The following is a 51,158-nucleotide window of genomic DNA, read 5'->3' on the forward strand; positions in this document are numbered from 1 at the left end:
CGACAGGAAGATCAGCATCAGTGACAGCCACAGCAGGGTGTTGGTCACCAGTTTCAGCCTCTGCTTCAACCAGGGGTAGAGCTGCATGTTCATGCCGCTTAGCTGATGCAACCAACGCTGGAACTGGTGGAAGGGGCACAGCTGGCTGCAATACACGTTCCGTCCCAGGAACAGAATCGCGCCCAGCGACCCCATCAACATGATGTACCACAGCAGATGCTGTTGCGGTGAGGGGATGTAGCCCAGCAGCAGCGAGCCGATCAGGGCGATAGAGAGCGCCGAGTTGAGCCAGTAGCCGATCAGCACCACCGAGGCGACCGACAGGGCCTGGTTGTACCGTTTCTGATGCTTACGCGGCACCCGCTTGTTCATAAAGGCCGCCGCAAACAGCAGGATCGCCATCAGCTCCTTGAGGCCGGCATTGAACCCGGGTTCCAGCCAGTTGGCTGGCAACTCGAAGTGCTCGACGCTGTTGTGCGCCGCCTCACGCACCGCCGTGGTCAGTCCCCGGGAGGTGAGGGTTGCGCCAGACAACGCATCGATGTCGTCACCAAGACGGATATTGCGGTTGACCGGTTTACCGTCAAACTGACGATAGAACTTGCCCTCGTTAAATCGAAGGATGTAACCAGGGGTCTCATTGTGGGTCAGCAGGTGGGTGTCGACAATGCGTCCACTGGCACCAATGCGGGTCGCCACCAGCATCGGGCCACCATAGCCCTGGGTTTCCGCCAGGCTCAGAACGTATTCTCGGTCACCGAGAACCAATTGAAACTGGTCACCACTGGCGCCCTCGAGCACGGTGATCTCGCCCTTGGGAAACGCCTGCTGCAACAAGCGACCGTAATCGGGTTGTTGCCATATCATGCCCACCACAAAGGCCACCGCCAGCGACAACCAGGCCACCAGCCTCAGCCAGGGAAAGCGACCCGCTTTGCCCCGGTTGCGGGAGGGGCGGTTGGAGATTCGTTGAGACATAGATTTCCTCAGTAAGATACCGTGTTCCCGGCACTGGCCGGAAACACTCCGAAGGACAGCGTTACGCCTTCTTAAAGGGGCGGATGAAATTCCGCCAAGTCAAAACTGCCAACACCATGGTCGACAGGCCAAAGCAGATCAGTCCCATGGCGCCGGACTGAGGCTCGCCCTCGGCGAAGGAGCCCCAGGACCAGCCCACACACAACCAGGCCAAAGCAAAGGTGCCAAACAGCGCCACATTAGCCATGGCTCCCAAACGGTATCGCCGGCCCAGTGAAAGGTAACCCCAGATTGCACCGGTGGTTGCCATCCCCATCAGGTACCACATTAATCCCATCATCTGTCTGTCCCCTTAGGTGAAGTCGCCACTAAAACCGCTTTTCCAGAACTTGATCACCGCTTCCTCATCGTTGACGTTGCCGTAACCAAACAGGATGTCGGCCCTGGTCATCAGGTCATGCACGGTACCGCCGGTGAAGGTGTTGGAAGCATCGATCAGGCGGTGATGCCAGAAGTCCGGCTTGTTCCAGGGACAAGCAGCGATACAGGCACCACAGTCTCCGCCATTGTCGGCCCAGAACTTGAGGCACTTCTTCGGATCGCTGTAGAACTTGCGCACCCCTTTATTCACATCCCAGGAATATTCCGGGTCATCTGACCCCGGATAAGTTGGGCCCAGGGAAGGTTTGTCATCCATGCTGATAGCGTTGGAGGGACAAGCGTCACCGCAGCGCTTACAGTGCTCACAGAACTCGGTGATGCCGAAGCTGCGAGGCTTGTCATAAGCCACCTCATCCAGCTCCAGATCGGTGTACACCTTGCAGATGCGAACCCGTGGGCCGAGGTTGGGAGCCACCAATGCACCGTTGCGGGCGCCTTCACCAAGGCCGGCGGAAATAGCGTAAGCCACGGAATTTCCCAGATCATTGGTGGAGCCAACTGCTTGAAAACCCAGTCCTCTAATGAACTTGGCCATGGAGCCAGCCAACAGAGCAGTATTGCTATACCCCATGGCGGCAGTGGCAGATTGAGGAATCATGGGCGCGCAGGCCATTGCCTCGTAGTCCATATCCACCAGCATGACAATTACGCTCTTGGGCTTGAAAGGAAAGTCCTCCTCCCATGAGAGTGTTTGTTCGGTCAAAGGGTTATACAAAGGGTTGTAGTCCCAACGGGGATCATGGCGGCAGATGCCCACCCGAACCGCGCCAAAGGTCCTCGCAGCCGTCTTAATCGCGCCGATCTTCTCTACCGAATCTTTGAAAGGATACTGATGCTCATGCACATCAGACTGGTTCCAGGTCAGGACACCCTGGTCCGGAACCCCGGCCTGCACAAGGGGAGCCATGGTCATGGAGCCATGCCAGCCAGCCTCCTCCAGGGCGTAGTCCAACTGGGTGTAACCTGGCTTATCGTTGTCATACCGCTCTGGTGAGGTAAAGAATCGGTGAAAGGCCTCGCCCAAATGCAACGGCTCCTCTCCGGTTTGAATGGGCCCCATGGACTCCTTACCGAAATTGAGGTTTCGCTCCGGGTATTGCTCCTGCAACGCCTTACTAAAACTATAGACTTGGATAACATTTCGCTGGTCCATGGGTTTGAAACCTGCGCCGATCTCATTGGGGTACCCATCGTGAACGATGCCATCCATACGATTCTTGACCCAGGCACCTGCGCCAGCCACCACCCCCACTCCAGCCACCGTTCCGGCACTGAGCTTTAGCAACTGGCGCCGCTTGGCATCGATGTTTTGCTCATCAACGCTCTGCTTTTTCTCTTCTTTCATAGTTTCACCTTCAGCCAGGAGCTGGCTTAAACTAACAATGATAATGATTGAAGGATTTTATAGAGGTTGACAAATATAATGTACCCCAATATTTAGAATCTATGGATGCAAAAAATGCATCCGTCACCTCAAGATCCAACATCGAGAGCAAAGAACAATAAAGATAGCCTTTCAATAACCATTGACTGGCCAATATACTCCCAACAAACAACATTATTAGGCAACGCCAAAGCCAAGCCCGTAAAAAAATAAAACCCACTCAGTCCAACAACCTTGCTTGCGATTTATTCAACAAGACGTACAATCACTTCAATGAAAGGTGTTTAAAATTTTAGTGGTTGTAGTGCGTCCCTCTTGCAAATGAGAGATTTTCTCTGAATAGGTCATTTCGCTTAGGCATACTGCAATACGCAAGGCCGTATCAATGTTAACTGAACTAACTGGTAACGGAGTTACTGCCGGCAAAACTCTTGTCAGAGGCCCTTCCTCAGCCAATGGAGCTACCGTCAAACGCCCTAAACCAAAGGCTTGAGCACTGGTCAAGCTCAATCATGGCAAAGACCACCGAAGTTAACTGCCGCTATGATTTACAGGTTCAATTACCGCCAACCCCATCTCTCTGGCATAATTCAACCATTGCTAAGAGCACCACCATCCACGTCCAATTTCATTGGTAATTTTAGAGCATCGACTCTCACCAAGTCCTGTCTCCCATTAATATTTAACATTAAAGCAACCTCCTTTCAGTAATAAGTTTCTCAGGAAGGCTACGGTATTGACAAGTTTGGGGAAAAGCCCCGTTCAGCCGGAACTGTACCTAATATACAAATCTGGATGAGACGAAAAAGGAAACGAAAATGGTACATCATAAACCAACGGCAAGATCTTTAAGTTTTGCAACAACACAAATACAGCCAATTTCCAGTAACACATCCTACTGTGAGGCTCTGTCACTCTTGAAAATAGCGTTGAAATAAAGCACTGCATTATCCCAACCAAGATTAATATCTGTTTTGAATCGAGCCAATCGTTTTTCAAATGAATGATACACTGCCAATGCTACAGCATCAGGAAGCTGTGTAATATAGCTCTTATAATAGTTTTTTCTCTGAAAAAGAGCACCCCCGCCAAGCGGGGATGCCGGAACACTGGCTGGCTAAGCCTGCTTGTAGGGGGAAATCAGGTTACGCCAACTGAGTACAGCCATCACCAGGGTTGGCAAGCCGAAGCACATCAGACCCATGGCTCCAGACTGGGGTTCGCCTTCGGCAAAGGAGCCCCAGGACCAGCCAATACACAGCCACGCCAGGGCAAAGGTGCAAAGCAGCACCGCATTGGCGGCGGCACCTAAGCGGTAGCTACGCCGCAGATAGAGGTAGCCCCACAATGCAGCCGTTGTCCCCATCCCCATCAGGTACCACATTAATCCCATCATCTTTTCGTCCCCTTAAGTGAAATCGCCACTAAAACCACTTTTCCAAAACTTGATTACCGCCTCTTCGTCGTTGACGTTGCCGTAACCGAATAGGATGTCCGCCTTGGTCATCAATCCATGCACTGTGCCGCCGGTGAAGGTGTTGGAAGCATCGATCAACCGGTGATGCCAGAAGTCTGGTTTATTCCAGGGACAGGCGGCGATGCAGGCACCGCAGTCGCTGTTTTCGGACCAGAATTTCAAGCACTTCTTGGGATCACTGTAGAATTTGCGCACCCCTTTGTTGACCTCCCATGCATACTCAGGGTCATCCGCTCCGGGATAGGTGGGTCCCATGGAGGGTTTGTCATCCATGCTGATGGCATTGGAAGGACACGCTTCTGCGCAACGTTTACAGTTTTCACAAAACTCCTGGATACCGAAGGTACGAGGCTTGTCATAGGCAACCTCATCCAATTCAAGATCGGTATACACCTTGCAAATACGCACCCTGGGACCAAGATTTGGAGCCACTAACGCTCCGTTGCGTGAGCCTTCGCCAAGACCGGCGGAGATGGCATAAGCCACCGAGTTACCTAAGTCATTCGTTGCACCTACAGCCTTGTATCCCAGCTTCTTTATAAACATGGCCATGGAGCCGGCCATTAAAGCGGTTCTGCTATAACCCACGCCTGCTGTAGATGACTGAGGGATCATTGGCGCGCAAGATACGGCGAGATAGTCCATATCCACCAGCATGACAATTACACTCTTGGGCTTGAACGGAAAGTCCTCCTCCCAAGACAAGGTTTCCTCAGTCAGCGCATTGTATAAAGGGTTATAATCCCAACGGGGATCATGGCGGCAGATCCCAACTCTAACGGCACCAAAAGTTTTTGCCGCCGTCTTGATAGCACTTACCTTCTCAACCGAATCTTTAAAAGGATACCGATGCTTATGCAAATCAGACTGATCCCAGGTAAGGACTCCCTGTGAAGGCACTCCCGCCTGGGAAAGCGGCGCCATAGTGTTCTGACCTTGCCACGCCGCTAGATACAGCGCGTAATCAAGCTGGGTGTAACCAATTTTGTTATTGTCATAGCGCTTGGAGGATGTCAGGTAACTTTGAAAAGCTTCACCCATATGCATCGGTTCCTCTCCAGGCTGGATCGGGCCCATCGACTCCTTGCCAAAGTTAAGGTTCCGCTCTGGATGCTTCTCCTGCAGAGCCTTACTGATGCAGTAGGTCTGATTTACATTACGCTGGTCCATAGGTTTGAAGTCGGCACTGACCTCACAGGGAAACGCCTCATGAACGATGCCGTCCATGCGGTTTTTTACCCAGGCGCCGGCACCAGCCACCACTCCCGCTCCGGCTACCGCGCCGGCGCTAAACTTTAGCAATTGACGACGTTGGGCATCGACACTCTGCTCATTAACATCCTGTTTTTCTTGTTCGCTCATAATTTCATCCTTAGTCAGGTATTGACCTAAACCAATATAATTCATGAGGGATCTTATAGAGGTTCATCAATATAATGCACCCTCATATTTAGAATAGGTGAATGCAAAAATTGCATCAGCAGAACAAAAAAGGCATAAGTACAGTCACACTTTAATGGAAAGAAACAACAAGATCACAATATCGCACCATAAAGTTGATATTGCTTATCATGAAGAAGCCCGTTTTAAAACGCCAGTCAACAGTGTTTTTGCGTTTTCATCAATAAGCTCTTTCACTCCTACTTTTGGTGTATTGCATTTTTATCCATCAGCCTTTACTTTGCACATGCTTCTCATAAATTTACTGAAAGCACCATCGGACCATCGAATTTCATTAGGCTTAGCCTTAAAAATTCGTAATTCGATAAAAACTATCCAATTAATGTTGATGAAAATCTATATTGATTGCATCCAAATAATCTGGATGCGATTTGACTGTGGAAAATTATATGAAAATAAACACCTTCCAACGAGTCACCGGCTTGGCTGCATCGGGGCTGCTGTGGACCGCCAGTTCTCTGGCTGCAACCTCCGGTTCCCATTACCCGCTTGGCGCAGAAGGCGTCAAGGCGGCCTCTGCTCCGCCTCCTGGCGTCCATTACCGTATGTACAATACCTGGTACGAATCCTCCACCATCACCAATAACGATGGTGATCGACTTCCCGTCGGCTTTGATCTGGATGTCTACGCCCAGGTGCACCGCATCGTACAGATAACGGATAAGACCGTGCTGGGGGCCAACTGGGGTTATAACTTCCTGATTCCATTAATAGACCAGTCAATTTCTATAACCTCAGCCGGGATCAATGAAAGCGAAAGCCTGGCTTTGGGTGATGTAGTCATTGAGCCCATAACCCTGGTTTGGTTCCGTGAACAGTTTGACGCCGTATTTGGCCTGGGCGTGGTTGCCCCCACCGGCGATTACAGCTCACACAAAGCCGCCAATCCAGGCCTAGGATACTGGTCAGGGCTGGTTACCGCAGGCGGAACCTATTATTTTGACCAGGAACACTCGTGGTCAATAAGCACTCTTAGCCGAACATTGTTCCACGGCAAACAAGATGATACAAACATCCGTCCAGGTGCCGAATTCATTTTGGAAGGTGGTATCGGCAAGGAGTTTATGTATAAAGGCAGCTGGATGCTTAGACCAGGAATCAATTATTGTGCTTACTGGCAGGTTAGTGACGACAGCAAGGATGGTCAAGGTGTCAACGCTAAAGAAAGAAAGCGTGCCTTTGGGCTGGGTGCTGAGTTAAACGTCTTTTACCTTCCATGGAAACTACAGGCTAACATCAGATATATGGAAGAGTTTGAAACCAAAAACACATCCGAAGGTTCCAGTATTATTCTCACCCTAACAAAGTCATTCTAATAAGACACAATAGTAGCGCTCGAATTAATTGAGCGCTGCCATCAGTCATTTAATGAGTAAACCTATCTCAAAACAAAAACAACTACTCTATATCTCCCAGTATATCCAAGAAAAAATCCAGAACAATCCTGACACGTTGTGGCATATAATGCCGACTTGAGTAAAGTCCCCATACAGTAAATTTCGAAGAATACTTTCCGTCAAACAGTTTTACTAGGGTCCCCTGCTTAAGCTCAGCCTGAACCATACATGCCATCACCCAAGCTACACCAATTCCATCTACGGCCGCCAATGCACACACTTCATTGATGTCCGAGTCAAGAGGGCCTGACACTTCTACCTCGTGCACTTCTCTCCCCTCACTCCAGAGCCAACGCTTAGAGGCCTGAACGCCTTTAGCGCTGAGCAGGCAAGGATAAGATGACAACTGCCTGGGATGCACCAGCTCCGGATGTTGTTGCATAAATGCAGGACTGGCCACAAAAGTCCGTTCGATTGACGCTAACCTTCTTGCCACCATAGAGCAATCCGGGGGCGTATCATGGCCAATAAACAACACCAGATCCGCCTGCACCTCCAAAGGACTTTGACAACTCTGATAAGAGACATATTTGAGCTGCAGATTAGGAAACCTGTCATGAAACCGTCCCATCGACGAACGGCAAACCAGTTTAAGGAAGTCCATGGGAGCCGCCACAGTAATCGTGCCTTCAGGGTTATCCTGTAGACGGCCGACACTCAACTCCAGCTCATCCGCTTCCGCCAGGATTCGTTTGCTGCGTTCAAGCACCATTTCACCGGCCATCGTAAGCTGTAGGCCTTTATTGGTTCGCTCCAGCAACAACGTTCCGAGGTGCTGCTCCAGCTGAGAGATACGGCGGGAAACCTTAGAAGCCGGTATACCTAGCACCCGCGCGGCTTCTCTCTGACTGCCATACTCAACGACAACATTAAACAAATAAAGGTCTTCGGTTTTCATCTTCACCCGGTGCTGAACTTATCCTGATGGCCATGATCGTCACTTTGTCACCTCAGTGGCGTGATCAACTGCATATTTCACATTTCAGAAATGTTCTCCCGTTAACTAAAACGGTGACCCAAGCCTATTTCCCTCAGTCTACTATGGGTATTCACAGTATAAAGGATCCGCGTGGATACCCCCATTTCAGCAAGGACAAACCAAAAACTGCTCTTTGACCAAGTACAAAAAAGGCGGCCCGAAGGCCGCCTTAGTATGGTCGCATTTTTGATTTAGCGGTTGCCGTTCACGTCACCACGATTGCCGGAACGACGGTTACCGCCACTGCGCTGACCGGTATTGCCGGAAGCATTGCCCGATGGCTTGGCATTACCGCTGCGGCGCCGTTGGCCGGCGGGCTTGCTATCGCCAGAGTGGGTGCCCTGGTTGCCACGGTTGCCTCCTGGCTTGCGGCGACGAGGTTTATCCCCCTCCCCGGCGGTACGTTCCCCCTCCCTTTGCGGATGGGGTTTCTTCGGTTTTTTGCTCTTGGGCGGACGAATCGCCTTTGAGTCCGGCAGCTCGTGCTGAGGCTCATGGCCCGGCATCACCTGGCGGTCCAGATGGCGCTGAATCAACTGCTCAATGGCCACCAGTTGCTCAATCTCATCGGCGCACACCAGAGAAACGGCGTGGCCGGAGGCTCCGGCCCGGCCGGTACGACCGATACGGTGAACGTAATCCTCCGCCACCTGGGGCAGATCGAAATTCACCACCTGGGGCAGTTGGTCGATATCCAGGCCACGCGCGGCAATATCGGTCGCCACCAATGCCCGTACATCGCCGGATTTAAAGTTGGCCAGCGCCTTGGTACGGGCTCCCTGGCTTTTATTACCATGAATCGCCGCGGCGGTAATCTTACGCTCTTCCAGGTAACGGGTCAGACGGTTGGCCCCGTGCTTGGTACGGGTAAACACCAGTACTTGCTGCCACTTGTTGTCGGTAATCAGCTCGGCCAGCAGTGCCGATTTACGCTTCTTGTCCACCGGATGCACCATCTGCTCAACAGTCTTGGCCGCCGCATTGCGTGGTGTTACCGAGATCTCCACCGGGTTGTGCACCAGCCCTTTGGCAAGATCGCGAATCTCATCTGAGAAGGTGGCTGAAAACAGCAAGTTCTGTCGTTTGGCCGGCAACAGCGCCAAAATCTTTTTGATGTCGCGAATAAAGCCCATATCCAGCATGCGGTCGGCTTCATCCAGCACCAGCACTTCCAGTTGATCAAACCGGACTGCATTTTGCTGATACAGATCCAGCAACCGACCCGGGGTCGCCACCAACACGTCCACCCCTTTTCGCAGCGCGGTCATCTGCGGGTTAATGCTGACCCCGCCAAACACCACAGCGGAACGCAACGGCGTATTCTTGCCGTATTTCTCGACGCTCTCCTGCACCTGAGCCGCCAGCTCACGGGTCGGAGTGAGAACCAATGCCCGGCACTTGTTGCTGCGGGCACGCTGGCCACCGGCCAGGCGATGCAGAATCGGCAGGGTGAACCCGGCGGTCTTTCCGGTTCCGGTCTGTGCCGCCGCCATAACGTCCTGACCGTTCAGAACGGCCGGAATCGCCTGGGCCTGAATCGGTGACGGAGTGTCGTAGCCCTGTTCGGCTACGGCATCAAGAATCGGTTGGGACAAACCGAGTTCGGTAAACTGCATAAATCGCGCTCTCTCGCTGTGACGGACCACTGCGGCCGTCAAATGAACCGCGAAGTGTACCTGATAGCGGCCGCTACTGCCGACTTTTCTTGCCGATTGGCGCAATCTTTATCCAAACCGGGCAACAATACCGCAATGCCCTGGCCCAACCCGGTAAAAGGAGGAGCCAGGTGGCTCCCCTATCGACACACTCATCCTACCTGTCATTCCCCTGAGGTCAGAAGCGACCGATGGCGTAAGGGCTCACATCAATATCCGGCGCCAGGCCCGCCATCACCTGTCCCAGCAGCCTGGCGCTGGTGGCAGCCTGAGTCAGCCCCAGGTGCTGATGGCCGAAGCTAAAGAAGCAGCGTCGATGCCGACACCCTCCGATCACCGGCAGCGAATCCGGCAACGACGGACGACACCCCATCCACCGCTCCCCCTCTCCCTGGCGGGCATCGAGCTGGGGTAATAACGCTTTTCCCTGGCTCAGCAGGATATCCGCCCGGCGAGGATTCATCGGTGCATCCCGCCCGGCAAACTCCACCGTGCCTGCCAACCGGGTGCCGCCCGCCATCGGCGTTATGATGAACTTGCGCTCTGCCGAGGACACCGGACGGCCCAGGCCGCTGTTCTGGCTCAGCATCAGGTGGTAGCCTCGTTCTGCCTCCAGCGGCACCCGGTAACCCAGTTGGGCTGCCAATGTCGCCGACCAGGCGCCGGCGGCCACCACCAGCCGATCGGCCTGCAGTTGACGGCCATCGGCTAGCATGACTTGCGCATGGGGCGTAACGGCGGTCACTTCGCCTTGCTCAAACCTGACACCGCGCGCACTCAGCGATTGCTGCAACCCCTGACACAGGCCATAAGGATCCAGGGTGTGGCCGGTCTCGGGAAACCATAACGCACCGGACAGCCGCTCAGACAACCCCGGCTCCAGCTTGCGCAACTGCTCCGAATCGAGCCAGTCACAGCTGACGCCGGCGATCGCAAAGGTATGAGCCTGACGCTGCTGCGCCAAGACCGGCGTTTGCTCGTACACCAGCACAGAGCCCTGCCGCAGTAGCCGATGGGACTGTCCGCATTCCACCAGCAGCCATCGCCAGTCCTCCATGGCCCGGCAGTTGAGTGCGGTAATGGCCCTCTGGTTGTGACGCCGTCTCGCGGGGGTCATGTTGGCCATAAACCGCATCAGCCAGGGCAACACCGTTACAAGGTAACCGCCGCGAATGCGAAACGGCCCCAGCGGATCCATCAGCATTGCCGGCACCCGGGGCAACAGCGCCGGATCCGCCAGAGGAAACACCTGCTCGGTAGCAAAATGGCCGGCATTGCCAAAAGACGCCCCCCGGCCCGGCTCATCCCGATCGACTACGGTGACCCGATCTCCCGCCTGGCTCTGAATCCAGGCCTGGGTCAGGCCGATGATGCCGGCGCCGACGATTAATGTATGTGGTTGTGTCATTCCTACCTCAGCATAAAGCCCCGGGAAAACGCATCGTCCGGCTCCAGCACAAACTTATGGTCACCGGTGAGGCAGCCAATGGCTCCGGCCGGGTCGAAGAGATCATAAACGCGTCCTTGTGATGCCATCTTCGGCCAGAGCACGTTTGAATTGCCCGGCACCTTGCCTGCGCGATAACATTAAGGTAACATAATCCCATTATTGCATACAATATACATGGACAGTCTGAGCAATTCAGGCGGTGTCAATTAAGCAAAGGAAGGAAACTCAATGAAGGTACACTGGAACGGCGTATATCCAGCAATTTCGACTCAGTTCAACGACGATGGCAGCATCAATTTTGAGTCCAACGCCCGCATCCTTAACCGGCTGATCGACGAAGGCATCGACGGCATCATTGCCCTTGGTACCGTCGGCGAAAACTGCTCTCTGAGCGCCGAGGAGAAACGGCAGTTTTTGCGCCACACCCTCAGCGTCGCCGATGGCCGCATTCCGGTGATCAGCGGCTGCGCCGAAACCACCACCCAGTTTGCCATCGATTTTGTCCGCGATGCCCAACAGATCGGCGTCGACGGCATCATGCTACTGCCAGGCATGGTCTACCGCGCCAACAAAGAGGAGACCTTGTACCACTACCAGCAGGTCGCCCGTGCCACCTCGATGCCGATCATGATCTACAACAACCCGGTGACCTACGGCGTCGATGTCGACATCGAGATGACCCGAATCCTGGCCCGGGAGCCCAACATCGTCGCCATCAAGGAGTCGACCACCGACACCCGCCGCCTGACGGAGCTGCACAACGGCTTTGGTGACCGCTTTATCGTCTTCTGTGGGGTCGACGACATCGCCCTGGAAAGCCTGATGCTTGGCGCCACCGGCTGGATCTCCGGCCTGACCAATGTGTTCCCACAGGAGTCGGTCACCATCTGGAAGCTGGCCCGGGCCGGCCGCTATGAGGAAGCCAAAGAGATTTGGCGCTGGTTCCTGCCACTGCTGCGTCTGGACACCGTGCCCCACCTGGTACAGTGCATCAAATACGCCGAGCAGTTGGCCGGGCGTGGCAGCGAAAACGTACGCGCCCCGCGTCTGCCTCTGTCCGGCGCCGAGCGTGACCGCGTCACTCAGGTGTACAACGACGCCATCGCCAGCCGCATCGATCTGAGCAAATACAATCTGGACTGATTGAGGAGCCGGAATGATCAAAGGCACATTCTTCTGTATCGACGCCCATACCTGTGGCAACCCCGTACGTCTGGTGACCAGCGGCCACCCGCCGCTTCGGGGTGACACCATGAGCGAGAAACGTCAGGACTTTCTGGCCCATCACGACTGGATTCGCCAGGCACTGATGTTTGAACCCAGAGGCCATGACATGATGTCCGGGGCCCTGCTGTACCCCCCCTGCTCGGCCAACGCCGATGCCGCCATCCTGTTTATTGAAACCTCGGGCTGCCTGCCCATGTGCGGGCACGGCACCATCGGCACGGTCACCGCCGCGCTGGAGGCGGGGCTGCTGCAACCCCGCACCGAGGGGCAGTTGATTCTCGATGTTCCCGCCGGGCAGATATCGGTTCACTACCGGCGACGGGGCCACAGAGTCGAGCGGGTGAGCATCACCAACGTCGCCAGTTACCTGGCCCACCGGGATGCGGTTCTGTTGGTGCCCGGATTGGGTCAGCTGACTGTGGATGTTGCCTATGGCGGCAACTTCTACGTCATCGTTGAGCCCCAGCAACACTACCCGGGACTCGAACACTGGGACGCCGATACGCTGCTGCGTTGGAGCCCGCAAGTGCGCCAGGCGGCACGCCAACAGCTCGATTGCCAGCACCCACAGGACACCAGTGTCCGGGGGATCTCCCATGTCCTTTGGACCGGAGCCCCGACCCAGCCCGACTCCGATGGCGCCAATGCGGTTTTTTATGGCGATCGGGCCCTGGATCGCTCTCCCTGCGGTACCGGCACCAGTGCCCGAATGGCCCAGCGTCATGCCAAAGGGCTGCTGGCCACCGGCGAGCGCTATGTGCATGAGTCCATCATCGGCAGTCAGTTCACCGGCACCGTCACCGCCACTACCGAAGTGGGTCCCTATCCGGCCATCGTGCCGGAGATTGAAGGCTGGGCCCGCGTAACCGGCCACAACGCCATCACCGTCGATGACGACGACCCCTACGCCTTTGGCTTTCAAGTAAAATAAGGAATTATCATGTTAACCCTATGCGGTCAGCACTTGATCAATGGACAATGGACAGGTCAGCCCGACAGCGACTTTCACAGTTTCGACCCCGCCACCAATGCCCCCCTGCCGTGGCAGTTTGCCGACGGCACGGAAGCCGATGTCAACCAAGCCTCCGACGCCGCCCGGGCGGCATTTCTTGAATATCGCAGCTGGACACCGCAACAACGTGCCGGGCTGCTGGAAGCCATGGCCGATGCCGTCGATGCCCTGGGCGACACACTCACCGACGTGGCCCACAAGGAAACCGCCCTACCCCGGGCCCGGCTTGAGGGCGAGCGCGGCCGCACCTGTGGCCAGTTGAGGCTGTTTGCCTCGCTGCTGCGCGGCCCAAGGCAAAGCCGGATCATCGATCTGGGCCAACCTCGGCGCACCCCACTGCCCAAGCCGGACATTCGTCTCGACCAGTTGCCACTGGGGCCAGTAGCGGTCTTTGGCGCCTCCAACTTCCCGCTGGCATTCTCGGCGGCCGGTGGCGATACCGCCTCGGCGCTCGCGGCTGGCTGTCCGGTGGTCATCAAGGGGCACCCCGCCCACCCGGCGACCACCGAACTGGTGACAGCAGCGCTGTTCAGCGCCATAGAGCGGGTGAGCGCGCCGCGGGGCGTGGTCAACCTGATTCAGGGCCGATCGCCGTCGCTGTCACGAGCGCTGGTTCAAGCGCCGGCAATACAGGCGGTGGGCTTTACCGGTTCGTTTGCCGTCGGCCAGCAACTGTCACAACTGGCGGCTGGCCGGCCGCAACCCATCCCCTTCTTCGGTGAGCTGGGATCGGTCAATCCCCAGTTTCTGCTGGAAGAGACCCTGGCGCAAAACAGCAAGACACTGGCACAACAGCAGCTCCAGTCAATGATGATGGGCCAGGGCCAGTTTTGTACCAGTCCCGGGCTGGTGGTCGCCCCTAAGGGAGCGGGTCTGGATTCTTACCTGCAAGCGCTGGCATCCGGGATCCGCGCGCAGGCCGCCGGCACCATGCTAACGCCGGCAATTGCCGCCAACTACCATCACGCCATCGAGCGATTGTCGGCCACCGCCGGTGTCCACGAGTTGGCCCTGGGCCTGGAGGTGCAGCGACCCAACCAGACCCAGGCCCGTGCCTTTGTCACCAGTGCGGCGGTAGCACTATGCCAACCACAGCTGTTGGAGGAGGTCTTCGGTCCGGTGGTGCTGGTGATCGAAACCGAGGATGACGCTCAGCGCCTGCGGTTGATTGACGCCCTGCCGGGACAGCTCACCGCCACGGTCCATGGCAGTGAGGCGGAGATGCAAAAAAACCAGTCCCTGATCACCGCCCTCGCCCACCGGGTCGGCCGGCTGATCGCCAACCAGATGCCCACCGGTGTCGAGGTCTGTCACGCCATGCAGCATGGCGGACCCTGGCCCGCCGCTACCCACAGTCAATCCACCTCGGTAGGGGCAGAAGCGATCAAGCGATTCACCCGGCCACTGGCCTGGCAGAACATGCCGCAGTCGTTGCTGCCACCGTCATTGCGGGATAACAGCGATGCTCCCCAGCTTCGCTATTAACCGCTAGATACGCCACTTTGTATACAAAAAGGGCCCAAATCTGGGCCTTTCGCTTTTCTTCACCCTACAAACTCGTTAACCTATAACCTGACTAATCAATAAGTAAGCAATCATGAGTCAGGCCAGTCCTATTGTTCATAAAACCCGCACTCAACTCGTTGTTGAGGTGTTGCGCGAGAAGATCCTATCCGGAGATATCAAGGCGGGAGAACCCCTGCGCCAAAGCGCATTAGCTCAGGAGCTGAACGTCAGCCGGATTCCGGTTCGCGAAGCCCTGTTGCAGCTGGAAGCGGAAGGTCTGGTAAAGTTCGAAGCCCACAAAGGCGCCACCGCCACCGAGTTGTCGGTGGAACAGGCCAGCGAGCTGTTTGAACTGCGAGCCCTGATTGAACCGGACCTGCTGCGTAAGTCGATCCCCAACCTGACCGAAAAGCAGCTGAATCACGCCGAAGAGGTGCTGGTCCAGCTGGAGTCTGCGTTCCGATCGGAAAACGCGATCAACACCTGGAGTGAACTCAATACCCAGTTCCATGCCTGTCTGTACCTTGGCGCCAACCGTCCCCAGGCCATGGACGTGATTAAAGGCCTTAACACCAATTCCGATCGCTACATCCGCCTGCAGCTGCTGCTGACCGGGGGGATTCCCAGAGCGGAAACCGAACATCGGGAGTTGCTAGAACTGTGCCGCTCCGGCCAGGTCGACGCCGCTGCCACCCTCCTCGTCAACCACATACTGCACGCCAAAGACGGCGTCAAAAAGCTGGTTGAACAACACGTTAACAACGAAAAATAGCCGCAGAGAGTCCGGTGAGACAACCGATGCCAAGCCGGGCTGCTACTGTTATAGCTATCGACCCTGTGAGCAACCACGCCCCACGTCTCGACTGCCATACTGCTGCGGGAATCCGATTTAAGCACTCCCGCCAGGGGTGCTTTGCGTTTTTGGAGAGCCTCCATGCTTAATGCCCAAATTACCGGCTGGGGCAAATGCCTGCCCCCCGCCACACTCAGCAACCACGATCTGGCCACCTTTATGGACACATCCGACGAATGGATTCGCAGTCGGACCGGCATCGGCCAGCGCCACATCAGCCACGTCAGCACCTCGGCCATGGCCACCGTAGCCGCACAGCACGCCCTGGCTGCCGCCGGCCTGCAGGGCAGTGATCTGGACATGATCATCCTTGGCAGCGCTTCGCCGGATACTCTGGTGCCCAACATCGCCGCCACGGTGCAGGCCAATATCGACGCCCAGTGCGCCGCCTTTGACATCAACGCCGCCTGCTCCGGGTTCCTGTATGGTCTCGGACTGGCCACCGCCCAGATTAAGAGCGGCCAGGCCAAGCGGGTGCTGGTGATCGGTGCCGAACGGCTCACCTTCCTGTTGGACTGGCTGCAACGGGATACCGCAGTGCTGTTCGGTGACGGCGCCGGCGCCATCATCCTGGAAGCGGTGGACAGCGAGGAGCCGCAAGGGGTACTGAGCTACGCCATGAACAACGACCCCCAGGCCCGGGATATCCTCAAGGTGGCCGGCTTCGGTACCGACATGGACCGTCTCAGCCCGACCGCCACCGAGTTTCAGTTCCAGTTCGAAGGCCGCGAGATCTTTAAGCGGGCCATTGCCGGCATGTCGGCACTGGGCAAGCAGGTACTGGAGGAGAGTGGCACCGATCTTGATGACGTGGATCTGGTGGTGCCTCACCAGGCCAACGTACGCATCATCGATACCCTGATTAACAAGCTGGGACTGGCCAAAGAGAAGGCCTTCATCAACATCGAGAACTACGGCAACACGTCGGCCGCGACGGTACCTATTGCCCTGTGTGATGCCCTGGATCAGGGTCGGATTCAGCCCGGTGACACCCTGCTGTCCTGTGCCTTTGGTGCCGGCCTGACCTCCGCCGCAGCCGTTATTAAGTGGGGATCGCGGATCACACCGGTACGCCAGAGCGACGCCACCTTACCGGCCTGTGACAAAACCGGCCTGGAACTGATTGCCGACGCCGTCGCCGCCAGCCAGAAACGCCATCAGCAACAAGACTGATGCGCCGACAGGCTCACGGCCTAATGGCCGTGAGCCTTAATCCAAGGCAACCTTGGCCGCATCCCAGTACAGATCCTGACCAAAATGCTGTGCCAATGCCTGATTCAGCGCCCCAAAAGTGTCAAAACGGCGTTGCTTGCCCGACAGGCAGAACCACACGAATCGGTAACAGTTGTCCTTGAGCAGGTCGTAACGCCGATACTGGTACAGTGAGTGGCCCGAACGCTCAATGGCGCCGAGATCCACCAACGGCCGGTGATGGCGGTCGACGCACACAAACAGTCGCTGGCCGGTGCGACCCTGTAGAAAGCGCCGCGCCGACACCACCCGCACCAGGCCGCTGCCGTGCAGCTCAACAATCTGATCGTCCCCCACCCAGATCCCGACATGCTCGATGGCGCCGTACACATGACAGGCCACCAGCGATCCCGGCTGGGGCGCGACCCGCGCCTTGCCACTGGCCCATTCGCTGGGGCGAAGCACCATCTGCGGGCTGTCGCTGCGATCGTGATAACGCCGCTGCTGTTTCTTATCGCGACTGCGTTTGTAATCCGCCGCCACCAGCCCACCGGCCAGAGCGGCCAGTATCCAGGGTAATGCCATGGCGCCTCCCACATCGATTTGTCGTTAATCCTAGCAATACCTGCCACGGCTTCCGCAGCCACAAAGTGTATCCAGTTATAACAATAGCCTCCTAAATCAATAATAAGCGACACTAAAGTCCATTTAAAGCCAGGTTCAGAATCTCTTTTTTAGCATATAGATAGCTTATAAATCTGACACTTAACCTGTTTCTTGTCCCAAAACATGGCAAAAGATTGCGGGCGGCGTACTCTGGCGCTAAAGCTGCGCCCCGTTTGGGTCGATATGAGCAGCAGGGCCGCTGCATAGCGGCCACAGACCAACCACAGAACACCGGCGCACGTTCGCCAATACAGGGTAGTACCGACATGAAACCGCGCATCACACTTACCGCTCTCTTCGTCTCCAGCCTGATTCTTGGCGGTTGCCAAAGCACACCGAAAATCGTTGCCGAACAGCAAGCCGACGCCCAGGCCACCGAGTTCTTCATTCAGGCCCAGTCTGCCGTCGACGGCCTGTCGCAGAGACTGATTCAGGCTAAAACCGATAATATCGCCCTGTATGCCCCAGAGTTGCTGGACGACGCCCTGGATCAGCAAAAAGACGCTCAGACGGAGTTTGACGACATTCGCTATACCCCCGCCGATGCCGATCAGGACACCGTCGACGACATTCTGGTTGCGGTACTGAAAGCCAACCAGGCGTTGGACAGCGGTTACCTGATCAAGCAGACTGCCGAGAAGGTACTGGCCGACGCCATGGCGATGCGCGAACGCCTGCAACAACTGGATGCCGCCAGCTACTTTGGCAAGCAGATGCGCCGGGCCGAACAGCAGTACCTGGATTTGTTGGAAGAGGTCGCCGATGGTGACATCGAAGACGCTCAGGAGGGCCAGGCCGAATTGATCAAGCTGCTCAACGCCATCGAGGTCAAAACCGTAGAGCGCCTGACCCTGACCGGCATGAAAAAACAGCTGGCCAGCATGCAGAAAAACCGGGTTGCCCGCTCTGCGCCACTGAGTTTTCAGCGCGCCGTCGCCAGCATGGAACGGGCCAAATCGGTGATCGCCTCGGATCCGAGAAACGATAAAGCCATCGACGCTGCCGCCACTCAGGTGCAGTTTGACCTGGACCACGCCCAGCACATAGCTCAGGCGGTGAAAAACCTCGACGCATTGGATGACGACGACTTCGAAAGCTACATCCTGGCGCAGGAAAACCGGCTCAACCAGGTGGTCCAAGCCCTGGGCAGCGATGACGTCCGCGACCGCCCCTTCAGCCAACAGACCCAGGCCATTGTCGAGGTTGCCACCAAGCTGACCCACAGTGCGGCGCAACAGCAAGTTGAAATTGAGCGGCTGATGCTGGCACTGGCCAGCCAGAAAACCGATTCACCGGCACAGGAAGCCGTGGTTGAAACGGCGAACAATGACCCCGTAGCCGAAGCCCAAGTAGACGCCGAAACCGAAATCGAAACCGACGCGGTCACCGTCGAGCCCGAGCCCATCGCCGAACCACAACCGGTCGCCAGTTCACCCGCCGCCCGCTAAGGGACAATCAACTCCGCCAGCCCTGGGTTTTGGCCCAGGGCACTGGCCTGGGCCAGCAACAGTTCACCACAGGCCAGCGCATCCACCAGGGCGTTATGCCCCGGATACTCCGGCAAACCATAGCGCCGTCGGCAGGCCGCCAGTGTCAGGTCATCCCGCTGCAACGTCTGGCCCTGACGTTGAAGCCGCCGCTGTTCCAGAGCCAGGGTGTCGACGGCAAGCAGCGGTTCCCTTTGCCCCAGCTCCCGAGCCAGATCCCGCCGTAAAAACGCCAGGTCCAGCCCGGCGTTATGGCACACCAGTACCCTGCCCTGCAGCAGTGGCCACAAGGATGCCAATCCCTGGTGCAAACCGCTGGCCCGCTCCAGTTGATGATCGACGATGCCATGAATGGTGGCCGATTGGCCCACGCTCTGACGGGTCCGCACCAGTTGATAGAACGCCTGCTGGCACCGCAACCGCCCCTGTTCGATGGGGATGGCGCCAATGCTGACGATCTCATCCTTAGCCGGATCCAGCCCCGTCAGCTCCAGATCCAGTGCCAGCAGTGGCAGTTGCCGGTAGCCCCTGCCCAGGCTCGAGGCCAGAGAGGATCGATGACCGCCGCGCCAGTTTCGCCAGCGCCATCGCAACAGCCGGGGGTGAAACAGGGTCATAGCTGTTTGCCAAATTTGAGTTTGACCCCGTCCTGGGCCTGGCCCAACACCACGAAGGCATCTTTCAGCTGGTGACGCACCAACTGCGACAGGGACTTAGGCTCCAGATAATTGCTGATCCGGTCGCCGGCCAACCACTGGCGGTGCTGATTGTCCAGCCGTTGGGCACGAATGAACTCCAGCGCATCCGCCAGGTTGAGCGCATCCTTTCGGGTCAGCAAACCCGCCTCCATGGCGGCCCTCAACCGCTTGGGCGTTTCCACTTCGTCGCTGCCACAGGCCAATGCGTACAGGCGGCCGATGTCGTTGATGATGGCCAGTCCGCGGTGTTTCAGATCCACCCCGGCCTTCTGCTCGCCATCTTTATCCAGCACCCACTGACGGAAGAACCCCAGCGGCGGGCGCCGGGATACACAGTTTTGCGCCAGATACGCCAGAAAAAACTCACTGTGCTGCGCCTGCTCCAACACCTGTCGTTGCAGCCGCCGGGCCAGTTCGATGTCGCCGGCCACACCGCGAATGTCGAAAAAGATGGAACTGTGCATCACCGCCTTGGGTTCCGGCTCACTCATCCAGTGCCTGAACTGCTGCTGCCAGCCCTGAAGCGACCGGCACCACTTGGGGTTCATCGCCATGATCTCCCCTTTGCAAAGCACAAAGCCACAGCGATCCAGGCCGATACACACCGACTCCGCCAGAGCCAGGAAGTAGCGCCGTTGCGATTCATTTGGCTCCCCGGCCAGCAACAAGCCGTTGTCCTGGTCTGAGCCAATCACCTGATCCATACGAGCCTGGGAGCCAAACGCCAACCAACACCAGTCCATTGGCGCTTCACCCAGTGTCTGCTGCGCCAGGGCGATCAGCCGCTCGGTTAATCGGTCGGAGATGGCGGTCAACAGGCGACCGACCTGCTCTGCCGACACCTCGGCGGCCACCAACGACTTCACCAGGTTCGGCACCCCATCCATCACCTGAACCAGTTGTTCCTGATCCTGACAGCGGTTGAGCTGCTTGATGATCAGCGCCGGATCCGAGTCCAGTTGCCGCATCAGATCATTACTGGTGACCAGCCCCTTCAGCTGCCCCTGTTCGGTAATGGGCAGGTGATGAATGTTAAACCGGGTCATCAGCAACTGGGCATCGAACCAGGTCTCCTGTGAGGTCAGGCAACGGGGCGACGCGGTCATCACCTGCTTAACCGCCACCTCTGGGTCAACCGCTTTGGCCAACACCCGGTTTCGCAGATCCCGGTCAGTGAGGATTCCCACCAACTGCCCTTCGGCGGTCACCGGCAGGCAGGAGATTCGGTGCTGACTCATCAGCCGGGCGGCCTCTGCCACGCTGGTATCGCCACCACAACTGACCACCTTGGCACTCATCACCTTGGACAGACGCATGGCGTTGGTGTGACGGTGATTGTCGTAGCGCACGCCAAGTCGAATTCGCTGGCCATGTTGACGGTTAAAGAAGCGCTCAAACTCGCGGTGGCGGTGACGAAGATCGTCGAAGGTGGCCAGCGGGATCAGGTAGAGTAGCCCGTCTTCAATGATGTGAATCTCGGCATCGGTCTGCTCCCCGGTCAACAGCGCCCGAAAACCAAAACATTGATGGCTGTCCAGCCTGGCCAACAACTCGCCGTCGTTATCTCTCAGCTCAAATACGCCGCTGGCGATCACATACAAACAGGGGTTGTCGGAATCAAACTCGATGCGCTTGTCGCGCCGGCTGGCGTAGGCGATCTCGATGCGGCCGGCACACTGCTCCAGCGCGGCTCGGGGAAGCCCGTCGAAGGGCACTGTCTGTGATAAAAACTGGATGACTGGAGCCAGATCCATAACCACCGTCCTAATCCTTTAGTCTTAGATGGCTCGTGCCTGCCAGATGACTCTGATACCCTCAGATCAACCCTGGCAAGGAGCCCTAAGAATGTTAACTATAATTGAGCCTATCCTAATCGTTTCCGGAATACTATTCGTCACTTACGCCCTGGCTATCTACAGCCGCAGGCAGCAGCATCTCAATGGATTCTGGCAGGTGTGGGTCGGAAAACTCAAAGACTTCAACCGACGTGAATTCGGTCTGTACCGCATCGGTATCGTGCTGCTGTTTGTGGGGGTGATCCTCAGAATCGCCAACCTGACCTTCGGTTAACTCCCCACCCAACAGCAATAAAGGGGCGGAAATCCGCCCCTTTTTGATGCCTGGACCGCAGCCCGTTTCCGGGCTGCCGAGCCGGGTTTAGTGCGCCTGGGCGTCACCGGACCCTTTCGGGAAACGGATCTGCTCAACCAGCTCCTGCACCTCCGCCGGCACCGCGGCGGTCATGCGGCTCACTACGAAGGCCACCACGAAGTTCACCACCATACCCAGGGTACCTATCCCCTCAGGAGAGATGCCGAACCACCAGTTGGCAGGCACGTTACCGGCGGGGTTCACAAACTTAAAGTAGATGATGTAGGCGGCGGTAAAGGTGATGCCCGATACCATACCGGCGATGGCCCCCTCTTTATTCATCCGCTTGGAGAAGATCCCCATGATAATGGCCGGGAAGAAGGACGACGCTGCCAGGCCAAAGGCGAACGCCACCACCTGGGCCACAAAACCGGGCGGATTGATGCCGAGGTAGCCGGCGACCACCACCGCCACGGCGGCCGCTATTCGGGCATAGGCCAGCTCCTGCCTGTCGGTAATGTTGGGCATCAGCGACCGTTTCATCAGGTCATGGGAGACCGAGGTCGATATCACCAACAGCAATCCGGCTGAGGTGGACAATGCCGCGGCTACGCCACCTGCGGCCACCAGGGCAATCACCCAGTTTGGCAACTCGGCGATCTCCGGATTGGCCAATACCATGATGTCGCGGTCAATCTTCATCTCATTGCGTTCATCGCCGGAGTAGAACATGCGACCGTCACCGTTCTTATCTTCCCAGCTGATGAGACCGGTTTCACTCCAGTTTTCAATCCACTTCGGTGCCTGCTCGGCCACAATGCCGCGGCCATCTTCACCGTTGATGGTGTTGATCATGTTCACCCGGGCGAACGAGGCAACCGCTGGCGCGGTGGTGTACAGGAAGGCGATGAAAATCAGGGCCCAACCGGCAGACAAACGCGCATCACTGACTTTAGGAACGGTAAAGAAGCGCACAATCACGTGCGGCAGGCCGGCGGTTCCCACCATCAGGGCGGCGGTAATGAAGAACACGTCGATGGTACTCTTGGTGCCGTCGGTGTATTGACTGAATCCGAGCTCCGTCGATAGCCCGTCGAGTTTATCCAATAGATACATCCCCGAGCCGTCATTGAGCGTCGAACCGAAGCCCAGCTGAGGAATGGGGTTGTTGGTCATCATGATGGAGATAAACACCGCCGGCACCAGGTAGGCGGTGATCAACACGCAGAACTGCGCCACCTGGGTGTAGGTGATGCCTTTCATGCCGCCCAGTACCGCGTAGAAGAACACGATGGCCATACCGATGATCACGCCGGTGGTGATGTCCACTTCCAGGAAGCGGGAGAACACCACGCCCACGCCACGCATCTGCCCGGCCACATAGGTAAAGCAGACAAAAATGGCACAGACTACCGCCACAATACGGGCAACCTGGGAGTAGTAACGATCGCCGATGAAATCCGGCACTGTAAACTTACCGAACTTTCTCAGATAGGGCGCCAGGCACAGCGCCAGCAGCACATAGCCACCGGTCCAGCCCATCAGGTACACACCGCCGTCGTAGCCCATGAAAGAGATCAGGCCGGCCATGGAGATGAACGAGGCCGCCGACATCCAGTCTGCGGCGGTCGCCATGCCGTTGGCCACCGGAGGCACGCCGCCGCCAGCCACGTAGAATTCATTGGTGGAGCCGGCCCGGGCCCAGATGGCAATGCCGATGTACAGCGCAAAGGTCAGGCCGACGATGATAAATGTGAGTGTTTGCAGTTCCATGACGCTCTCCTAGTCTTCCTGAACCTTGTACTTCTTATCCAGGGCATTCATTTTCGCCACGTACACGAAAATCAGCGCCACAAAGACATAGATGGAACCCTGTTGTGCAAACCAGAACCCGAGCTTAAAGCCAAACAACTTGATGCTGTTCAGAGGCTCTACCAGTAAGATGCCAAAGCCAAAGGACACCACAAACCAGATCACCAGCAGCGTTAGCAGCAGTTTCAGGTTTTCCTTCCAGTAGGCATTGGCCGATTCGTTGTTTTCGAACGCCATAATTGCTCCCCGTTATCTCTTCTTGTAATAGCGATGCAAGGCAGTAACTCTCTGGCCTGTGCAACTGTCCGCACGCGAACGTTTTGGAAACGTTGGCTAGCGAAATACCGCACGCTGACAACGCCAGGCCAGATGATTAATGTGATCTGCATCTCGACGGTTCTACACTAGCAAGGGGGAGGCGGTGCGCCTCTGAGACCTTAGTCTAAGGGCGATAAATACATGAGTGAGGTCTATTACTTAATTCAATAAAACCAATAAGATATGCTTGTTTTCAAGGGGGTGTTGGCCGAGCCTAGACTTTGGTCGTATGGAGGGAAAATGCCAGGGATCTCTCCCTGGCGGCAGTATTTAGCCTTTAGAGATTAAATACTTAATTAATTCAACATAGTCACCCAGGGTCCGTCCGGGGTTGACCACCATGTACTTGCCGTTCACCAGTACCGACGGAACCCCGCGGATCTGCGACAGCGTAGTGCGGGAGTCGCCATCGGCGATGGCCAGTTTCAGATCGGCACTGTCGGCGGCTTTGTCATACGCTTCAGGGGTGACCCCATAGCTGACAAAGAACTGCTTCAGTTGTGCTTCGGTGGTAAACGGTTGGCCCAGGCGATGGATCTGGTTGAAGAAAGCCTGATGCATCTGCTCATTGGTGCCCAGAATCTCGGTCAGATAGTAGCCCTTGGCAGCCAGTTTCCAACTGTCGCGGCCAAAACCCACCGCGGTGCGCTTCAAGGTCACCTCGTCGCCCAGAACCGCCATGATTTGCTCCAGAGCCGGGTCGAACTGTTCACAGTGGCCACAGTTATAGGAGAAAAACTCCCGCACCACAGGGGCACTGGCCTCGGACAGGCCGTTAATCACTTTATAGTGAACCCCCTCCTTAAACTCCTGCGCCGATGCGGCAAAGGCACTGAACATCATCACTATGGCTATCAATCTTGCGAGCACTGGTATTTCCTCTCTGTTGTCGTAACGGCAAACGCTTGCCATGCCGGCTTGCCGCTTGGTAATCGGTTATGGTGTCCCGTTGCATCAATGTTAACCCACCCGCAGCTTTTGGCCAAAATTCGATTCCAGGACCGCTAGTTAAGCTCTGGCACACCTCTTGCTAATAATCCCTGAACCTGGTGCTGCGGCAATGGCCGTCACCGCTTCACCCCTTTGACCCACGGGAACCGGTCTATGCAAATCAATAACAATCAGTTGATGCCGGCATCGCCACTAAAAACCACGGCGACCGCCATTGGTCAGGAGGCCAGAAACGCCACCTCCACAGCCAATGTCCACAAACAGGAGTTCGATGGCGAGCTCAACAAACTGGTGGAGCTTAATCAGCAAAAATCTGCCGCGTTCATCAAAAGCGCCCAGCAGGCGATGAATATGCAGGGCAGCGGTTCACTCAGCAGCCTGATTGGCGGCGGCGGCGCCGATCTGGAAGCGTTGGCAGACAAGATGAACGATGTCCGAAGTGGTCTGGCAGATCGGCAGCAGTCGATGATCGCCAATCCGGGCTCCGGCAGCAACTCCCAGTTGCTGTCGATGCTAGGCCAGGCTCGCTCGGCCCTGTTGTAATCGGGACGCGAAGGGGCGGCACTGCCGCCCCGCTCCGCTAGTCTTCCAGCGCTACTTTCAGGGTGATGGTGGTGGAGATTGCCTGGCCGCCGGGTTGGTAACTGCTGTCTGCCGCCCCACGCTCCATGACCATCATCGGCCGCGGCATGGCGCCGCGCTGTTCACTCATGGACAGTACCTCACCCAGGCTATTGCCGCTGGCCTTAGCCATCAAACCGGCTTTGGCCCAAGCATCTTCATAGGCCTTCACCAGCAACTGTTGTTGTTGCTCCTTGGCGTTGCTGGCCCAATAAGCGGGGTTATCCAACTCCGTCACCCCGTGCTGCAACAGCAGTGCGATCCACTGCCCGGACTCACCGGCATCCAGATCCAAACCGATGCTGCGTGAAGCTCGATAGCCCACCAGGGTGCGGTTGCGATCCTCGTACTGGTATTCCGGCATCACCCGCAACGAACCGGCATCTACCTGCTCCTTGCTGATGTTCTCATTGCGAAACAGGGTCAGCAACGCGGCCACTTTCTCATCCACCAACCGCTTGGCCTCGACCGGATCGCCGGCCACCTCCTCCACTCTCGATTGCAGATGCACCTTGTCCACCTGAACCGATGCCTGGGCGCTGCCCGACACCTCGACCCAGCGTTCTGTGGCCAACGCGGTCATCGGCACAACCATCAGCAGCCAAAACCATGGTTTCATTGTGCTCTCCTTTTATAAAGCAATCATTTAACTATTTAACGGCAGCGGGTACCATAAGACATCAGCATCAGGGAGTCCGCCATGTCCTCATCTCAACAGCAGTTGCTGTCGCTGCTCAAGCGCCTGGGCCCCAGCGCCATTGCGCCTCTGGCCGGAGCATTGTCGATGACCACCATGGGGGTGCGCCAGCACCTGGACAAGCTGGAACGGCAAGGGCTGATCCGTCATTTCGATAAGCAACAGGGCAAAGGTCGCCCTACCCGACACTGGCATTTGACCAAAAAAGGTCATCAAAGTTTCGGGGATCGGCATAATGACATTGCAATTCAACTTATTACTGGTCTTATAGAGCTGCGGGGAGACACAGCCATGACCGAACTGCTGCGTCACCGCCTCGACCGGCAACTGCAACTCTACCGCCAGCAACTGGGCGAAGCCGACGCCCTGCCGCAACAGCTGGAGCTGCTGGCGCGGCTGCGCACCGATGAGGGTTACATGGCACGCATCGAACAAGACGGCGACCAGTGGCTGCTCATTGAAGACCACTGCCCCATCTGCAGTGCCGCCCAGGCCTGCCAGGGCGTGTGCCAAATGGAGCTGGAGCTGTTCCAGGCGCTACTGGCGCCCGCCAGCGTCACCCGGACCCAGCATATTCTCGATCACCAGCCCCGCTGCTGCTACCGCATCAGCTCCGGCAGCTGATAGAGGTCGTCGTAGCGGTATTGCCAATTCAGTTCCCGGCAGATACGGCCGCCGTTGCACCATCGTGGCTTATCCTGACCCAGCACAAACTCCGGCTCCTGCAGCCCTAACACCCGGGCACAAAAACGGTAGTAGTCGGCGCGGTTGGGGTGATGGGGGCTGGCCAGGTTGTAGATCTTTCCCCAAGCCTGCTGGTCGATCACCGCGCAGATAGCGGCAATCACGTCGTGGCGGTGCACCAGATTCACCGGATCCAGGCCTCCGGCGACCTGTTTCTTGCCCGCCAGGAAGCGACCGGGGTGGCGGACACCGCCCACCAGCCCGCTAAGGCGCAGCACCGTAGCCCGCCCAGCAAACTGTTTCTGGAACAGCTGTTCGGCCTGCAGCATGATTCGGGCCCGACTGGAATCGTCGGTATCACTCGCCTCATCCACCCAACCGATCTGACCGCCGTACACACTGGTGGCACTGGTAAACAGCGCCTGTTGAACCCCCGCCGCCCGGGCGGCGCTCAGCAGTGGTTGCAGCCGTTGCCAGAACGGCAGCGTCTGCTCACCACGCCCCGGCGGAACACACACCACCAACACATCGATGCCGGACAGCAACTCGGCGTTCACCTCACTGCCGTCCAGCTCCAATGGCCGGGCGATGGCGCCTAGTGCTGTCAGCTCACCCAGCGCCTCGGGCCGTCGAGCCGTGGCCACCACTCGATGGCCGCGCTGAACCAAATGGGCCGCCAGAGGCGCACCCAACCAACCGCCGCCGGCGACAAAAATGGATTGTTTCTTCAAGGTGTGTCTATCCTGTCAATGAACTGATGCCCAGATAGTCGAGAACCGACCTCTCCAGATCTTGCGGCTGTACCGCTTCCTCAACCTGCAGCTCAAGAACTTCTAGGGTCACCACCGGCGCTTCCCGCCTCGGGATCTTTGAGTCATACCGCATCACCCGGTAGCTAAGTGCGCCGCCAGAATCGGTGCCCATGATCTTTGCCAATGTGCCGTCACTGAGGCGCACCAAGGTTCCTGGCGGATAGATCCCCAGAGTTTTAACCAGCAGCTGCAGGTAATCGGGGTTGAGTTTATCTTTCTTGAATTTAAATAAGAAGGCCAGCGCCTGATTGGGTAGCAACTGCTTGTGGCTGCCGTTAACCAGGGCATCGTATTCGTTGGCGATGATCAGTATCTGGGTCAACGGGCAGATCTGGTTCCCCTGAAGCCCCTGGGGGTAACCACTGCCGTCAAGCATCTCATGGTGGTTGGCCACCATCTCCCGAATGCGGCGGTGTCCCAGCGCCGCGCCTTTGAGCATATCCAGTGCCAACTTAGGGTGGGCGTCCACAAAACTCTGCTCCGCCTTAGTCAGCGCCAGACGCTTGTTAAGTATGCTGTCCGGTACCCGCCGCTTGCCCACATCATGAAACAGCGCCGCCAGCGCCAGCAACCGGATGTCGGCCGAATCGATCTCCGCAGCCCTGGCCAGTACCAGGGACAGGATGCAGACGTTGATGGCGTGGAACTGCAGTCCGCCATTCCCCTGATTGGCGGCAAGCAGCTGCAGCACCGGGTCCTCACCGCAGGTATCCAGTTGTTCCAGCAACAGCTCCACCGCCGAGCTGGCCTCGGCAAAGGAGCGATCCGCCGACGAATTCAGGTGTGCATAGGCGCTTCGAAGAAGATCCAGCGCCTTCACGTAAGCTTGCTCCACTTTGCGAATCTGCCGATGGTATTCGATATTGGCCTGGCGTTGCCGCTGTTGCTGCAACTCCTCCTGCGAGGGCTCTGGGGACGGTGTGGGCGACGTTGATTGCGCCAGGGCAGCGGACAACGATGCCGCCATGGTGTTGGCTTCGGCGGCACTGCGGCTCTGGACAAAGACGTATTCCAAACCCAGATTGGCGATCAGGGCAATCTGCTGCGGATCCTTGATGGTAAATTTGTTAAACAGAAACGGGTGTTCTTTCCAGGCCAGCGGCAAGCGCACCGACTGCCCCACCGACAGATGGCTGATTGGTACCCGTAACTCCTTCACTGCCATACCTACTCCGCACCTTCACTCCCGACCACAGGGGAGGACTAATAGTGCCAGCCGCGTTTTCTGAACACGAAACCCAGCAACCAGATGGGCCCAATCAGCAGAAACTGCACATCCTTAAAGAAGCTGGGTTTCTTGCCTTCCACATGGTGCCCGTAAAACTGCCCAATCCATGCCAGCACAAAGATCACTGCACAGATCATAAACAAATTGGTCAAGTTACTGATAATTAATAACATAAATCCAGTCACCAAAGCCATAGCCAGGGCGATATTACGGGACAGGTTGAGATAAAACACCAAGGCCACCGCAATCAGTGCCCAGGTTAACAGCGGCGACAGGGCCCACAGCGCGCCCAGAACACTGAAGGTGATTAACGGTACGCAGATCCAATGGATCGTTTTGTTGGTCGGGTTGCGGTGGCTTTCGCCATACTCCGCAAACCATTGTTCGATGTCTTTCATAGGCTTTTCTTTTCCTTATCTTTTTAATCCATTACGCCCGCTCCCTATTCGGGCTGATCCTACATTATCTTAGCCCGCCCGCCATTAACAGAATTTTTACATCCCTCGCGGCATGCAGAATGATGTGATCACCCCATTGCTGCGCCACACAGCATCAACCGTCGATCCCTTGTGTCTTGTTGACCCCGAACCCGCCTACCCCTGGTAACATTGCCCTTGAGCCACCCGGTCGCCTTGCCAGCCCTTGATATTTTGTGACCTGACAAAAAAGCCCGCAACTGCGGGCTTTTCTCTTTGGTTCAGGGCCGGGTCTCAGCCATTGAGCAGTGCCACCAACCCGGGTTCATCCATCACCTCAACCCCCAGTTGCTGGGCCTTGGTCAGCTTAGAACCGGCTTTTTCACCGGCCACCACACAGTGGGTGTTTTTAGACACGCTGCCGCTGACCTTGGCGCCAAGGGCCTCCAAACCCGCTTTGGCCTCGGAGCGGGTCAACTGACTCAGGGTACCGGTCAGCACCCAGGTCTGGCCCTTGAGCGGCTGGGCGTCTTCACTGACCTGCTCGATCTCGGGCCAGTGCACGCCGCCGCGAGCCGGATCCACCAGCGCCTCAATCACTTCCTGATTATGGGGCTGACGGAAAAAGTGATGAACATGGCGGGCCACGATGTCACCGACATCGTCCACCTCGATCAACGCCTCAACCTCGGCCTCAGCCACCGCCTCCAGGCTACGGAAATGACGTGCCAGGTTGGCAGCTGTGGCCTCCCCGACTTCACGGATTCCGAGTGAGTACAGGAACTTCGGCAGTGTCGTCAAACGCGCATCTTGCAACGCCGCGACCAGCTTCTGGGCTGACTTGGTGCCCATACGCTCCAGCATGGTCAGGGTCGATGCACTGAGGGTGAACAGATCCGCCGGTGTCTCGACCAGCTCTTTGTCCACCAGTTGATCGACGATCTTGTCCCCTAGCCCATCCACGTCCAGCGCCTTGCGGGAGGCAAAGTGCTTAATCGCCTGTTTGCGCTGGGCCTGACAATAGAGGCCTCCGCCACACCGGGTTACCGCTTCCCCTTCCACCCGCTCCACCTCGGAATCACACACCGGACAGCGGCTCGGAAATTCGATGGTGCTGGCGTGTTCGGGGCGACGCTCCAGCACCACAGACACGATCTGAGGAATCACATCACCGGCGCGGCGGATCACCACGTGATCATGCACCTTCACCCCGAGGCGGGCGATCTCGTCGGCGTTGTGCAAGGTCGCGTTGGACACGGTCACACCGCCGACAAACACCGGCTTCAACCGGGCAACCGGAGTGACTCGAAAGTGTAACCTTTCATCACACCATTCATAAGGGAAAAAATGCTGCGAAAACTTGTACGTTTTGCGTACAGTTTCTACGCTAAGCCTACATGAACGTATCAACTAGGTACTTACAGCATTGACGATTGATGTAAACCTCAAGCACTTATCCTCCTCTCTCAATGAGGACGTTTATAAATTGGTTGCTGAACATGTGGCTAGCTGCGCATCCCAGCGACAGCAGTCTCTGACAGGTGATTTGGTGGTTTACATCGAACTTTTACGCTGTCCCTTGAATAGCAATGATGTAGTTGAAACATCTCTAAGCTTAACTTACATCCGCATTCATCTTTGCCAAAGACACCGTTTTCCTGTTGCAAAACAACGCTTTTCATATTTCTTACATTTAGCGAAACATCTAATAGAGAAAGGCATTGTTAAAGAATCCGTCTACTTGCCCAAACGGATACAGAGTACTGCCGAATTCGAGTCCTATAAGGCTAAAGTTATCCCAGATAAGATCCTTGAGAAAATTGCGACTAAGCCTACTACACAGGAACTGTTCGACAACGCATTAAGCTCCTGCTGCCCTTCCAAAATCGCAAAATGTCTAAATGAGTATACCAACTCTTTCAAGACCAAGGCTCGTCGCCTTCACAAAATTCCCCTCATAGTGTTTTTAAAACAAGCATCGGCAAGCCATTCAAAATGGTATGAACTACCAAGTATCATTCAGGATGAGCTTCAAAAGTACAACGAAGATTTAAATACTAGATCTATAAAGAGCAGACCCACGTCTCGCTCACAATATATAAATGTAAAAAATGCTCTCTCAATGTTAATTGAGCACAACATGTTGCCAAAAGATACTCACTTGCCAGATTTCAGGCGTAAGCCAACTAAAGAACACGCTGCCCGGCCAATACGTCGCCCACTTACAGCATCGGCAATTGATGAAAAGCTCAAACATATGTCCACTCGACTCGATGCGGACGTTTATGGGTTGATTACAGTACATGTGCGAAGCCGCGCTATCAAAGCTCGAGAGCAACAGGAGCTGATAAAAGACTTGGTGACTTACACCGAAATCTTATGCGAGTCATTCAATAGTAATGATGCAGATGTAACATCCAATAACTTGGCATACATCTATATTCATGTTTGTCAGACATACGTTTTTCTTAGTGCTAAAAAACGTGTCAAAGAATTGTCATTGCTAGTAGAACACTTGATTCAGAAAGGCATAGTCGACGAATTCATTTCCTTACCCAAACGGATGCATAGTGCTGCCGAATACGAGTCTTGCAAGGCGAAGACTATCCCAGCGAAGGTCCTTGAGAAAATTGCGACCAAGCCATCAGGACAAAAATTGTTCAACAACACATTAAGGTCTTGCTGTTCTCTTAAAATAGCAAAACGTTTAGCCGAACATGTCAACTCGTTCAAAGCTAGGGAGCGCAAATCGCACAGAAAACCACTTGTAGAGTTTTTAAATCAGATATCAGCAATTCATTCAAAGTGGTATGAGCACCCGAGGATCATCCAGGGCGAATTGCTCAAATACAGAGGGAGTTTACTTAACAGACTAACCAGAAACTCGGCTTACCGGGACTTTCAGAATGTAAAAAATGCTATCTCAGTATTGATTGAGCACAATCTGTTGCCCCAAGACACCCACTTGCCAGACAACTTACGTAAGTTGACCAACGTAGAAAAAGTGCGCAAAGAGAATCCTCTGATAGCTCAAGTCGACCTGTATGATGAAACTCGCAGGCAATCCTATGTTGATACGCCAACATTCATACAAGATCTGAAAGCTGAACTTTCTAAGAATTTAAAACTACTAGTGAAAGAAGCCCAAAATATCGTATACAAAGGATATCACAAATTCCTCACCAAGGACGCTTTAGTGGCTAGAAGCCAGCGAAATGAATATCTCAGCCATCCTGAACTGCTTGTCTCCAAAATTAAAAATAAAAAAGTCCTTAGCTACGCTAAAAAGATAAACCCATTTGCTCCGCTTCACCCATTAGAGGAAGAGAATAGAATAGCTTACTATGATTACCACTTTGATTCATTAATAAAACATATAAAACCTAACAAAATATCAGAACTTAAATTCGGCCAAGGTATACTCGAATACTTTGGCCTAACTCCCTTAATATCATCAGCAATGCAAATTATTATCACTGAAGAGTTAGGAATTAACCCACACTCTCTTTATAACGCAAAAGTCTCATCTGATGGTCACGAGCAAGAGTTTGTGCAAGTCGATGATGAAGGAGGGGTCCGCATAAAGACATTAAAAGCTCGCGCCAAACGCGTAAGCACAAGGACGGCTAAGGGGTCCTTAGCTGCGCTTGCCAATATCGATGCTCAGAACATAAATGCAGCAGCATGTCTGAAAATGGCTTTAGAGATGGGTGCCAGAGCTAGGGAATCCCTAGGCGCAAAGTCTCTGTGGACCTGTCTACTAGTGACCGAAAAAGCTGGAGTTCCCTGGACAAGTACATTTCAAACTTATTTCGCTATCATTAGAGATCGAGCATATAGTGAGTCAGGTAGCGAAGCTCTAAAGGTTGCGACCTTGAAAAAAGTACGCTGTTCTAAGGGTGTGTTCATCTACCTGGAATCAAATGGTGACATACTGAAAGCAGCAACATATTTCGGAAATCAGGTAAAAACAGCTCTCAATAGATATATCCCTACGTATCTTGCTGAGTTAATCTACAGAGTCAAAATCAGATCTTTCCAAAATATTCTACTATTTATGGCTGTAGCCTCCGACGACTCGCCTTCTGGCTCATTGGGCATTAGCGAGAAAGATTTTAAAAGAAAGGTTACTCAAGCGTTCAGCAATCCCGACATGGGAGGAAGAATGTTCGAAAAACTGACTAAGCCAATATCTTCCGAAAAAAAAGAAATCGTCAAATATTTTTGCGTGTCAGATAAAAATATTCAACTAGCACTTAAGTACGCTAAATATGGAACAGACGAAACACTAAAGGCTGACTGTGTTACGGTGCTTTCAAAAATTTCAGAAGGACCAGTAATCATGAAGCAAATGCTCCGAAAAGCATACATAGTGGTTCAAAATAGCATTTAGGAGTTTATAATGTCGCAAAACTATGCAGATGGAACCAGTACACAGATATCCGAGAATGATCTGCTTGATTTTCTTGACAGTTCAATTTACCCAAAGCCACGCTGGATGATGAACGATTCCATTTATGACAATGAATGGATGATGGCTAAATCTGGATTCGACTCCCCAACTATAATAAACTCCAAAACGTGCAACAAGCTTTCCTTTAAAAAACTGATTTCGCCCGGTGAGTACCTGACTGATAAAGTCAACGAACCTTTGTTAACTGACATCCGTAACAGTCTTTTATATTTAGATATTACTGAACGGATCACTCGCCCGAAAAGAATAACCGAGATTCTTGCTACAGCAACCAAACTTATACTACACGCAAATGAAATTCGCCATGCCGATGGCAAACCGCCAGTTCGCACCCTGCAACTAATAAAATTTGACGATATTAAAGACTATTTGCTGTCTTTCGGTGTCGATAAAGAAACATTCAATTACACACTTGAAACCATCATTGAACGCTGGGATTCGCCAGAAAAAATTAACTGGAACTTGATCAAATTCGAATTTTGCACTGATACTAGAAAATTTGCGACTCTAAAGCATAAGATAAAGACCTATCTAAAAGCTCACAATGAAATCTTGAGTCGGGCATCCCACTATAAACTTGAATATCCAAATGCCAATATTCGAAAGTTCGATATTGATACTGACCTATGTCCCGCTGAAAATACAATATCTAACGAGATTTCAAAGTTGGAAGCACTTTATACAGCTCGCCCAGCTCAAAAGTATATGTTCCAGCACTCTGCGATTTCTCAATTTTCAAATGGACACGCTATTTTTTCTAAAATGATGTCTTCAAAGAAAACACAAACAATGCCAGTGAATGTCGCGCTTTATACCCTTTCTAGCGCACTAAACTTCGCAAGGGCATATGGGCCATCTCTTCGGGAGTATGTTGTCGCATTATCCAAGTCAGAAAAGGACTCTATAAATGATTTAAATATACAGCCATCCAGAGTTCAGAGAAATACATCAGAAATTAAAAAGTACGCATTCGAAAATACAGAGATTCCAAACCATCTCGAAAAACTCAATATTACCTCATGGGAAGGAGAAGGATTCGAGAAGATTGAGCACGCTAAACTAAGAAAAGGTTTGTCGGTTGGTGCTGCGATCTTGCTTTATATAGCCTCAATGTGGATACTTCTTGCCAGTTTTGGTGCCGGACGACTTACATCATTGATAACTCTCAAGCGCAGTTGCTTCCAGCAATCCCCCATTGACGGTCTTTTTGATATCGTAATGCGAATACCAAAAAGCTCTGAGCGTTTTGAACTGGAAGATGTGCATAGGCCAATTCCTGATTTAATTTATGACTACGGATTGGAGTTCGCATCATTTGTTTGCGAACTGGAAGAAAGGCAAGGCTATTTTGCTAACGAAGATGAGGTATTCCTTTTTAGCAGAATATTATCATTGCACTCATACGATGCATTCACCCACTCTAGCTACGATAGGAGTGAAGATCCAATTTATAGATATCCTCTCAGCGGAGATACTATATATAAAGCCATTTGTTTTTTCCAAGACTGGAGTGAGTCCCCTTTAATAGATGGGAAAAGATGGTACCCATCAAATCACCAATTCAGAAGACTTTTTGCTGTCTTATACTTTAACTTCTCAGATGAAGTTGGCCTAGAAGAGCTGTCTTGGTTTATGGGGCATTCCGACCTTGAACAGACATTTCACTACGCAGAGGTAGCACCGACTGATGAATGGATCGATGAGGCCGAAGCGGCAATCGCAAGAGCCGGTGCATTATTAAACAAGGTTATACATGGTGATGATATTGTGAATGATATTGTGAATAAGGCAAGAAAAGTAACTTCCATTTGTCTTGTACTAGAACCACTAATTCGAACAATGATTAGTGAACACAAGTCACAAACAGGACAAGAGGTTCGTTTTTATAAAATCGAAGGAAAGGAAGTTTTTTTCTACTTTTGTAAACCAGAAGAGGAATAAAAATGACAAAATTCAAACCGGGCGAAACATCCTGTGAGGTTTTGGATAAGAAAAGAGCAATAACAAAATCCATACTAACCAAGTCTAAACACATCGACAGGATCAAGACCTGCAAAGATATTCCCCCCAGCTTGAAAGTAAAGGGAAACTATATTTCAAGGGCGGCGGTTCATAGCTGGAGCGATGACCAATTTGGAGTAATAAGTTACTGTCGAAACGCCGCTCACTCTAAGCACAACAATCATGCCCTGAATGTTTTGATTGAATCTATTGAGAACGCTAACAGAAGACTTTCAAGTGCTCCAAATATCGAGTCAGAAAAGCACGGTAAGACCTCCACGCGTCTATCTGAAGATGCTGTTTATAAGTTGAGAAGTGAAAACGAATATTTGCGAGTAGCCCTTGCCGAGGTTTACAGAGCTTACATGCAACTTCTGGATAGCTATCGTGAAGACAAAGAGATTGATGAAGCATTTCGAAGACTAATAAAGGAACAGGCTCGAGTTCTTGGAAAAAATAGGGTATGGGGGGCCAAATGATGTCGACAGTAGAAATTGCGAGGCAACCTGATCTTTCCTTCCTTATAACTAGCAAGAGGAAGAATGAAATCGATGTTTGTTCACTCCCGCTTATACTCAAACAGGATGGTAAGTTTGACTGGGATGCCAACTCATACCTTACCAACTATGGAGGCGGACCGAAAATATTCAATATCAAACCCCTAGCAACTACTGTCGAAAAAAAAGCTTACAACCTGAATTTGTTCTGCACTTTCCTTGAAGGTTACCAGATAGAGCTTAGCGAAATTAATGACAGTATTTTATATCGATACGTTGAATATCTAAAAGAAAGGCGCATTACCGATGCAACTATAATTTCACACGTAAGAACGGCCCTTGGATATATTGCGCACTTGACTCAAATGCATCCAGCATGGAATTTATCCACAAATGAAGAAAAGCCCGTTCATAAGTACGGCGTTCACTATACAACAAAAACCTACAAATCAGGAAGAATTAACAAAGACTATTTGTATCATCGTTGCCTTGATGGACTCATTCACATTACTACGGAAGCGGAATTCATTCACGACCATGAGTACATTAAGTGGCTTGATGCAATTAACTGCTCTACTTACCACCCTACATTAAATAATTTTTTGGTTACCAGATGGCAAGCCCTTGCGACATTACTAGAAATAACTGGTTCTAGGATATCCGAAGCTCACCAAATTACTAGAACAATGATCAAAAAGGCTTCCAAATCCATGATGTCCAGCTCAGCGACGCACATTATTCGTAACATAGCCATACGCAAAGGTAAGTACAAGGGAAAAGTACGCCAAGTGCAAGTAGCCAAAGAAGACCTTCAAATTATACTTTGCCATATAAATATGGTTGAAAAAAAATTTCCGAATACGAAGCATGATGCTATTTTTGTTGATGTAAATACAGGCGCACAACTCAAATCATCCTATTTAAAAAACTATGCCAAAAAGGTAATTAACGGTAGCCCTTACAGCATCGACCTTAGACACGTAACCAATCACTCTTTTCGACACCGCTTTATCACATTGTATGTAGCCAAAGCCATCAGGAAAATGTCTAAATATGGAAGCTTTTCAAACATTCTAACTGTTGCAGAAAACGCATGTCGAAAAATAACTATGCATGCCTCGAATTCGACCTTGTCGCACTATGTACACTTGGCTACTGATCTTAATTACCACGAAGAATTTGAGGGTAGAGAATTGAGCAGTGTTTCGACTCAATTTCGCATTCGACTAAGAAAAATGATGAAAATTTCGGAACAGTATCGTTTAAAAGAAATATCTGAAAGTGAAGCACTAAACTCTATTATTTCCACTCTCGATGAATTCTAAAAATATTGATTTATCCAGAACTGACAAATTTCTGCTTGCTACTGGGAATATATTGCGGACAGAAAGTGCCAACAAATCGGTCATTCCCGATATGGCTGAAGCCGTCTACTTGGCACCCTACGGTACTCGTGATTTTCACCGCCATTTCCGCTAACCATGAACCAGAACATACAGAACTCCCCATTGCCTCGACCGGACGATATCCAAAAGCCAATACCGAGCAGAATGTGTGGAAAAAGAGAGCCTCAATGTGTGATTGCGGCAAGCGCTCTATCAGACAGGCGAAGCAGCACCGCTTGGCTAACTCGAAACACTGACAGTTCAGTCGGTGGGGGCGTGTTTTACCCCTTGACTGAGAGAAGGCTCATATGTGTTATATTAATCTTCCTCTTTGGTGCAATTTATACACTTATCTTCAATTAAGTAACCACCGCACCCTGCGCAAGGTTTCATTGTCGTTGGCACAGATTCTACGCAATCAGAACATTTATGCCACAAGCACATTCCTCCACCTAATTTTTCATCATAAAGTACAGAGTTAGCACCACATTCAGGGCACTCGTGGAATTCAGATATATCAATTTCTTGTTTTTCAAAATCACAAGTTGTGCAATAGCATGATACTGGATAAGACTCACCATCATAAATGATAAATAATGAATGATTTCCACAATGACAGCACCCACCTTTCACAAACTCATGCCTTTTATCAACATTTAGGAATGCTTCCTCAACGTCAGCAGCATGTTCTTCAAAGCAGATTCGATTGATGCCTTCTACAAAAGTATCACTCGCAGCCTTTTCACCAGCAAGTAACATCGCAGGCTTTATTACCATCAAGTAGAGTTTAACAAGCGAAGCTTTAAGGCTTTCTAGCGTCATTTCAAATGCAAAGTGCTGTATTTTATTTCTTTCTTTTGCAAGATCCTGAATAACTTTCAAATTAGACCTCTTGAATTGTTCAGGATAATATTTTTTCAATTCCTGACAAATACCATTGATATCTATTGACTTACAGTCATAAAGTTTTTCAATTTTCGGCTGCAATGGTGAAGCGCAATTTCTAAACAAAGAGTTTTTATCAAAAATAATTATTGGGTCAATTTGAACCAATATTTCCTTTAGGATTAATTCCGCGCCTTGAAAAAGTGACAGCAAAGCTTTTTTATAGCTTACAGGGCAATTTTTTTCTTCAGCAAAATCTAAGTAGTCCATACCAGATTTAATTGAATCTAGGGAGTTTTCTATTAGGGTGAATTTGATCATATTACTCGATTAATATAACAGTGTATTAGTGCGTATTCTGCATAACAGGGTGAAAGTTAGAACACATTAGCAAGCGAACCACTCTAAATCAATGACTTAAGCCGGCGTTTGCGCTGCTCTTGGAGTAAAACTGAAAATTTACGCCAACAGTTGTGGGTGAGTAATAAAGAATCATACTCGACTGGCAAGAGCCCAACGGCTCCTGCCGCCACGAAGCTGTCATCGGCCAGTGAAGAAACGTCATGGGAGTAGGGGGAAAATCAGTTTGTCGCTTAAAGCATAAACCTGCATAATCAGAAGTCAAATATCAATAACTTACAGGTACAACTGAAGCGTAAGATTGCATAAAAATAAAGAATAAAGCTGCATAGTGTATCTAATGTCACATTCCCGTCGTGTAAATTTACACCACAAGAATCTAATTCTACTGGCACATATATGCAGTCCCAAATTAGAGCATCCAATACCAGAATGGTGATCACATCAAATCAGCAAAAATGGTCAATTTTGCCAGCACCGTCACTTAGGGCTCTAACAATCGCCGTCCGGCCGGAAGGGTAATGCCGGCCACTGGGGCTGGGGCTGGGGCTGGGGCTGGGGCTGGGGCTGGGGCTGGGGCTGGGGCTGGGGCTGGGGCTGGGGCTGGGGCTGGGGCTGGACCGAACCAACCACAGTTTCATCCATATTTGTGACGTCCCCTAATAATTCATCAATTAAAATATCATGGGGTTACTTGATATACCTCAAGCAAATCAGCCCTCTTATTATATCTTATCCTAGGGTTATCCATACCTTTTAATTTTTCAAGCAATGTTTCACTCAAGTTTTCAGAACCAGAATATGTAACCAAATACTTTGGCTCGCACTCTCTTGTTAACTTACCTAAAGAGTCATTCATTTTAACAATAAACTGATCATCACCCTCAATAACCACAGAATAATTTATATTTACATCAGTCCTAATAGTTCGATCAAACCAGTTCAGCTCAGCCGTTCCTTTCCCTTCAAACGACAACAAATATGACCTTACCTCTTCCAGGCACTCATCATAAACTGGAAAGACAGACTTTCGAGTTTCAGCTGCATGAATAGCACAGCCACATAACATAAATAAAGCCATAACAATTCTAATCATTGTCTTACCCAAACATCAATTGGTACTGAATCGCCACTAATATCCTAGACACCCTGCTTGTCAGAAGAGAGTCCGGTACTTTATGGACAATGCATCACCCTATCCTGGTGGAGGCCATGGACTGATGAAAGTGGAGCGCAATTAGGATCAGCTATTTAGGAGTGGGGATTGAACATCCAATCTAGTGATGCCTATTTTTACTATTCTCTTCTAGCCAAAGCTTAACTTTATTCCTAAAGCTTTCACCTAAACTATCAGGTCTGAATGCACCCTCATGTGATTCAATAAAACTATTAATACTCCGGCCGGATTTGTCTTCTAAAGTATAATCAGCCCCCATCTTTAGTAAATAATATACAATGTCATAACGAGCTAAATCTGCCGCAGATAAAAGCGGGCTTTTTCCTTGAGCATCTACAGAATTTATATCTGCACCATTATTTAGTAATGTAGTAAAGCATGGGGCAATACCATCATTTTTTCCAACTGTAATCATTTCAAATATAGGAGCGCGATAAAACATCCCTGCCTTCAAATTTGGATTCCCTTCGTACTTCAAAGCCAAAATTAGCATCGAGCAGTCTTTTTTACGTGATACCCAGTGCATTACAGACCCGCCATCTTCAAAAATCACATTGGGATCAGCACCTATCTTCAATAAATGTTCAAACCCTTTCTCATTTTTCATAGCCCAAAATAAGGCTGTAGCGTCACTAGTGCCACGGGAATTAATATCAACCCCCTGAGACACTAACTCATCTATCTTTTTGATTTGCCCTTTTCCTGCTGCTCTTGCCAATGCCCTATGTTGTTTATCGGGAAACATGGTTTCAAGATCCATATGAATCAATACCTTCTTTGATATGGAGCCCTCATGATTTTTTTGAGAATGAGTTAATTGATTAGCAGAACTACAGCCAGATAGCGCAACTAAGCAAACCCAAGCAATTAATTGAGTTCTTTTTATAAACATTTTTAACATGAAGTTCCCATAATCTTACACATGCTTCCCATATCGTGCCAACCGCCGTGCCCTAGATTAATCTGTGTTCCCGGCACACTGCTAGGAGTAAATGCATTTATAGCACTAATAGCATCATAGCCACTATAGTAGTGAGTTATACTACCATTCGCCCTTTGATATGGCCCTAAGATATTATTATGTAAACCTGCCGCATTAAATACAGTAGCACTTCCCCCTGTGTGTATTGCTGCTGCTGAAGCGAGTCCACCGCCTAAGGAGTGCCCAGTGAATGAAATCTTTCCACCTGTATTTAGTGAGTATCCTTTAGCAAGTTCTATTGCATTAGTATATTGAGTTGATTCAATTCCCATTCCTTGCAAAATATTTGCTTTCCAATCTGCTAGGCTAGTGAAATCAGTACCCGCAAATGCTAGAACACTATTACCAGCTTTATCAATAAATAATGCAGCTCTTAACCCTGTGTCATCCGAATGCACATTAGCCAAAGTATAATCACCAACTTTATCACCAATCTTACCATCATAAGCTTTTGCACTCATTTCAGCATATTGAGCAGCTTGAGGATCAAGAGGTTTACTAGACCAGCCTATCGTTAATGCGGCTGCAAATGCTGCACTATATGCGCCATTAGCAAACTTACCACCAGTGACCTTCGATATAGTGCCTCCAACAGTTTTTCAAATAGAAGTGTCAGGTGAAATCTGAACTAACTCAAATAAGGACACGTTTGGTATGATACTTTATCACTCTACCACACTGTGAGGTAATTGTTCTTCTAACCTAATAAGCCCGATCACTCATCATTTTTTCAAACTCACCATCAGGAAAGTTCTCTCTTGTAGATGACTCAATATTATTCCAAGCCTTACAGCGAGAATTAAAGGAACTGTAATCAAGGCGCGAAACAGAGAGGGACAACTGATGTACCTCAACTATTTCCCCTAACACTCTGCCCATCTCTCGTAGATTTCTTCCGGTTTTGAATTTTCCAGTAACGATCACATGACAATCAACGTAATGTTCGAAAGAAGGCCCCAGTTCTTTATTGCTGCCGACTCTCACCCTTTGGTTTGAAGCATATAGACAGGCTTCTTGACTGATACACAAGTAATATTCTTTACCACCACCGTAACTAAAGCCAAAAAAGTATCCTGCCATGTTTACTTCTGACATGTCATAGTCATCAATAGCTTCCTGTAATTCATAAAATGACATAATCGGTATGCCCTTACCGATATCAGCAGTTGATGCTGTCGGCTTGAGCAATGCTATAGATAGCAAAACTAGAAAAGTAAATCTCATACTAACACCCAGAATATACACATTTTGTGAACTTATCACCGTGTTCTATCGGCATATCTATATGGTCATTACCAAAAGCAGACCACGCGCTTTTAGCATCGAAAACTTGCAGACCTATTCCGCTATGGCCAGGAACTTGTTGAAACGACAGATAAGAATGACCGGTCTTAAATGCATTTAAATCAACCGTTGATAGACCTTTACTTCCTACCGGATGGGTATGCCATCTTGCTGAAGATCCCCACTGATTCCTAAATGCAGTAGACCTCGAGAGGTTATATACAGCTCCCGAGTCATAACTTGTAATGACTTTGCCTATTGAATATCCACCATCAGTATTAGTATATATTTTTGCAAAAACTTCAGCATTGTACTCACTAGAGATAGATAGCGCATTGTCATGTAGCCATTTTGCTGCACCCTGATGCGACTTAAAGGAAGGAAGCTCTTTAATCCTTATGTTTAATTTCTCCAACGCGCTATCTAGACCAGCTGTATCACCATTAAACCGATTTATATAGCTTGATGAATCAGATACGCTCCTTCCGTACAGTTCATTAACCATTTCTTTTGGTATCCCGGCATTCTCCATTGCCATCGCCTGGGCGGCTTCACCAATCGTGGAAGTCCCAAAACCATACTGGGCGATCCCCTCCACTAGCCCAGCAGTTACAGCCCCCACAAATGCTCCTTGTAGCGCACCTTTTAACGATCCAGTGAGAATCGCACCACTAGCAAATCCCGCAGCAGCACCTCCTGCGGCCGCTCCCATAAACCCAGCAGCACTGGGACCATAGCCCGCCCCTAACGCCCATGATGCCATAGCGTTGGAGGCTGCTCCAAACGTAAAGTAGGAAACCACCACAGCAGCAATCACCTTCCAATACTTCTTCACTAATTTAAAAAGTTTTTTAAAGAAGAATCCACTCGGATCCGTATAGCTCATGGGATTGTTCATCACATAGCTATACCGGTTGTAGTTCTGCAGATTGTCCGGAGCCTGGATATGCGGATCGGCCTGCAGGAAGCGACCAAGGGTGGGATCGTAGATCCGACCATTCATATGGATGATGTCAAGGTTTTCTATGTTCTCATGCCCGGTGTACCCCTTGGTGTGCGATGGAGAAATCCCCACACCGAGCAGCGAGTCCGTATGAGTTTGCAGTAGCTTACCCCACGCATCGTAAACAAACTGCTGGATTACATTTCCGCCGTCATCAGTAATGGTGGTCGTCGAGCCCTGATGATCTTTATGCAGATAATAAGTGTCATCAGAGCCGTTACTACGATCAGTAATGATGACATTGCCAACGTAATACTTATGTTCGGTCAGATTGGTTACGCTGGCGCCAGTGCGAACGACCTTCTCGTAAAGCCCATCGACATAGGTCGTGGCATAGTAAGCTGCAGCGCCGTTTTCCTGCTTTTTGTCGTAACGATAGTAACGGGCTCGGTTGCCATCATACTTGAACGTTGTGTAATCGCTTCCTTTGTCAATACGGGATATAAGGTCGTACGAGGTGTACGTAAAGTCTCGTTTACCGTCATAAAGGACGTTGCCGTTATCGTCGTACTCCATCAGATAACTTGCAGGGTTGTTGCGAGTACACTGCGTACCGCTTAGGCCCCATCCTGATGGGCAGGAGTAGTCCAGTGACTGCGTCACTGTTCGTGAGCAAGTTTGTCCGCTCAGAGACCAACCGCTGTCACAATAATATACGTTATCGTACTCCGCATCCTGCGTAACGTACTTTGAGCATGATTGGCCACTCAAAGACCAACCACTCGAACAGGTGTAGCTTACCGACTGAGTCAGCGTCCGCGTGCAGCTATTCCCTGACAACGACCAACCTGCACTGCACGAAGCAGTTGCTGTACTTGTAAGCGTGCGGGAGCAACTAGCGCCTGACTTAGTCCAACCAGCCGAGCAGGAATAGATTGGAGTAGCTGAAAGTGTCGACGTACAAGTCGTGCCTGATTTGGTGTAGCCCGAGGGGCAACTGTAGACAGTTTTGGTCACCATGCATTCCCACTCATAAGGAATGCCAAAACAACGACCAATATCTGGCCCAGATGGGCGAGAGGCTGTAGAGAAAATCTCAGGAATCGTTTGTACAGACGATGTCGCATTAACGGTCTTTGTACATGTTGTACCCGACCGACTGTAGCCCGATGGGCAACTGTAAGTTACGGTGGCGGATTTGGTCTCCTCCTTCGAGCAACTAGTACCGTTAAGCGTATAGCCAGAAGGGCAGCTATAAGTGGGAGTTTTGGACTCATTTTTGATACAACTGTCTCCGGACAGTGTATACCCTGAAGTGGCACAGTAATGTGTTGCATCTTCTGTCAACGTCGTAGAGCAGGTCGTTCCGGAAAGGATATAGTCAACTGGACAGTAGTAGGCGTAATCCAGGTTGGCGGCTTTGCTCTCTACCTTCTCGCAGCTGTTTCCTACCCGAGTGTATCCGGCCGCACAGCTTTCCGTTGCTGGCTGAGTTTGAATATCGTCGCACCATCCATCAGCGCAGACGTCCAGAAGACGGTAGGGATTGGCATTATCGTATTTGTAGTAACCAACGCCTTCCTTAAACTGAATGTTGCCCAAATCATCATAGTCGGTTCGAATTTGATTTTGGGCCAGTCCACTGTAATTTGTAGTGTGCAGGGTTAGACGGTAAAGCTCATCGTAATCGTAGCTGTCCGTCCAGCTTAAAGACGCACTAGAAAGCATCATGTCTCGGGAGCTCAGATTACCCACGCTGTCAAAGCTGTAGGTCAAATCATGCAACGTACCGCTATTGCCCAACAGCATGATGTTATTGATAAAGCCCGAATCGGATTGGAAACTCTTGTTTTCGATAACGCCATTGCCGTAACTCACGCCGGTGACGTTGCCACGTACATCCATGGCCGAAATGGTTTGGTAGACTTTTCCACTTGAGGCGTTACTGCGCTTGACCAAGTAACCATTCTCGTTGTAGTGGTGGCGTACAACCAGGCCGTTGTTCGGATAAGTGACATCATGTACCCTTCCGACTGCATCATAGGTGTAGCTGGTCGTGTACAAGACATCATTTAGTCGAGATGTTGTGCTTTTTAGTTTGCCGTCATCGTAGTATTCGTATGTTTTTTGAGTAACGACATTAGTGCTGGTGCAACTGGTTTCGCTCGCGCCTAAGGTCTTTTCCACCACCAGAAAACCAGCAGTGCCGTTAGCAGCAGTGCCATACTCCCAACAGGTTAAACCTTCAGATTCAACTCGTTTAATTTTACGGCCGAGAACATCGTACTCCAGGGTCATCACCTCGGCTCGGCCATTAGTTTGACTAATAAGTTCGCCAAAGGCATTGAACTGATAGTGCCAAGTTCCTTTATCTGGATCGAAGGTTTGGTATTTCCTTCCATAATCGTCAAATAGAGCTGTAGTTCGCTCGTAGCGGTGGCCGTTTTTAGGCGTCACCGAAACGGCGACCAGATTTCCATAGGCGTCATAGTCATACTCAATAACTCCACCCAGTTGGTCAGTTACCCGCACCTTTTCACCAAGGGCATTGAATTGAGTAATGGTCTGGTTTCCTAAGTCATCCTCCGCAGTGACTGTTAGACCCTGATAGTAACTGGTAGCATATGCACCGTGCGGCATATTCTGTGCAATAACTCTCGAGTAAACGTCATACTCCACTGAGGTCGCGTAGCTTGAAGGTGACCCCAGTCCAGGCTCTGAAGTACTTGATACACGCCCCAGGTTGTCAAATTGAGTCTCGACCACAATCCATTGAGAACTGCCATCATCAAAGGGCCGTTTAAGTTGACCGATTTGACGACCAAACCTGTCCATAACCTTTTTGGTTGCAGGAGCACCATTAGGACGAGAAAGCACCGCCATATGAGCCCCGGTAATCCCCGAGCAATCGCCGCACAGATCATAGGACGTAATGATTTCTGTGCCATCGGGTGACACGGCCTTGATTTCCCGCCCCCACTCGTCAAATGTCCGAATACTCACTTGGCCGTTGGGGTCCGTTTTAGCGATGGTGTGAATCACACCAGCCACCGCATCCGCCGTTAAGCCGTTATATCGATAGCTAACGGTTTCTCCAACCGAATTAGTCTGGATGTTGGGGTAACGCCCTTTAGAACCATAGTTAGAGGTGCTAGTCCGGATCTGCTTGAAAGAGCCATCCCTGTTTATGCCGCCCTCGACGGACTCGCTGATCCGATTACCATACTTGTCGTAGCCGTAAGTAGTGACAAGTTTAAGATTAGCGTCATTGGGAGCAGTAATGGACTGCTCCAGAATGCCATCGCTGTTGTAAACAAAGCTCGATTCCCGCTCAATGTCCGTCGACATATCAGCGTTACGGCGTTTGGTGACCTTGGAATAGCTCAGGCGACCTTTGGCAGCACCGCCACCATAACCCTCATAAAGATTGGTGGTAACAGTCTGTTCCTCTTCCAGGCCTGTCACTAGGTTGTTTGTTGTGACTGTGATGAATTCTGGATTACCGTAATTGTCATGAATAGTTGAGGTATGAACCTCAACGGTGTCACCAAATCCAATCTCGTTTCGATATTCAGTATTCGTGGTGGCTAGCACATACTGGCCCAGTGAAGACATCGTTGACGAGTAGACGTCATAACCGGTTGTGGCGTGGTGAATGACTTGCTGCCCTAAACGTTGAGTCGTACTTTTGGGCAGGCCAATTTTGGGAAATGATTGCTCATAGACTGTGGTTGTCTCTATACCAGTTTGCTCGTCGATTGTTCGAAGGTATTCAAACCCGAGCAATCCGCGCCCTGAGCGGTTGGCCGTCAGCCCCCCGTACTCATAACGAACGGCAAGTTCGTTTATATCATTCACCTCAGTAGCAACGCGCTTGACCACCAACATAGGGCTTACAATGGCAAAGTTTCCATCTAGGTCAGCGGCACTGGATACCTGGGTTGGGTAAACGACGGCATTGCCGCCTTCAATATCCGTTAAGCGCGCATATTCAATCCTAGTCTCGACGCCATACCCATCGGTGATGCGACTAATGGTGTCGTTATGCTCACTGAGCAGATTGTCATGGCGATACCACTCTGAGGAAGATGCGGAAAACAGACTCAGCTTTCCCTCTCCAAACGCATCAGCAAAACGGAGAATTCTAGTGTTATCAATATCGATATTTCCCCTATCCAACCAGACAATGTCTGAACTGACGGCTGTGGGAATGGACATGAAAATATCGAAGGCGTTGGTGCTGCGCGGAACCAGGATATCTGAACGACCATCATTATTAAGATCAACGAAGTAAGTCTGATACTTTTTGATACTGTCCGTAATAATGCCTGTGCTAATTTCCCGCCCAAAGTCATACCCGGTAGACGGCCGCACACGCCATTCGTTGTTCGCAACATATGCGATATCAGTAAGGCCATCGCCATTGAAGTCGGTCACTCTCAAGGTGTCAACTTCACTGGTATTGGGGATGACCTGACGCAAACTCAAGCCATTGCCATCTGCAACATACAACCGCCAGAAACGGTCGGTCACCCAAGTGCCCACGTGGTCAGTAACGCACTCCTGCTCGGAGTGGACGAAATCAATCACATCACCGTTGCGAAAACACTGACTTTCTGTGACACGGAGAACTAAATCTGTACGGCCATCGCTGTTGATGTCGATCAGAGAACTGCTCTTGAACCCAGCCGACGCCCTAAACAACCCGAAGTCAGAAGACATCGGGTCTTTACCAATGCCGAAGGTATAGAGATCTTGCGCCGCTGCGAAGGCACCACCTGTGTTCTGATACCAGCGGATTTTCCCATTATCGATAAACAGAATATCTTCAAGTCCATCACCATCAGGATCCGCAATGGTGACGTTACCTTCTAAACCAATGGCTTTCCTGCCGGTGGGCAGTTTCTCAAAATTGGTGACCTTTATGTTCGGTTCACACGCTGTGGGATTTTTCCCGTAAATGTCACATACCTCAGAAACAGTATTGACGGGATCGTATCGAAGAATATGCCAATCAGATGATTCACTATCAGCCACCAGCAAATCACGCTGCCCATTGCCGCTGAAGTTAATCGAGTGGGCGTACTCGTGTTTTCCAGCACCTGTAGTATCGAGCGTTAGCGTGCTTCCCGTACTCAACCGATGAAGTTTCCATTCGGCATTGGTTGAATAAACCATGTCTACCAGTCCATCACCGGTCATATCGAAAAATTGTGCCGTCTCACGGTTATTGATGGGCAAGCTAGTAGATTTGGGATAGGAAAAGGGTTCGAATAGTGTCGCAGGGTTTAAAATCCATCTGGACTCAGGGTTGTCTTTGGTGTGTGGGTCAGCATCATGGAGAACCTCTATCCAATTTGAGCCCTCCGGCTTATTGGTTGGCTTATTCCAGTCGAAATTAATAGGGACTGAACAATTTCCGGTGTCCCCAACTGCACAGCGCTTAATCGATGTAAGGTAAGTACGCTCTTCAATAACCGATGAGCTGTTATAAGCCAAGTGATAACTGGACTCGGTTTGGCCATCCGTAGAGATGGTTACGGTAGAGAGAAGCCGAGTAACATTCAGTGGAGAGCCGATAATGTAACCACTTTGGGGCTTAGGGGTGGAAGTGTACCCGAAGTCAATTCGATGATATGGCAGTTCCGAACCGTGGCCCCCATATGCGATGGCTTGAAGATAGTGTTCACCAATATTACTGTCGTTTTCGTAGTGATAGCTGATGTAGTTGCCAAAAGGGTCAACCGTTCCAGACTGAGCCCAAAACAGTGCAACGGATTGCTCCTGGCCATTTTTTCCCTTGAACACCGCAGTTGATGAGGTTGCTGTACCGTCGGTATCTTTAAGTGTCACGCCAAAGTGCGCGGTAGCATCACCATAGTAATGGACATCGCCATCCTTGCTCTCCACCTTAAAGGCTAGGGGCCCTCCGGCTGTCGCGGTCCCTTGGGCGGTAACTCGGATGAACGATTCAACCTCAGTCCGGTATATTGAACCCGCCTCCCCATAGCCAGCGGGACTCTCTGTTGCCAGTATCAGGCGCTGACCATCTAAGCAAAATCTGTCTGTCGCGGTAAGGTCAACACCAATTAACGCACCATCTGTAGCAGGGGTCTGTTGACATCGTGTAATCGTTGAGTGAGCTCTTAGACTGAATCCGACGCCGATATAGCCACCGTTAAGAGAGGAGGTGTATGAGAGGGATACTTGGGGTGCAACTTCGCCACGTGCTTTAGGTAATATCAGCGGTAGCTGATATGTTGCGGAACCTTGCTCGTTAACTCGAAACTCTGCCTGAAGCGCAACCGTAGAAGCAATAGCATTTCCCTGGAGGGCGCAAAAAAAGCCAATTACCGCAATCCATCGCATCATAAACACTGCCCACACAACAACAATAAAACTTAAGGTTGCGCATTATTAACATCCGCACCAAAAACAAGCAACATCAATAGCCTCGGAGCAATCACAATGAATTAAGTTTTTTATAAGTTTCTGCTTTGTATAAGTTCAAGCATAAGATTTTCTGTCGGCTAAAAACCATTGGACAGAACGTTCAAGTATAATATTGCAAATTTGAATTTTTAATTTTGTAGTGGCTCAGACTTCACCTTTCAGTTACCCGTCCTTCTTGAGGTGGCTGTCAGGTCAAATCAGCTCAGCTGTCTCTCTTCCCAAGCCGATTATCCATCAAGCAAAGTGGCCATTTGTAAACATCCCGCTTTTAGTGGCACTCATAATTAGAGCTTTCCGGTGTGGTTTATTTGGCCAGATACTCCCACGGAGTCAGATCTCCCAGTGAGTCATGTGGCCGCTCTTCGTTGTACTCTCGGATCCAGTTGTCCGTTAGTTCGCGCACTTCATTCAAGGTCTTGAACACGTACATGTTGAGGATTTCATCCCGATAGGTGCGGTTGAACCGTTCAACGTATGAGTTCTGTGTCGGTTTGCCTGGCTTGATGAAATCCAACTGGATGCGGTGATCTTCGGCCCACTCGGCCAGCGCGGCGGAGATGAACTCCGGGCCGTTGTCCATCCTCACCCTGGATGGGTAGCCCCGCCAAGCGACGATGCGCTCCAGTACCCGGATGACCCGCTGGGCCGGCAGATTCAGATCCACCTCAATGGCCAGGGCCTCGCGATTGAAATCATCAACCACGTTGAAGGTCCGGAAGCGTCTGCCGCAAAACAGGGCATCGCTGACAAAGTCCATCGACCAACATTGGTTGGCCGCGGCTGGAACGCACAGTGGCTCTGGATTGCGAGTGGGCAGCCGTTTTTTGCCACGGTGTCGTTTGTTGAGCTTTAGCTCGCAGTAGAGCCGGTGAACCCGCTTGTGACGGCGTTGTTGAACAAATTCTGGGGAACCATCTGACTGTTCGTTGATCTGATCTCGTGACCATCAATCCGGGAACAACGCCATGAGCAAGTCGAACCGCAAGATCATCAACTGGAAGCAGTATAACGATGCCTTGGTCAACCGAGGTTCACTGACCTTCTGGCTTGATGAAGATGCAGTCGGTAAGTGGCGTTGTCAGGAACACCATGGTGGCCGAGGCCGGGGCTTCGAATACAGCGACTCAGCTATCGAAACCGCCTTGATGCTTAAAGGGATTTTTGGCCTGTCCCTGAGAGCAACCGAGGGCTTCATTAACTCATTGTTTGAGCTGATGGGTGTGCC

39 protein-coding genes and 2 pseudogenes are annotated in these 51,158 nt (G+C 51.7%); 15 read left to right on the forward strand and 26 right to left on the reverse strand.

Translation table 11 applies throughout. The annotated features are described in order from the left end of the window. From BLT77_RS20105 to BLT77_RS18260, 5 genes are all read right to left on the reverse strand, one after another. Positions 1-978, reverse strand: a 978-nt coding sequence (locus BLT77_RS20105) for an FMN-binding protein (protein WP_143026680.1), incomplete at its 3' end; no start/stop codon positions are given. Positions 979-1,039: 61 nt separating this feature from the next. Next, on the reverse strand, positions 1,040-1,318 hold the full coding sequence (locus BLT77_RS18245; RefSeq protein ID WP_090368071.1) for a tetrachloroethene dehalogenase: 279 nt from the start codon (positions 1,316-1,318) through the stop codon (positions 1,040-1,042). 12 nt (positions 1,319-1,330) lie between these two features. Continuing rightward, the gene (locus tag BLT77_RS18250) at positions 1,331-2,764 is read right to left on the reverse strand and encodes a reductive dehalogenase (RefSeq protein WP_090368073.1); all 1,434 of its coding nucleotides are present in this window, start codon (positions 2,762-2,764) and stop codon (positions 1,331-1,333) included. Between the two features lie 1,156 nt (positions 2,765-3,920). After that, positions 3,921-4,199, reverse strand: coding sequence for a tetrachloroethene dehalogenase (locus BLT77_RS18255; RefSeq protein WP_090368076.1), 279 nt, complete (start codon positions 4,197-4,199; stop codon positions 3,921-3,923). A gap of 12 nt (positions 4,200-4,211) precedes the next feature. Then, positions 4,212-5,687, reverse strand: coding sequence for a reductive dehalogenase (locus BLT77_RS18260; RefSeq protein ID WP_245709994.1), 1,476 nt, complete (start codon positions 5,685-5,687; stop codon positions 4,212-4,214). 443 nt (positions 5,688-6,130) lie between these two features. On the opposite strand from BLT77_RS18260, the gene BLT77_RS18265 reads away from it, so the two are divergent. Next, positions 6,131-7,057, forward strand: a complete 927-nt coding sequence (locus BLT77_RS18265; protein ID WP_090368080.1) for a SphA family protein — start codon at positions 6,131-6,133, stop codon at positions 7,055-7,057. Between the two features lie 82 nt (positions 7,058-7,139). On the opposite strand, the gene BLT77_RS18270 is transcribed toward BLT77_RS18265, so the two are convergent. The 3 genes from BLT77_RS18270 to BLT77_RS18280 all read right to left on the reverse strand — a co-directional run bounded on the left by BLT77_RS18270 (position 7,140) and on the right by BLT77_RS18280 (position 11,180). After that, a complete protein-coding gene (locus BLT77_RS18270) occupies positions 7,140-8,036 on the reverse strand; it encodes a LysR family transcriptional regulator (RefSeq protein WP_090368082.1) in 897 nt (298 codons plus the stop codon). A 272-nt stretch (positions 8,037-8,308) separates the two neighbouring features. Then, positions 8,309-9,733, reverse strand: coding sequence for a DEAD/DEAH box helicase (locus BLT77_RS18275; protein WP_090368083.1), 1,425 nt, complete (start codon positions 9,731-9,733; stop codon positions 8,309-8,311). Between the two features lie 217 nt (positions 9,734-9,950). Continuing rightward, on the reverse strand, positions 9,951-11,180 hold the full coding sequence (locus BLT77_RS18280; protein WP_090368084.1) for an NAD(P)/FAD-dependent oxidoreductase: 1,230 nt from the start codon (positions 11,178-11,180) through the stop codon (positions 9,951-9,953). Positions 11,181-11,450: 270 nt separating this feature from the next. Between BLT77_RS18280 and BLT77_RS18285 the strand changes: the two genes are divergently transcribed. The 5 genes from BLT77_RS18285 to BLT77_RS18305 all read left to right on the forward strand — a co-directional run bounded on the left by BLT77_RS18285 (position 11,451) and on the right by BLT77_RS18305 (position 16,993). Beyond that, positions 11,451-12,365 (forward strand): dihydrodipicolinate synthase family protein, encoded by a 915-nt coding sequence (locus BLT77_RS18285; protein ID WP_090368086.1) that lies wholly within the window; start codon positions 11,451-11,453, stop codon positions 12,363-12,365. A gap of 13 nt (positions 12,366-12,378) precedes the next feature. After that, positions 12,379-13,380, forward strand: a complete 1,002-nt coding sequence (locus tag BLT77_RS18290; RefSeq protein WP_090368088.1) for a 4-hydroxyproline epimerase — start codon at positions 12,379-12,381, stop codon at positions 13,378-13,380. 9 nt (positions 13,381-13,389) lie between these two features. After that, positions 13,390-14,946, forward strand: coding sequence for an aldehyde dehydrogenase (NADP(+)) (locus BLT77_RS18295; protein ID WP_090368090.1), 1,557 nt, complete (start codon positions 13,390-13,392; stop codon positions 14,944-14,946). A 112-nt stretch (positions 14,947-15,058) separates the two neighbouring features. Further along, positions 15,059-15,739: a GntR family transcriptional regulator gene (locus BLT77_RS18300; RefSeq protein WP_090368092.1), complete on the forward strand. Its 681-nt coding sequence runs from the start codon at positions 15,059-15,061 to the stop codon at positions 15,737-15,739. 162 nt (positions 15,740-15,901) lie between these two features. Continuing rightward, entirely contained in the window at positions 15,902-16,993 is a 1,092-nt protein-coding gene (locus BLT77_RS18305; RefSeq protein ID WP_090368094.1) for a ketoacyl-ACP synthase III, read from the forward strand. Positions 16,994-17,029: 36 nt separating this feature from the next. Here the strand turns inward: BLT77_RS18305 and BLT77_RS18310 are convergent, their stop codons facing one another. After that, positions 17,030-17,596, reverse strand: a complete 567-nt coding sequence (locus BLT77_RS18310) for a hypothetical protein (RefSeq protein ID WP_090368096.1) — start codon at positions 17,594-17,596, stop codon at positions 17,030-17,032. Between the two features lie 347 nt (positions 17,597-17,943). Here BLT77_RS18310 and BLT77_RS18315 point away from each other — a divergent pair, with 347 nt between their 5' ends. Continuing rightward, positions 17,944-19,125: a hypothetical protein gene (locus BLT77_RS18315; protein ID WP_090368097.1), complete on the forward strand. Its 1,182-nt coding sequence runs from the start codon at positions 17,944-17,946 to the stop codon at positions 19,123-19,125. On the opposite strand, the gene BLT77_RS18320 is transcribed toward BLT77_RS18315, so the two are convergent. Then, complete coding sequence (locus tag BLT77_RS18320) at positions 19,122-19,781, reverse strand: 3'-5' exonuclease (protein WP_090368099.1); 660 nt, start codon at positions 19,779-19,781, stop codon at positions 19,122-19,124. The two genes, BLT77_RS18315 and BLT77_RS18320, sit on opposite strands and share 4 nt — an antisense overlap. Further along, positions 19,778-21,616, reverse strand: coding sequence for a DUF294 nucleotidyltransferase-like domain-containing protein (locus tag BLT77_RS18325; protein WP_090368100.1), 1,839 nt, complete (start codon positions 21,614-21,616; stop codon positions 19,778-19,780). The genes BLT77_RS18320 and BLT77_RS18325 overlap by 4 nt, the downstream gene beginning before the upstream one ends. A 91-nt stretch (positions 21,617-21,707) precedes the next feature. Here BLT77_RS18325 and BLT77_RS18330 point away from each other — a divergent pair, with 91 nt between their 5' ends. After that, positions 21,708-21,932 carry a hypothetical protein gene (locus BLT77_RS18330; RefSeq protein WP_028111852.1) on the forward strand — a complete coding sequence of 75 codons (225 nt, stop codon included), beginning with the start codon at positions 21,708-21,710 and terminating at the stop codon, positions 21,930-21,932. Between the two features lie 87 nt (positions 21,933-22,019). Here BLT77_RS18330 and BLT77_RS18335 read toward each other — a convergent pair whose 3' ends face one another. From BLT77_RS18335 to BLT77_RS18345, 3 genes are all read right to left on the reverse strand, one after another. Next, positions 22,020-23,726 (reverse strand): sodium:solute symporter family protein, encoded by a 1,707-nt coding sequence (locus BLT77_RS18335; RefSeq protein ID WP_090368102.1) that lies wholly within the window; start codon positions 23,724-23,726, stop codon positions 22,020-22,022. A 9-nt stretch (positions 23,727-23,735) separates the two neighbouring features. Then, positions 23,736-24,002: a DUF4212 domain-containing protein gene (locus BLT77_RS18340; protein WP_028111850.1), complete on the reverse strand. Its 267-nt coding sequence runs from the start codon at positions 24,000-24,002 to the stop codon at positions 23,736-23,738. A 351-nt stretch (positions 24,003-24,353) separates the two neighbouring features. Continuing rightward, on the reverse strand, positions 24,354-24,953 hold the full coding sequence (locus BLT77_RS18345) for a thiol:disulfide interchange protein DsbA/DsbL (protein WP_176819384.1): 600 nt from the start codon (positions 24,951-24,953) through the stop codon (positions 24,354-24,356). Between the two features lie 234 nt (positions 24,954-25,187). Here BLT77_RS18345 and BLT77_RS18350 point away from each other — a divergent pair, with 234 nt between their 5' ends. Further along, entirely contained in the window at positions 25,188-25,577 is a 390-nt protein-coding gene (locus tag BLT77_RS18350; protein WP_090368106.1) for a hypothetical protein, read from the forward strand. Positions 25,578-25,614: 37 nt separating this feature from the next. Here the strand turns inward: BLT77_RS18350 and BLT77_RS18355 are convergent, their stop codons facing one another. Next, positions 25,615-26,274 (reverse strand): SIMPL domain-containing protein, encoded by a 660-nt coding sequence (locus tag BLT77_RS18355; protein WP_090368108.1) that lies wholly within the window; start codon positions 26,272-26,274, stop codon positions 25,615-25,617. A gap of 81 nt (positions 26,275-26,355) precedes the next feature. Between BLT77_RS18355 and BLT77_RS18360 the strand changes: the two genes are divergently transcribed. Continuing rightward, positions 26,356-26,976, forward strand: a complete 621-nt coding sequence (locus tag BLT77_RS18360; protein ID WP_090368109.1) for a helix-turn-helix transcriptional regulator — start codon at positions 26,356-26,358, stop codon at positions 26,974-26,976. On the opposite strand, the gene BLT77_RS18365 is transcribed toward BLT77_RS18360, so the two are convergent. The 4 genes and pseudogenes from BLT77_RS18365 to ligA form a co-directional block, all read right to left on the reverse strand. Further along, on the reverse strand, positions 26,952-27,767 hold the full coding sequence (locus BLT77_RS18365) for an NAD(P)H-binding protein (protein ID WP_090368111.1): 816 nt from the start codon (positions 27,765-27,767) through the stop codon (positions 26,952-26,954). The genes BLT77_RS18360 and BLT77_RS18365 overlap by 25 nt on opposite strands. A gap of 7 nt (positions 27,768-27,774) precedes the next feature. Further along, positions 27,775-29,013, reverse strand: coding sequence for a cyclic di-GMP phosphodiesterase (locus BLT77_RS18370; protein WP_090368113.1), 1,239 nt, complete (start codon positions 29,011-29,013; stop codon positions 27,775-27,777). Positions 29,014-29,051: 38 nt separating this feature from the next. Then, a complete protein-coding gene (locus BLT77_RS18375) occupies positions 29,052-29,474 on the reverse strand; it encodes an Mpo1 family 2-hydroxy fatty acid dioxygenase (RefSeq protein ID WP_090368115.1) in 423 nt (140 codons plus the stop codon). A 312-nt stretch (positions 29,475-29,786) separates the two neighbouring features. After that, a pseudogene (gene ligA / locus BLT77_RS18380) lies at positions 29,787-30,797 on the reverse strand (NAD-dependent DNA ligase LigA); the annotation flags it as partial. A gap of 121 nt (positions 30,798-30,918) precedes the next feature. On the opposite strand from ligA, the gene BLT77_RS18385 reads away from it, so the two are divergent. From BLT77_RS18385 to BLT77_RS18400, 4 genes are read left to right on the forward strand one after another with little or no spacing between them, the layout of a single operon-like run. Continuing rightward, entirely contained in the window at positions 30,919-33,885 is a 2,967-nt protein-coding gene (locus BLT77_RS18385; protein ID WP_218126953.1) for a hypothetical protein, read from the forward strand. Between the two features lie 9 nt (positions 33,886-33,894). Beyond that, the gene (locus tag BLT77_RS18390) at positions 33,895-35,907 is read left to right on the forward strand and encodes a site-specific integrase (protein ID WP_090368118.1); all 2,013 of its coding nucleotides are present in this window, start codon (positions 33,895-33,897) and stop codon (positions 35,905-35,907) included. 2 nt (positions 35,908-35,909) lie between these two features. Next, entirely contained in the window at positions 35,910-36,446 is a 537-nt protein-coding gene (locus tag BLT77_RS18395) for a hypothetical protein (RefSeq protein ID WP_090368120.1), read from the forward strand. After that, complete coding sequence (locus BLT77_RS18400; protein ID WP_245709995.1) at positions 36,443-37,789, forward strand: site-specific integrase; 1,347 nt, start codon at positions 36,443-36,445, stop codon at positions 37,787-37,789. The genes BLT77_RS18395 and BLT77_RS18400 overlap by 4 nt, the downstream gene beginning before the upstream one ends. A 378-nt stretch (positions 37,790-38,167) precedes the next feature. Here the strand turns inward: BLT77_RS18400 and BLT77_RS20110 are convergent, their stop codons facing one another. The 7 genes and pseudogenes from BLT77_RS20110 to BLT77_RS18430 form a co-directional block, all read right to left on the reverse strand. Continuing rightward, positions 38,168-39,055, reverse strand: coding sequence for a hypothetical protein (locus tag BLT77_RS20110; protein WP_143026681.1), 888 nt, complete (start codon positions 39,053-39,055; stop codon positions 38,168-38,170). A 721-nt stretch (positions 39,056-39,776) separates the two neighbouring features. Beyond that, positions 39,777-40,190 (reverse strand): hypothetical protein, encoded by a 414-nt coding sequence (locus BLT77_RS18405; protein WP_143026682.1) that lies wholly within the window; start codon positions 40,188-40,190, stop codon positions 39,777-39,779. Positions 40,191-40,371: 181 nt separating this feature from the next. Then, a complete protein-coding gene (locus tag BLT77_RS18410) occupies positions 40,372-41,172 on the reverse strand; it encodes an ankyrin repeat domain-containing protein (protein WP_143026683.1) in 801 nt (266 codons plus the stop codon). After that, a complete protein-coding gene (locus BLT77_RS18415; protein WP_090368125.1) occupies positions 41,166-41,714 on the reverse strand; it encodes a Tle-like phospholipase domain-containing protein in 549 nt (182 codons plus the stop codon). The genes BLT77_RS18410 and BLT77_RS18415 overlap by 7 nt, the downstream gene beginning before the upstream one ends. A gap of 241 nt (positions 41,715-41,955) precedes the next feature. Then, entirely contained in the window at positions 41,956-42,477 is a 522-nt protein-coding gene (locus tag BLT77_RS18420; RefSeq protein WP_090368127.1) for a hypothetical protein, read from the reverse strand. A gap of 1 nt (position 42,478) precedes the next feature. After that, positions 42,479-49,852, reverse strand: a complete 7,374-nt coding sequence (locus BLT77_RS18425; RefSeq protein WP_143026684.1) for an RHS repeat-associated core domain-containing protein — start codon at positions 49,850-49,852, stop codon at positions 42,479-42,481. A 385-nt stretch (positions 49,853-50,237) separates the two neighbouring features. Continuing rightward, positions 50,238-50,816, reverse strand: a pseudogene (locus tag BLT77_RS18430) (IS3 family transposase); the annotation flags it as partial. A gap of 82 nt (positions 50,817-50,898) precedes the next feature. Between BLT77_RS18430 and BLT77_RS18435 the strand changes: the two are divergent. Beyond that, positions 50,899-51,158, forward strand: a 260-nt coding sequence (locus BLT77_RS18435) for a transposase (protein WP_176819385.1), incomplete at its 3' end; no start/stop codon positions are given.

This window comes from Ferrimonas sediminum, from assembly GCF_900100175.1.
GTDB lineage: Bacteria > Pseudomonadota > Gammaproteobacteria > Enterobacterales > Shewanellaceae > Ferrimonas > Ferrimonas sediminum.

Coding starts and splice junctions, on each gene's coding strand:
- BLT77_RS18245 (WP_090368071.1), bottom strand. CDS start 1,318: ATGATGGGATTAATGTGGTACCTGATGGGGATGGCAACCACCGGTGCA.
- BLT77_RS18250 (WP_090368073.1), bottom strand. CDS start 2,764: ATGAAAGAAGAGAAAAAGCAGAGCGTTGATGAGCAAAACATCGATGCC.
- BLT77_RS18255 (WP_090368076.1), bottom strand. CDS start 4,199: ATGATGGGATTAATGTGGTACCTGATGGGGATGGGGACAACGGCTGCA.
- BLT77_RS18260 (WP_245709994.1), bottom strand. CDS start 5,687: ATGAATTATATTGGTTTAGGTCAATACCTGACTAAGGATGAAATTATG.
- BLT77_RS18265 (WP_090368080.1), top strand. CDS start 6,131: ATGAAAATAAACACCTTCCAACGAGTCACCGGCTTGGCTGCATCGGGG.
- BLT77_RS18270 (WP_090368082.1), bottom strand. CDS start 8,036: ATGAAAACCGAAGACCTTTATTTGTTTAATGTTGTCGTTGAGTATGGC.
- BLT77_RS18275 (WP_090368083.1), bottom strand. CDS start 9,733: ATGCAGTTTACCGAACTCGGTTTGTCCCAACCGATTCTTGATGCCGTA.
- BLT77_RS18280 (WP_090368084.1), bottom strand. CDS start 11,180: ATGACACAACCACATACATTAATCGTCGGCGCCGGCATCATCGGCCTG.
- BLT77_RS18285 (WP_090368086.1), top strand. CDS start 11,451: ATGAAGGTACACTGGAACGGCGTATATCCAGCAATTTCGACTCAGTTC.
- BLT77_RS18290 (WP_090368088.1), top strand. CDS start 12,379: ATGATCAAAGGCACATTCTTCTGTATCGACGCCCATACCTGTGGCAAC.
- BLT77_RS18295 (WP_090368090.1), top strand. CDS start 13,390: ATGTTAACCCTATGCGGTCAGCACTTGATCAATGGACAATGGACAGGT.
- BLT77_RS18300 (WP_090368092.1), top strand. CDS start 15,059: ATGAGTCAGGCCAGTCCTATTGTTCATAAAACCCGCACTCAACTCGTT.
- BLT77_RS18305 (WP_090368094.1), top strand. CDS start 15,902: ATGCTTAATGCCCAAATTACCGGCTGGGGCAAATGCCTGCCCCCCGCC.
- BLT77_RS18310 (WP_090368096.1), bottom strand. CDS start 17,596: ATGGCATTACCCTGGATACTGGCCGCTCTGGCCGGTGGGCTGGTGGCG.
- BLT77_RS18315 (WP_090368097.1), top strand. CDS start 17,944: ATGAAACCGCGCATCACACTTACCGCTCTCTTCGTCTCCAGCCTGATT.
- BLT77_RS18320 (WP_090368099.1), bottom strand. CDS start 19,781: ATGACCCTGTTTCACCCCCGGCTGTTGCGATGGCGCTGGCGAAACTGG.
- BLT77_RS18325 (WP_090368100.1), bottom strand. CDS start 21,616: ATGGATCTGGCTCCAGTCATCCAGTTTTTATCACAGACAGTGCCCTTC.
- BLT77_RS18330 (WP_028111852.1), top strand. CDS start 21,708: ATGTTAACTATAATTGAGCCTATCCTAATCGTTTCCGGAATACTATTC.
- BLT77_RS18335 (WP_090368102.1), bottom strand. CDS start 23,726: ATGGAACTGCAAACACTCACATTTATCATCGTCGGCCTGACCTTTGCG.
- BLT77_RS18340 (WP_028111850.1), bottom strand. CDS start 24,002: ATGGCGTTCGAAAACAACGAATCGGCCAATGCCTACTGGAAGGAAAAC.
- BLT77_RS18350 (WP_090368106.1), top strand. CDS start 25,188: ATGCAAATCAATAACAATCAGTTGATGCCGGCATCGCCACTAAAAACC.
- BLT77_RS18355 (WP_090368108.1), bottom strand. CDS start 26,274: ATGAAACCATGGTTTTGGCTGCTGATGGTTGTGCCGATGACCGCGTTG.
- BLT77_RS18360 (WP_090368109.1), top strand. CDS start 26,356: ATGTCCTCATCTCAACAGCAGTTGCTGTCGCTGCTCAAGCGCCTGGGC.
- BLT77_RS18370 (WP_090368113.1), bottom strand. CDS start 29,013: ATGGCAGTGAAGGAGTTACGGGTACCAATCAGCCATCTGTCGGTGGGG.
- BLT77_RS18375 (WP_090368115.1), bottom strand. CDS start 29,474: ATGAAAGACATCGAACAATGGTTTGCGGAGTATGGCGAAAGCCACCGC.
- BLT77_RS18390 (WP_090368118.1), top strand. CDS start 33,895: ATGTCGCAAAACTATGCAGATGGAACCAGTACACAGATATCCGAGAAT.
- BLT77_RS18395 (WP_090368120.1), top strand. CDS start 35,910: ATGACAAAATTCAAACCGGGCGAAACATCCTGTGAGGTTTTGGATAAG.
- BLT77_RS18400 (WP_245709995.1), top strand. CDS start 36,443: ATGATGTCGACAGTAGAAATTGCGAGGCAACCTGATCTTTCCTTCCTT.
- BLT77_RS20110 (WP_143026681.1), bottom strand. CDS start 39,055: ATGATCAAATTCACCCTAATAGAAAACTCCCTAGATTCAATTAAATCT.
- BLT77_RS18405 (WP_143026682.1), bottom strand. CDS start 40,190: ATGATTAGAATTGTTATGGCTTTATTTATGTTATGTGGCTGTGCTATT.
- BLT77_RS18410 (WP_143026683.1), bottom strand. CDS start 41,172: ATGTTAAAAATGTTTATAAAAAGAACTCAATTAATTGCTTGGGTTTGC.
- BLT77_RS18415 (WP_090368125.1), bottom strand. CDS start 41,714: ATGAGTGCAAAAGCTTATGATGGTAAGATTGGTGATAAAGTTGGTGAT.
- BLT77_RS18420 (WP_090368127.1), bottom strand. CDS start 42,477: ATGAGATTTACTTTTCTAGTTTTGCTATCTATAGCATTGCTCAAGCCG.
- BLT77_RS18425 (WP_143026684.1), bottom strand. CDS start 49,852: ATGATGCGATGGATTGCGGTAATTGGCTTTTTTTGCGCCCTCCAGGGA.